Origin of the sequence: Pseudonocardia charpentierae (assembly GCF_031845345.1) — a bacterium.
Classification (GTDB): Bacteria; Actinomycetota; Actinomycetes; order Mycobacteriales; family Pseudonocardiaceae; genus Pseudonocardia; species Pseudonocardia charpentierae.
This window is the reverse complement of the sequence record NZ_JAVREJ010000022.1, coordinates 1-56,960: the sequence shown is the minus strand read 5'-3', so window position 1 is coordinate 56,960 and position 56,960 is coordinate 1. Positions and strand designations below refer to the sequence as shown.

Annotated in this window: 53 protein-coding genes and 6 pseudogenes (1 of these 59 running past the window's edge); 33 read left to right on the top strand and 26 right to left on the bottom strand. The window is 69.9% G+C overall.

Features of this window, described 5'->3' with window-relative positions; translation table 11 throughout:
* Positions 1-736: the 3' portion of an acyl-CoA dehydrogenase family protein gene (locus RM445_RS25410; RefSeq protein WP_311559365.1), read on the top strand. It extends 512 nt beyond the left edge of the window; the window shows 736 of its 1,248 coding nt (coding positions 513-1,248); the start codon falls outside the window, past its left edge; the stop codon is at positions 734-736.
* Between the two features lie 128 nt (positions 737-864).
* Positions 865-1,854 (top strand): Acg family FMN-binding oxidoreductase, encoded by a 990-nt coding sequence (locus RM445_RS25405; RefSeq protein WP_311559364.1) that lies wholly within the window; start codon positions 865-867, stop codon positions 1,852-1,854.
* Between the two features lie 16 nt (positions 1,855-1,870).
* Here the strand turns inward: RM445_RS25405 and RM445_RS25400 are convergent, their stop codons facing one another.
* Positions 1,871-2,653 carry a DUF6544 family protein gene (locus RM445_RS25400; RefSeq protein WP_311559363.1) on the bottom strand — a complete coding sequence of 261 codons (783 nt, stop codon included), beginning with the start codon at positions 2,651-2,653 and terminating at the stop codon, positions 1,871-1,873.
* Between the two features lie 211 nt (positions 2,654-2,864).
* Between RM445_RS25400 and RM445_RS25395 the strand changes: the two genes are divergently transcribed.
* A complete protein-coding gene (locus RM445_RS25395) occupies positions 2,865-3,527 on the top strand; it encodes a response regulator transcription factor (protein ID WP_311559362.1) in 663 nt (220 codons plus the stop codon).
* A 7-nt stretch (positions 3,528-3,534) separates the two neighbouring features.
* On the opposite strand, the gene RM445_RS25390 is transcribed toward RM445_RS25395, so the two are convergent.
* Positions 3,535-5,229: a sensor histidine kinase gene (locus RM445_RS25390; protein ID WP_311559361.1), complete on the bottom strand. Its 1,695-nt coding sequence runs from the start codon at positions 5,227-5,229 to the stop codon at positions 3,535-3,537.
* A gap of 266 nt (positions 5,230-5,495) precedes the next feature.
* Here RM445_RS25390 and RM445_RS25385 point away from each other — a divergent pair, with 266 nt between their 5' ends.
* Together RM445_RS25385 and RM445_RS25380 are read left to right on the top strand one after the other, a co-directional pair.
* Positions 5,496-6,413 carry a nitroreductase family protein gene (locus tag RM445_RS25385; RefSeq protein WP_311559360.1) on the top strand — a complete coding sequence of 306 codons (918 nt, stop codon included), beginning with the start codon at positions 5,496-5,498 and terminating at the stop codon, positions 6,411-6,413.
* A 121-nt stretch (positions 6,414-6,534) separates the two neighbouring features.
* Positions 6,535-7,050 (top strand): universal stress protein, encoded by a 516-nt coding sequence (locus RM445_RS25380; protein ID WP_311559359.1) that lies wholly within the window; start codon positions 6,535-6,537, stop codon positions 7,048-7,050.
* A gap of 48 nt (positions 7,051-7,098) precedes the next feature.
* Here RM445_RS25380 and RM445_RS25375 read toward each other — a convergent pair whose 3' ends face one another.
* Positions 7,099-7,335 carry a hypothetical protein gene (locus tag RM445_RS25375; protein ID WP_311559358.1) on the bottom strand — a complete coding sequence of 79 codons (237 nt, stop codon included), beginning with the start codon at positions 7,333-7,335 and terminating at the stop codon, positions 7,099-7,101.
* 106 nt (positions 7,336-7,441) lie between these two features.
* The gene (locus RM445_RS25370; protein ID WP_311559357.1) at positions 7,442-7,612 is read right to left on the bottom strand and encodes a DUF5994 family protein; all 171 of its coding nucleotides are present in this window, start codon (positions 7,610-7,612) and stop codon (positions 7,442-7,444) included.
* Between the two features lie 117 nt (positions 7,613-7,729).
* Between RM445_RS25370 and RM445_RS25365 the strand changes: the two genes are divergently transcribed.
* The 6 genes and pseudogenes from RM445_RS25365 to RM445_RS32505 form a co-directional block, all read left to right on the top strand.
* On the top strand, positions 7,730-8,515 hold the full coding sequence (locus RM445_RS25365) for a DUF4383 domain-containing protein (protein WP_311559356.1): 786 nt from the start codon (positions 7,730-7,732) through the stop codon (positions 8,513-8,515).
* A gap of 435 nt (positions 8,516-8,950) precedes the next feature.
* The gene (locus RM445_RS25360; protein WP_311559355.1) at positions 8,951-9,388 is read left to right on the top strand and encodes a hypothetical protein; all 438 of its coding nucleotides are present in this window, start codon (positions 8,951-8,953) and stop codon (positions 9,386-9,388) included.
* Between the two features lie 141 nt (positions 9,389-9,529).
* A complete protein-coding gene (locus RM445_RS25355; RefSeq protein ID WP_311559354.1) occupies positions 9,530-9,940 on the top strand; it encodes a GlcG/HbpS family heme-binding protein in 411 nt (136 codons plus the stop codon).
* Positions 9,941-10,079: 139 nt separating this feature from the next.
* Entirely contained in the window at positions 10,080-10,487 is a 408-nt protein-coding gene (locus RM445_RS25350) for a VOC family protein (RefSeq protein WP_311559353.1), read from the top strand.
* 68 nt (positions 10,488-10,555) lie between these two features.
* Positions 10,556-11,734 (top strand): FAD-binding domain, encoded by a 1,179-nt coding sequence (locus RM445_RS25345; RefSeq protein WP_311559352.1) that lies wholly within the window; start codon positions 10,556-10,558, stop codon positions 11,732-11,734.
* Between the two features lie 464 nt (positions 11,735-12,198).
* Positions 12,199-12,681: pseudogene (locus RM445_RS32505) on the top strand (protein kinase domain-containing protein); the annotation flags it as partial.
* On the opposite strand, the gene RM445_RS25330 reads toward RM445_RS32505, so the two are convergent.
* From RM445_RS25330 to RM445_RS25300, 7 genes and pseudogenes are all read right to left on the bottom strand, one after another.
* Positions 12,586-13,338, bottom strand: a complete 753-nt coding sequence (locus tag RM445_RS25330; RefSeq protein ID WP_311559351.1) for an HpcH/HpaI aldolase family protein — start codon at positions 13,336-13,338, stop codon at positions 12,586-12,588. The pseudogene RM445_RS32505 and the gene RM445_RS25330 overlap by 96 nt on opposite strands.
* Positions 13,338-13,730: an NAD-binding protein gene (locus RM445_RS25325; protein WP_311559400.1), complete on the bottom strand. Its 393-nt coding sequence runs from the start codon at positions 13,728-13,730 to the stop codon at positions 13,338-13,340. Before RM445_RS25325 ends, RM445_RS25330 begins: the two co-directional genes overlap by 1 nt.
* Positions 13,731-13,760: 30 nt before the next feature.
* Positions 13,761-13,871, bottom strand: a pseudogene (locus RM445_RS25320) (NAD(P)-binding domain-containing protein); the annotation flags it as partial.
* Positions 13,872-14,214: 343 nt separating this feature from the next.
* A complete protein-coding gene (locus RM445_RS25315) occupies positions 14,215-15,255 on the bottom strand; it encodes an App1 family protein (RefSeq protein ID WP_311559350.1) in 1,041 nt (346 codons plus the stop codon).
* An 829-nt stretch (positions 15,256-16,084) separates the two neighbouring features.
* Positions 16,085-16,549, bottom strand: a complete 465-nt coding sequence (locus RM445_RS25310; protein ID WP_311559349.1) for a MarR family winged helix-turn-helix transcriptional regulator — start codon at positions 16,547-16,549, stop codon at positions 16,085-16,087.
* Entirely contained in the window at positions 16,546-16,920 is a 375-nt protein-coding gene (locus RM445_RS25305; RefSeq protein WP_311559348.1) for a cupin domain-containing protein, read from the bottom strand. The genes RM445_RS25310 and RM445_RS25305 overlap by 4 nt, the downstream gene beginning before the upstream one ends.
* A gap of 941 nt (positions 16,921-17,861) precedes the next feature.
* Positions 17,862-19,193, bottom strand: a complete 1,332-nt coding sequence (locus tag RM445_RS25300) for an MFS transporter (RefSeq protein WP_311559347.1) — start codon at positions 19,191-19,193, stop codon at positions 17,862-17,864.
* A gap of 431 nt (positions 19,194-19,624) precedes the next feature.
* Between RM445_RS25300 and RM445_RS25295 the strand changes: the two genes are divergently transcribed.
* The gene (locus RM445_RS25295) at positions 19,625-22,540 is read left to right on the top strand and encodes an AfsR/SARP family transcriptional regulator (RefSeq protein ID WP_311559346.1); all 2,916 of its coding nucleotides are present in this window, start codon (positions 19,625-19,627) and stop codon (positions 22,538-22,540) included.
* A gap of 13 nt (positions 22,541-22,553) precedes the next feature.
* Here RM445_RS25295 and RM445_RS25290 read toward each other — a convergent pair whose 3' ends face one another.
* Complete coding sequence (locus tag RM445_RS25290) at positions 22,554-23,072, bottom strand: DUF1269 domain-containing protein (RefSeq protein WP_311559345.1); 519 nt, start codon at positions 23,070-23,072, stop codon at positions 22,554-22,556.
* Between the two features lie 186 nt (positions 23,073-23,258).
* Between RM445_RS25290 and RM445_RS25285 the strand changes: the two genes are divergently transcribed.
* From RM445_RS25285 to RM445_RS25255, 7 genes and pseudogenes are all read left to right on the top strand, one after another.
* Entirely contained in the window at positions 23,259-24,095 is an 837-nt protein-coding gene (locus tag RM445_RS25285) for a PrsW family intramembrane metalloprotease (protein ID WP_311559344.1), read from the top strand.
* A 21-nt stretch (positions 24,096-24,116) separates the two neighbouring features.
* A complete protein-coding gene (locus tag RM445_RS25280) occupies positions 24,117-24,602 on the top strand; it encodes a hypothetical protein (RefSeq protein ID WP_311559343.1) in 486 nt (161 codons plus the stop codon).
* A gap of 15 nt (positions 24,603-24,617) precedes the next feature.
* Positions 24,618-26,082: pseudogene (locus RM445_RS25275) on the top strand (peptide MFS transporter).
* 393 nt (positions 26,083-26,475) lie between these two features.
* A complete protein-coding gene (locus RM445_RS25270) occupies positions 26,476-27,258 on the top strand; it encodes an alpha/beta fold hydrolase (RefSeq protein ID WP_311559342.1) in 783 nt (260 codons plus the stop codon).
* Between the two features lie 544 nt (positions 27,259-27,802).
* Positions 27,803-28,039 (top strand): hypothetical protein, encoded by a 237-nt coding sequence (locus tag RM445_RS25265; RefSeq protein WP_311559341.1) that lies wholly within the window; start codon positions 27,803-27,805, stop codon positions 28,037-28,039.
* Positions 28,040-28,069: 30 nt separating this feature from the next.
* Positions 28,070-28,366: a transposase gene (locus RM445_RS25260; RefSeq protein ID WP_311559340.1), complete on the top strand. Its 297-nt coding sequence runs from the start codon at positions 28,070-28,072 to the stop codon at positions 28,364-28,366.
* Entirely contained in the window at positions 28,363-29,097 is a 735-nt protein-coding gene (locus tag RM445_RS25255) for an IS3 family transposase (RefSeq protein WP_311559339.1), read from the top strand. The genes RM445_RS25260 and RM445_RS25255 overlap by 4 nt, the downstream gene beginning before the upstream one ends.
* A 656-nt stretch (positions 29,098-29,753) precedes the next feature.
* Here the strand turns inward: RM445_RS25255 and RM445_RS25250 are convergent.
* Entirely contained in the window at positions 29,754-30,014 is a 261-nt protein-coding gene (locus RM445_RS25250) for a hypothetical protein (RefSeq protein ID WP_311559338.1), read from the bottom strand.
* Between the two features lie 441 nt (positions 30,015-30,455).
* A complete protein-coding gene (locus tag RM445_RS25245; RefSeq protein WP_311559337.1) occupies positions 30,456-30,590 on the bottom strand; it encodes a hypothetical protein in 135 nt (44 codons plus the stop codon).
* A 923-nt stretch (positions 30,591-31,513) separates the two neighbouring features.
* Between RM445_RS25245 and RM445_RS25240 the strand changes: the two genes are divergently transcribed.
* Together RM445_RS25240 and RM445_RS25235 are read left to right on the top strand one after the other, a co-directional pair.
* Positions 31,514-31,759 carry a hypothetical protein gene (locus RM445_RS25240; protein WP_311559336.1) on the top strand — a complete coding sequence of 82 codons (246 nt, stop codon included), beginning with the start codon at positions 31,514-31,516 and terminating at the stop codon, positions 31,757-31,759.
* Complete coding sequence (locus RM445_RS25235; protein ID WP_311559335.1) at positions 31,756-32,568, top strand: N-acetyltransferase; 813 nt, start codon at positions 31,756-31,758, stop codon at positions 32,566-32,568. The genes RM445_RS25240 and RM445_RS25235 overlap by 4 nt, the downstream gene beginning before the upstream one ends.
* A gap of 5 nt (positions 32,569-32,573) precedes the next feature.
* Here RM445_RS25235 and RM445_RS25230 read toward each other — a convergent pair whose 3' ends face one another.
* Together RM445_RS25230 and RM445_RS25225 are read right to left on the bottom strand one after the other, a co-directional pair.
* On the bottom strand, positions 32,574-32,954 hold the full coding sequence (locus RM445_RS25230) for a BBE domain-containing protein (protein WP_311559399.1): 381 nt from the start codon (positions 32,952-32,954) through the stop codon (positions 32,574-32,576).
* A gap of 287 nt (positions 32,955-33,241) precedes the next feature.
* Positions 33,242-33,997, bottom strand: coding sequence for an FAD-binding oxidoreductase (locus RM445_RS25225; RefSeq protein ID WP_311559334.1), 756 nt, complete (start codon positions 33,995-33,997; stop codon positions 33,242-33,244).
* Positions 33,998-34,332: 335 nt separating this feature from the next.
* Between RM445_RS25225 and RM445_RS25220 the strand changes: the two genes are divergently transcribed.
* Entirely contained in the window at positions 34,333-34,782 is a 450-nt protein-coding gene (locus tag RM445_RS25220) for a cupin domain-containing protein (RefSeq protein ID WP_311559333.1), read from the top strand.
* A gap of 552 nt (positions 34,783-35,334) precedes the next feature.
* Here the strand turns inward: RM445_RS25220 and RM445_RS25215 are convergent.
* Positions 35,335-35,544, bottom strand: coding sequence for a hypothetical protein (locus RM445_RS25215; RefSeq protein ID WP_311559332.1), 210 nt, complete (start codon positions 35,542-35,544; stop codon positions 35,335-35,337).
* Positions 35,545-35,573: 29 nt separating this feature from the next.
* Here RM445_RS25215 and RM445_RS32500 point away from each other — a divergent pair.
* The 5 genes and pseudogenes from RM445_RS32500 to RM445_RS25195 form a co-directional block, all read left to right on the top strand.
* Positions 35,574-35,834, top strand: a pseudogene (locus RM445_RS32500) (SRPBCC domain-containing protein); the annotation flags it as partial.
* Positions 35,835-35,860: 26 nt separating this feature from the next.
* Entirely contained in the window at positions 35,861-35,989 is a 129-nt protein-coding gene (locus tag RM445_RS25210; protein ID WP_311559331.1) for a hypothetical protein, read from the top strand.
* Positions 35,990-36,096: 107 nt separating this feature from the next.
* Positions 36,097-36,564, top strand: a complete 468-nt coding sequence (locus RM445_RS25205; protein ID WP_311559330.1) for a maleylpyruvate isomerase family mycothiol-dependent enzyme — start codon at positions 36,097-36,099, stop codon at positions 36,562-36,564.
* 413 nt (positions 36,565-36,977) lie between these two features.
* Entirely contained in the window at positions 36,978-37,490 is a 513-nt protein-coding gene (locus RM445_RS25200) for a VOC family protein (protein WP_311559329.1), read from the top strand.
* Positions 37,491-37,659: 169 nt separating this feature from the next.
* Positions 37,660-38,846, top strand: a protein-coding gene (locus tag RM445_RS25195; protein ID WP_311559328.1) for an IS3 family transposase whose coding sequence is annotated in 2 segments (ribosomal slippage) — positions 37,660-37,924 and positions 37,924-38,846 — 1,188 coding nt in all. Because the reading frame shifts where the segments join, the coding sequence is not laid out codon by codon here.
* Positions 38,847-39,347: 501 nt separating this feature from the next.
* On the opposite strand, the gene RM445_RS25190 is transcribed toward RM445_RS25195, so the two are convergent.
* Positions 39,348-40,742 (bottom strand): FAD-binding oxidoreductase, encoded by a 1,395-nt coding sequence (locus RM445_RS25190; protein ID WP_311559327.1) that lies wholly within the window; start codon positions 40,740-40,742, stop codon positions 39,348-39,350.
* Between the two features lie 318 nt (positions 40,743-41,060).
* On the opposite strand from RM445_RS25190, the gene RM445_RS25185 reads away from it, so the two are divergent.
* Positions 41,061-41,579 carry a transposase gene (locus RM445_RS25185; protein WP_311559398.1) on the top strand — a complete coding sequence of 173 codons (519 nt, stop codon included), beginning with the start codon at positions 41,061-41,063 and terminating at the stop codon, positions 41,577-41,579.
* Here RM445_RS25185 and RM445_RS25180 read toward each other — a convergent pair.
* Positions 41,564-41,926 (bottom strand): cupin domain-containing protein, encoded by a 363-nt coding sequence (locus RM445_RS25180; RefSeq protein WP_311559326.1) that lies wholly within the window; start codon positions 41,924-41,926, stop codon positions 41,564-41,566. The two genes, RM445_RS25185 and RM445_RS25180, sit on opposite strands and share 16 nt — an antisense overlap.
* A gap of 998 nt (positions 41,927-42,924) precedes the next feature.
* On the opposite strand from RM445_RS25180, the gene RM445_RS25175 reads away from it, so the two are divergent.
* Positions 42,925-43,380, top strand: a complete 456-nt coding sequence (locus RM445_RS25175) for a hypothetical protein (RefSeq protein ID WP_311559325.1) — start codon at positions 42,925-42,927, stop codon at positions 43,378-43,380.
* 999 nt (positions 43,381-44,379) lie between these two features.
* Here RM445_RS25175 and RM445_RS25170 read toward each other — a convergent pair.
* From RM445_RS25170 to RM445_RS25145, 6 genes and pseudogenes are all read right to left on the bottom strand, one after another.
* Positions 44,380-44,628 carry a hypothetical protein gene (locus RM445_RS25170; protein ID WP_311559324.1) on the bottom strand — a complete coding sequence of 83 codons (249 nt, stop codon included), beginning with the start codon at positions 44,626-44,628 and terminating at the stop codon, positions 44,380-44,382.
* A gap of 315 nt (positions 44,629-44,943) precedes the next feature.
* Complete coding sequence (shbA, locus tag RM445_RS25165) at positions 44,944-45,654, bottom strand: RNA polymerase sigma factor ShbA (RefSeq protein WP_397469398.1); 711 nt, start codon at positions 45,652-45,654, stop codon at positions 44,944-44,946.
* Between the two features lie 767 nt (positions 45,655-46,421).
* A pseudogene (locus RM445_RS25160) lies at positions 46,422-47,185 on the bottom strand (IS256 family transposase); the annotation flags it as partial.
* Between the two features lie 522 nt (positions 47,186-47,707).
* Positions 47,708-48,454, bottom strand: coding sequence for a DUF1990 family protein (locus RM445_RS25155; RefSeq protein WP_311559323.1), 747 nt, complete (start codon positions 48,452-48,454; stop codon positions 47,708-47,710).
* 182 nt (positions 48,455-48,636) lie between these two features.
* Positions 48,637-48,876, bottom strand: coding sequence for a hypothetical protein (locus RM445_RS25150; RefSeq protein WP_311559322.1), 240 nt, complete (start codon positions 48,874-48,876; stop codon positions 48,637-48,639).
* Between the two features lie 1,691 nt (positions 48,877-50,567).
* On the bottom strand, positions 50,568-51,014 hold the full coding sequence (locus tag RM445_RS25145) for a hypothetical protein (protein WP_311559321.1): 447 nt from the start codon (positions 51,012-51,014) through the stop codon (positions 50,568-50,570).
* Between the two features lie 361 nt (positions 51,015-51,375).
* Here RM445_RS25145 and RM445_RS25140 point away from each other — a divergent pair, with 361 nt between their 5' ends.
* Together RM445_RS25140 and RM445_RS32495 are read left to right on the top strand one after the other, a co-directional pair.
* Positions 51,376-51,783 (top strand): NlpC/P60 family protein, encoded by a 408-nt coding sequence (locus RM445_RS25140; RefSeq protein ID WP_311559320.1) that lies wholly within the window; start codon positions 51,376-51,378, stop codon positions 51,781-51,783.
* On the top strand, positions 51,780-51,977 hold the full coding sequence (locus RM445_RS32495) for an NlpC/P60 family protein (protein WP_397469395.1): 198 nt from the start codon (positions 51,780-51,782) through the stop codon (positions 51,975-51,977). Before RM445_RS25140 ends, RM445_RS32495 begins: the two co-directional genes overlap by 4 nt.
* 397 nt (positions 51,978-52,374) lie before the next feature.
* Here RM445_RS32495 and RM445_RS25135 read toward each other — a convergent pair whose 3' ends face one another.
* Complete coding sequence (locus RM445_RS25135) at positions 52,375-55,116, bottom strand: SpoIIE family protein phosphatase (RefSeq protein WP_311559396.1); 2,742 nt, start codon at positions 55,114-55,116, stop codon at positions 52,375-52,377.
* A gap of 452 nt (positions 55,117-55,568) precedes the next feature.
* On the opposite strand from RM445_RS25135, the gene RM445_RS25130 reads away from it, so the two are divergent.
* Both RM445_RS25130 and RM445_RS25125 read left to right on the top strand, forming a co-directional pair.
* Positions 55,569-55,844, top strand: a complete 276-nt coding sequence (locus RM445_RS25130) for a GlsB/YeaQ/YmgE family stress response membrane protein (RefSeq protein ID WP_311559319.1) — start codon at positions 55,569-55,571, stop codon at positions 55,842-55,844.
* Positions 55,845-55,889: 45 nt separating this feature from the next.
* Positions 55,890-56,826, top strand: a pseudogene (locus RM445_RS25125) (IS5 family transposase).
* The last annotated feature ends 134 nt before the right edge of the window (positions 56,827-56,960 follow it).

The window sequence follows — 56,960 nt, the reverse complement described above, 5'->3', positions numbered from 1 at the left end:
ACTGGAGACCACGGCAACGCGCGACGGCGACGGCTACGTCCTCGACGGCGAGAAGCGCTGGATCGGCAACGGCTCCATGGCCGACGTGATCGTGGTCTGGGCCCGCGACACCACCGACGGCAAGGTCAAGGGGTTCCTCGTCGAGAAGGACGCACCCGGCTACGACGCGCGGGTCATCATGGGCAAGGCGTCGGTCCGGGCCGTGCTGCAGGCCGACATCACGCTGACCGGCGTCCGGGTACCGGTCGGCAACGTGCTCCCCGGCGCACAGAGCTTCAAGGACGCCGCGCGGGTGCTCGCGTCGACCCGGATTGCCGTCGCCTGGGGCGCGCTCGGCCATGCGGTGGCGGCCTACGAGGCAGCCCTGAGCTACACCAAGCAGCGCAACCAGTTCGGCAAGCCGCTGGTGCGCTTCCAGCTCGTCCAGGACCAGCTCGTGAAGATGCTCGCCGAGGTGACCGCGATGCAGCTCTACTGCCTGCGCGTCAGTCGTCTCGACGAGCAGGGCAAGCTCACCGACACCATCGCCGCGCTGGCCAAGATGAACAACACCCTCAAGGCCCGCCAGGTGATCGCCGAGGCGCGTGATCTCCTGGGTGGCAACGGCATCCTGCTCGACTACCACGTCATGCGACACATGGTCGACATCGAGGCGATCTACACCTACGAGGGCACCGAGCACATCCAGACCCTGCTCGTCGGGCGCGACATCACCGGGGTGGGCGCCTTCTCCTGACCCTCGAGGGGTGACGGCACGGTCGAAAGACCCGGGGATGAGGACCAACGCCTCTGCCCGGGTCCGACGGCCGGCGCCGATGCTGGTCCGAGCGGCGGACATCCACGACGCCGGGCCTGGAGGGCACCATGAGCCGGACCGCGGACATCACTGCAGCGGTCGAGCACGCCCTGCGCGCGCCGTCGGTGCACAACACGCAGCCGTGGCGCTGGCGGATCCGCACCGACACGGTGGAACTGCACGCCGACTGGGACCGGCAGCTGATCGGGACCGACCCGGACCGCCGCGATCTGGTGCTCAGCTGCGGCGCCGCTCTGCACCACCTGGTGGTCGCCCTCGCCGCCCGCGGGCTGACGGCGCAGGTGCGTCGCATGCCCGCGGGGGAGGACCGCGGCCACCTCGCGACCGTCGCGGTCCGTTCCGGTCGAGCAGACGCACTCGACGCCGACCTGTTCCCGGCGATCGACCTCCGGCGGACCGATCGGCGGCGCATGAGCCACCGGCCGGTGCCGGCGGAGCATCTGCAGGTACTGACCGATCAGGCGCGGCGCACGGGTTCGCTGCTGCTGCCGGTGGCCGGTGCGGCGATGCGGCAACGACTCACCGCGACCCTCACCGACGCCGCCCGCCGCCAGGAGTTCGCCCCGGGCTACGCAGCCGAGCTGCAGCAGTGGACACACCGTTACGCCCGCGGGCGCGACGGTGTGTCCGCCGCCTGCGTCGCGCCGGCACCGATCGGTCACACCGGTGTCTCGCTCCTGCGCCGGTTCCCCCTGGCGAGGCTCGCCCAGCCGCCGCGGTCGTCCGGGCACGCCTCGGCCGACGATGCCGCTGAGCTACTCGTGATCGTCACCGTGCACGACGACCCCCTCGACTGGCTCCGCGCCGGGGAGGCCGCGAGTGCCGTCCTGCTGGCCGCAACCGGGCTCGGGCTGGCGACCACACCGCTCAGCCAGGCCCTCGAGGTCGACGAGACCCGCCGTGCACTCCGATGGGACGTGTTGCGCGTACCCGAGCACCCACAGCTCGTGGTCCGGGTGGGTTGGCCGGCTGCCGGAGCGGAAGAGCTGCCCGTCACACCGCGGCGTGACCTGCACTCGGTCCTGCTGCGGGACTGACCGCAGCTCGCAGGGATCAGCGGTAGGAGGCGTGGTCGAGCGCGAAGCGGATGAACTCCTCCTTCGCGCATCCGTCCGGGCAGTGCCACCACCCCGCGCGGCAGCCGAGCGGGATCGTGAACCCGTCGTAGGTCGCCTCGCGCCCGTCCATCACGGCGGTGAAGGTGTGCTCGCGGAACTCACGACCGTCCGGGTTACCCCACCGCGGCAGGTCGACCCGCTCGAGCCGCCCGGAGTCCGCGACGGTCAGGGTGACCCTGTGCGTCTGCCCCCCGGCGTCGATGCAGGCCGTAGTGCGCCGGTCGTCGAGGTGCTCCCAGCTCACGAGCGGTGACAGTGCGGCGGCGGGCACGAAGCACAGCTCGCCGAGGAGACGGCCCAGCGCGCTGCGGGTCACGTCGGGACCCTGGGCGGAGAGGAGCGGGATCCGGCCGAAGAGGCCCCACCTCATCTGCCCCGATCCGCGGGTGTAGCGGTCGAACCCGCGGATGAACACCGGGCCGAGGTGGGTGGTGGCCGCCCAGATGAACCCGTCGGGTGGCGCGAGCATCCAGTCGGCCTCGTACCGCTGCCACCGACCGACCTTGATCTCCCCGTGCTGCCGGAACACCGCCACCCGCCGCAGCGGTGTACCGGGCGCGATCGAGTGCGCCAACCAGCGGCGTGCCGGTCCCGGCAGCCTGTCGAGCAGTGCCGGGGTGAACGGCGCCGAGGCGGACGTCGGCCCTGTCAACTGCCGCCAGTCGATCCTCAATAGTTCCGGCAGGGTGGACGGTGGATCGGCCACGACCGGGCTCACGTCTGGCTGCTGACGTCCATGCCGGTGCCCTTCGTCCGGCCCACGAGGGCCCTGGCGTCAGCGTCGCGGTTCCGCGCGCCGCGGCCTAGGGGCGCGAGCCCATCGGCGACCGGGACCAACGGCCCGTAGGTCGGGGTCCGACGTCGGGCCCCGGGCCCGCGGACGGCGGTACCGTCAACCTCCACCCGAAGACCGAGGAGGAGACCCGCCCGTGAGCATCTCCGTGTTCCTGCTCGACGACCATGAGATCGTCCGGCGGGGCATCGCGCAGTTGCTCGAGAGCGAGGACGACATCGAGGTCGTCGGCGAAGCGGGTACGGCCGCGCAGGCCATGGCCCGCATCCCGGCGCTCCGTCCCGACGTCGCGATCCTCGACGTACGCCTGCCCGATGGCGAGGGCGTCTCGGTGTGCCGCGACATCCGGTCCACCGTCATGCCGCCACCGGCTTGCCTGATGCTCACCTCTTACCTGGACGACGAGGCCCTGTTCGGCGCGATCATCGCGGGCGCCGCCGGCTACCTGCTCAAGCAGGTCACCGGGGTCGACCTCATCGGTGCCGTCCGCGCCGTCGCCTCCGGTGGCTCGCTGCTGGACGCCCAGGCCACGGCGCTGGTGCTGGAGCGGCTACGTGTCGGCAAGGAGCCGGGCGACCCCCGGTACGACTCGCTCAGCCCGCAGGAGCGACGCATCCTCAGGCTCATCGCCGACGGGCTCACCAACCGGCAGATCGGTGCCGAGATGTTCCTGGCCGAGAAGACGGTGAAGAACTACGTGTCGTCGCTGCTGCACAAGCTCGGCTTCGCCCGCCGGACCGAGGCCGCCGTGTGGGCGACGGAGCTGCACCGTTCCGGCAGCCATGAACCCCGCGCATAGGCAGGGATCACCGGAGCGGCACCCGCCAGCTCAGCCGCGTGCCGCCGAGCGGCTCGGCCCGCACCGTCAGCTCGCCTGCGCACTCCCGCGCCCGTCCCTCGAGGTTCCGGAGCCCGCTGCGCGCCGCCGACGGGTCGATGCCGACCCCGTCGTCGACCACGTCGATCTGCAGGTCGTGGGTCGCGTCCACCGTCACGGTCACCGCGGTGCCGCCCCCGTGGCGCACCGCGTTGCTGACCGCCTCCCGGACCACGGCCACCGCATGCGCTCCGGTCCCGGGCGCCACCAGGGTGTCGACGGCACCTGACATCCGGACCGACGTGGACACGCCGCTGCCGGCAGCGGCCTCGGCGGCCGTGTCCAGCAGCTGACGCCGCAGCCCACCTCGGGCTCCGTCGCCGGTGGTGTGCAGGTCGAAGATGGCCGTGCGAATCTGCTGGACGGTCTCGTCGAGCTCCTCCACGGTCTGTCGGATCTGCCGCTGGACGGCCGGGTCCGTGCTTCGCCGCAGCGTGGCCTGCAGCTGCAGACCGCTGGCGAACAGCCGCTGGATCACGTGGTCGTGCAGGTCGCGAGCGATCCGATCGCGGTCGGCGAAGACGTCGAGCTGGCGGCGGGTGCGGTTCTGCTCCCCCAACTCGAGCGCGAGCGTGGCCTGCTCGGCGAACGAGATCAGCAGCGGCACCTCGCCGGGGTCGAACGGCGCCCGCCCGTCCTCCCGCAGCGCGACCAGAACACCGATCACCACGTCATGGGCGTAGAGCGGGACGGCGACGGTCGATCCGTACGCCGGGAGGCCTCCTCCGACCAGCAGGTCACCCGGTGATTCCGCGAGCACGGCCGTGCGGCTCTCCACGACCTCACGCAGAAGTGGATCACGCCCGTCGAGACGGCGGTGGCTGACCTCGTCCGGTCCGTCCTGGGCACGGACGACGAAGTCGTCGTCGGGCGGGTCGGGGCCCAGCACCAGGAGTGTCGCGTCCGACGCCGTGAGTTCCCGCGTGCGCTGAGCGATCAGCCCCAGCGCGTCGTCCTCGCTCGCGCCGGACAGGAGCTCGTTCCGGATCTCCGCCGATGCTTCCAGCCACTGTTGCCGCAGCCTGCCCTGCTCGAACAGATCGGCGTTGTGCACCGCGATCCCGGCCGCCGCTGCGAGGGCCTCGACCAGAATCTCGTCGTCCGCGGTGAACTCCCCGCCGCCCTCCTTCTCGGTCAGGTACAGGTTGCCGAACACCGCGTCACCCACCCGGACGGGCACCCCGAGGAAAGTGCGCATCGGCGGGTGGTGCGGCGGAAAGCCGACCGATGCGTCATGCCTGCTCAGGTCGGGCAGCCGCAACGGGCGCTCGCCGAAGATGAGCTGACCGAGCAGACCCTTCCCTTCCGGGAGGCGCCCCATCCTCGCCCGTGTCGCATCGTCCAACCCGACGTGGATGAACCGGGAGATGCCCCCGGTCGGACCGAGCACGCCGAGTGCCCCGTACCGGGCGTCGACGAGGTCCACCGCAGCCTGAACGATGCGGCGCAGCGTGGCCTCCAGCTCCAGACCCGAGGCGACGGCGAGGACCGCGTCGAGCAGGCCCTGCATCCGCCCCCGCGTCGCGACGACCTCGGCGAGCCGCTCCTGCACCTCGCGCAGCAGCTCGTCAAGTCGCAGGCCGGACTGCACGTTGGGCATCGGTGGCAACGACGTGTCGGTCACCGCCGGACGACGAGGGGCTGCGTCGTGTGCGCCGTCCGGCACGCTGATCCCCTGTCCCTGCTGGTCCGCTGCTGCCGACGAACTCCGGCTCAGCGTGGCACGGCCGAGGTGCCCGGACAACGAACCGTCGGACGACACCGTCACAGGTCCGCGGTGGCTCGCGCGGGGCCTTTCGGCCGTAGCCGTGCGGGAGGAGACGCGGAAACGTCGTCCCGGTCCGGCGCGACCGGCGTCGAACCCTGACCACACCATGATGGACGTACTCGATGATCCCGATCCCCAGGACGCTGGGCCTGACACCGGAGCAGGTCGATGACCTGCTGACGACGGCGGACCGGGCGCCGTCACGACACGACAACCGGCCCTGGCGCTTCCACGTCACCTCGCGCGTGATCGAGCTGTACTCCGTTCCCGAGCGCGCCCTGCCTGTCGCCGACCCCGACGGCCGCGAGCAGCGCATGGCGTGCGGGGCCGCTCTGTTCAACCTGCGGCTCGCCCTGCACGGCCACCACGTCCGGCCGACTGTCACGTTCTTTCCGGACCGCTCCCGTCCCGGCCTGCTCGCAGTGATCCGTCACGGAGGAACGAGGGAACCCACGCCCGAGCAGACGCGGTTGCTGCTCGCCATCCCGGCGCAACGGTTCGATCGACGCCCCTCAGGCGCGACCGCAGTGCCCCGGAACGAGCAACACGGCCTGCGCCGCGCCGCGCTCGACGAAGGGGCCTGGCTTCACGTCGTGCACGACCGTCCGGAACGAGCACTGCTGCGGACCCTGGTGCTGCGGGCAGAACGCCTGCAGACGGCGGATCCGGCGTTTCGGGCCGAGCTCGCCACGTGGAGCGCCCGCTCGGGCGGAGTGCCGGACTGCCTTCCTGCCGGGGCCGACGGCCAGGAGTCCATCGAGGAGGAGCCGCTGATGGCGCTGTTGACCTCGCACCTGACCGGCACGGTGGCGGAGATCCAGGTCGGCCAGGCCCTCCAGCGGGTCCTGCTCACAGCTACGGCCGCGGGACTCGCCACGACGTTGCTGAGGCAGGTCGTGGAGGTGCCGCACACCCGGGAGGAGCTGCGCCGGCTGTTCTCCGCGGCGCGGCCGCCGCAGGCCGTGCTGCGCATCGGGTGGCCGGGGGCCGGGACACCACGCCACGGCGGCGACGTCATGACGACCGCGACCGTCCCATGACCGATGCAGCAGGACCTTCGGCGGTCGATCCAGGTCCTACGCCCATGTACACGTGCATCCAGGCGAGGGAATCGTGGACACCGTCACGGGTGCTCGCCCGGGCTCAGACGGAGGTAGCGGCATGGCACAACCCAGCGGTCGGATCGTCGTCGGGCTGGACGGGTCGCCGGGTGGACGCGCGGCGTTGGCCTTCGCGCTGCACGACGCGGCGCGCCGGGCAGCCGCCGTCGAGGTGGTCACGGCATTCGACACCGCCGAGACCCTGGCCGCGCTCTGCGGTACCGCGTCTGTTACCGCCTGGAGCTCCACGAGCGACATCGCCGACGCCGTCGAGACCGAGAGTTCCCGCACCGTCGCAGAGGTCGCTGCCGAGCTGGCAGGCCGGCTCGCGCAGCTGCCGCCGGTGACCGTCACGGCCGTCGGTGGCGCGGTGGCCCACGCCCTGATCCGCACCGCGGAAGGAGCCGACCTGCTCGTGGTCGGCCGCCGGGGCCGCGGAGGGTTCGCGAGCACGGTGCTCGGCTCGGTCAGCATGCAGTGCGTACTCCATGCACCCTGCGCGGTCACTGTGGTCCAACCGGTCGCGGTGGACGAGGCAGCCTTCGGTGACGTCCTCGCGGCGACCGCTCAACAGTGACGGACTGCGCGGCACCGACACCCACGACACGGCGCGTTCCCCGATAGGTCAGGCTCGGATCTGCCACCAGATCCGCTGCAAGCGGATCCACCGCCATCGTGGATGCAGCGCGTCCGGAGCCGGGCGGGCCGAGCACTCGTACCATCCGGCCGCGTAGTCGTCCGCTTGTGCCCGGTTGTTGTACAGAGGCGGCGACGGCTGACCTCGCCCCGCGTCGCGTCGCCCCAGCACCCGAGGCGGCAGTCGGTCGCCGACGTAGGCCGTGCCGTCCTGGTTGACCATCATCGGGCAGATCCTTCCGGGCGATACGCGTGCCGGACGCAGTGAGCCCGGCTGGTCACGGCCTTGGTTGCGGAAGCCATGGGTTCACCGCGGAGGAAGCGTCATACGATCATTCTCCGCGACGGCTTCGAGCAGAGTGTCGATGTCGTGGGCGTTGCAAGCCGGGCAGCTCCGCGGCCAGATCCCGGGATCGCGGCCACCACCCACCGTCCACCCAACCCGTGGTCGGCCCGTGGGCGCATACCGCGGCGAACCTCGAGCTCGCCGTAGGAACAGCCATGCCCTGCTGGTCTCGCCACGCTCTGTTGAACAACCGCTGCGGGGCGCACAATCGGATGAGACCCGTCATGCCCGGCCACGGCCACGCCGTGGAGGCAACACAGGGAGGCAGGGGGAAATGGACGCGTTCCACGCCGATCGGGCACCCAACCGCATCCACACCGTGCACCGCGCCAGTGCCGCAGCGTTGGGGTGTTTCCTGCTGTTGTTCGGAGTCCTCAGCTTCGCCGCGCCGGTCGGCTTTCTGGCCACAAGCGGGGCAGTCGTCTTGGGTCTGTCCACCAACGGGCTGCTGGCCACTGTTTCGGTCATCGTTGGCGCGGTCCTCGTGGTCGCAGCGAGCCGGAGCGGCCCGACCGCGTCCAGCACATTGGTGATCTTTGGCGGACTGTTTGTCATCTCCGGTGTCGCCAACGCGGTTGTCCTCGACACAGCGTTGAACATCTTCGCCTTCCGCGTAAGCAACGTCGTGTTCAGCCTCGTAGTCGGTGCCGTTCTGCTGACCCTGGGCGCCTACGGTCGCTTCACCGGCAGACTGCCCGACACCAGCCCGTACCACGGGCACGGGCAGACAACCACCGCGGCCGGCGACATGCCCGACCGGCCCCTCGATCCACAGACCGCCCGCGCGCTGGCGGACGCCGAACGGGCTATGGCCGAGCACACGGCGACCCCCAGACAGACCGCCGGTGTCGTCGCCGCCGCCGCGTACCGCACCGAGGAAGACCGCAGCCGGGCGTTCGCCCAGGCGACGGCAGCATACGACCGCGAGCTCCCACTGGAGGGTGAGGAGCGGGGCACCGAGGGTCCACCCGGACTGACCGAGCGAGGCGCAGGCCGAGGTATACGTCGGCATTTCCGTCGACGCCATTCCCGAGCGGTAAGCGGCATACCGAACTCATAACCCCGATCGGAGTACAGCTCGGGGATTCGGCCCGGACAGGTCAGACCAGGTCGCAGCGAAACCGGCCGACGGCAGTGGTCCGGCCCGGCCTGCCGACAGTTCGTGGCGGCGCAGGCCCACGCGATCCTCGCGGTCGACTCCGCCCTGAAGATCAGGCCCAGAGATTGGTACTTGCGGTCGGCGTCCGACCGGAGCACGGTGAACGAGCCGGCGGCGCCGTCGGGGCGCTGCCCCGATCAAAGGAGTGGAATCGTGCACGCACGTTCCACCACGATCCGTGGGCGCCCGGAATCAGTCGACGAAGGCATCGCGTTCTGCCGCGACGAAGTACTCCCGATGTGCCGGGAGTTGCCCGGCTGCGTGGGAATGTCAATGATCGTCGACCGGAGATCAGGCCGGTGCATCGTCACCAGCTCATGGGACTCGATCGAATCCATGCGAGCGACGACCACGCAGATGCACCCGATTCGGCAACGCGGCGCCGAGGTCCTCGGCGGTACACCCGAGGTCGCGGAGTGGGAGATCGCCGTCATGCACCGCGACCACCGATCCGCAGACGGTGCCGGCGCACGAGTCACCTGGCTTCGGGGTGATCCGGCCGCGGTGGACCGTGCGGCCGACGTCTTCAAGATCGCCCTCATGCCCGAGATGGAGACCTTTGACGGCTTCTGCGGGGTGAGCCTCCTGATCAACCGCGAGAGCGGGCTGGCCGTCACCACCGTCGCCTTCGACAGCCGCGAGGCACTGGAAGGAACTCGTGAACAGGCCAGGCGGTTGCGCGCGCGGGGCTCCACCGAAGCCCGCCTGGAGATCACCGAAGTAGCTGAGTTCGAGCTGGCACTCGCCCACCTCGACGTGCCCGAGCTGGTCTGACCCAGCTCCAGCGGCCACAGCCCGACGCCGCAGCTCGATGCCGCAGTGCAGCGCCGGCATCGGGCTGCGGCTCGCAACCAGCGGTCCGATTCACCGTCTTGCACCTCTGACCGCACGGCCGACACCAAGGAGACGCAACCAGTGAACGAGCAGCAGACGGTCTCGCTGGCTGACGCCAAGCGCGTCCTCGCCGCCGGGGAGGCCCAGGCCACCGAGATCGGCCAGCCGATGAACATCGCCGTCGTCGACGCCGGCGGCAACCTCGTCGCGCATGTGCGCATGGACGGCGCTTGGCTCGGGAGCATCGACATCGCCATCAACAAGGCCTACACCGCACGTGCCTTCGACCTGTCGACCGCCGACCTTGCCGAACAAGCACAACCAGGCCAGCAGTTCTACGGGATCGCAGCCTCGAACGACAACCGCATCATGATCTTCGCGGGTGGAATCCCGCTGCAGCGGGACGGTCGGATCGTCGGCGCGGTTGGTGTCAGCGGCGGCGAAGGCGAACAGGACAAAGCCGTCGCTGAGGCCGCCGCTGCCGCACTGTGACAGACCCGGTCGAGCGGGGCGAGCACGCTGTCGTCGAGGGAGAACGCCACGTGAACCACCCCGCACTTCGGGACGACTGAGCCGCCGCCGTGCCGGAGGAGATCGTCGCGCAGGAGCATCGTCCAGCAGGAGGCCCCACATGGCCACCGTCAGCGTCCGCTACATCGTCGACGATGTCGACGCCGCGCTCGCCTTCTACTGCGGGCACCTCGACTTCGAAATGCAGATGCAGCCCGCACCGACTTTCGCCATGCTGACTCGCGGCGACCTTCGTCTCCTGCTCAGCGCACCCGGCGGTGGACCAGGCGGAGGGCAGGCCATGGCCGACGGCACTCTGCCCACACCGGGAGGATGGAACCGGTTCTCCCTCGAGGTCGCCGATCTGGCAGGCACGGTGGACAGGCTCCGCGAAGCCGGCGTCCATCTGCGCAGTGACCTCATCAGCGGCGTGGGCGGCAAACAGGTTGTGATCGACGACCCCTCCGGCAACCCGGTTGAGCTGTTCGAACCCACGCGCGCCGAGGCGCATCTCGCCCCACAGCAGTAGGCAGCGCCCGCGCTCCGGTTAGGCTGGTAACGGAACCACCGGTCGGATCGGTCGGGCGGGGTCATGACATGCGGGCGTTGATCGTCGGCGCAGGGATCGCGGGTCCCACGCTGGCCTACTGGTTGCACCGTCTCGGGCATCAGCCGACGCTGGTCGAATCGGCGCCCGAGTTGCGTCGTGGTGGCTACCTCCTGGACTTCTGGGGTGCCGGCTTCGATGTCGCCGAGCGGATGGGCATCGTCCCCGAGTTGAGACGCAGCGGATACCACCTCCTCGAGGCGAGGGCGGTCGGTCGCGACGGGCGCCCCATTGCCTCGTTCGAGCCGTCGGCATTTGTGGGGTCGGGGGGCCGCTACGTGACCATCGCCCGCTCGGACCTCGCCTCGGCCGTCTACGGAGCCCTGGACGGGTGCGTCGAGACCATCTTCGGCGACACAGTAGAGGCGATCGACGACGACGCCGACCACGTATCTGTGACCTTCCGCCGCGGGACGCGGCGGAGTTTCGACCTCGTGGTGGGTGCCGACGGCCTGCACTCTCGGGTGCGCTTGCTGGCCTTCGGCGCGCAGGAACGGTTCGAGAACCATCTCGGCATGGTTGTGGCCGCCTTCGACGTCGCCGACTACCGCCCACGCGACGAGCTCGTCGCGGTGATGCACGCCGACGTGGGATTCCAGCTGCTGCGGATCTCGCTACACGACGACGTCACGCTGTTTCTCGTCACGCTCCGCGAGAGCAGCACCGTGCCACTGGACAGCCCCGACGCGCAGCAGGCACTGCTGCGCCGCCGACTTGCACACGCCGGCTGGGAGACACCGGCGATCCTCGACGCGATCGGGCAGGCCCGGACCTTCTACTTCGACCGCGTCAGCCAGATCCGCATGCCGTCCTGGAGCCGCGGCCGTGTGGTGCTGATCGGTGACGCGGCGGCCTGCCCGTCGCTGTTGGCCGGGCAGGGTTCGGCGCTGGCGATGGTCGAGGCCTACGTGCTGGCCGCCGACCTGGCCCATGCCGACGGCGACCACATCACGGCGTTCGCCCGCTACCACGCCCGGCTGGCGCCGCTACTGCGCTCCAAGCAGGACGCGGCGAAGCGGCTCGGACTGGCGTTCGCGCCACGAGACCGGGTCCAGCTCGCCGTCCGGAACACAATGTTTCGGCTCCTGGGGCTGCCGCACATCCCAAATCTCGTCATGGGCCGGAGCCTGCGTGATGCCGTCGAGCTGCCCGCCATGCCGGTCGCCTGAGCGCGTGGATGCCGGAATCGCGCGCACAGCTCGTGACCTGCTCCTCCGATGAGTACGACCGAAGGCGCGACCATCGGGTTCGAACGCGCCCAGGTCCTCGGCTTGCGGTGCCGAGCCCGCGAGGAACCGCGGACCTCGATCCGCGCGGCGGCTCAACTCCCCCGGGGAACAATGACCGCTGCTGACCCGTCGTGCCGGCGGATCCAGGCATCACGTACGACGGCTTCGCCGAGCGGGTCCGTGCGCTCACCGACGGCGAGGGCGTCGCCGCCGTTTACGACGGCGTCGGAAACCACTTTCCACGGCAGCCTGGCAAGCCTGCGACCACGGGGCACCCTGTTCGTCTACACCGAGCCGTTTGTGGTGGACGATAGTGGGATTGAACCAGTGACCTCTTCCGTGTCAACTCTGCCCGCGGTGCAGCTCATGCCACCACACGGCACACCCTCGACCCTCACACCCTGGTGTTCGTCGATCGTGACGAGCGTGTCCTGGCCGACGTGCTCGCTGAGCGTCGACTTGGTGCCTGCGAGGTTCTGGACTTGGGGAAACGACTGGCCCGGATCGTCGCAGCTGTGCACGAGGCGGGTGTCGTGCACAGCGATGTGCATCCCTGGAACGTGCTGCTGGCCAAGGACGGCGACGTCGAGCTCATCGACTTCGATCGCGCGACGACGATCGCCGAGGTCCGACCGGCCTTCACCCACCACCGCGAGATCCTCGGTCGACTGCCCTACCTGGCGCCGGAGCAGACCGGGCGCACCGGGTCGGCCGTCGACGGACGGTCCGACCTCTATGCGCTCGGCGCCGTGCTGTACGAGCTGCGACCGGTCGGCCGCCGTTCGCCAAGGTCAACGCGTCGGAACTGGCGAGACGTTCTGGCGCGCGAGCCGACCCCTCTCGCGGAGCTCGTACCGACGATGCCACCCGCGCTCGGCGCAGTGATCGGCCGGCTCCTCGAGAAGGAACCCGACCGCCGCTGCCAGTCCGCCGGTGGCCTCGCCCATGACCTCGCCCGTATCGCGGCCGAGCCTGCAGCGACCTTCGCGTTGGGTGAGCGGGGACTTCCCGAGCCGCTTGCGGCCGACGAAGTACACGTCGATGCCCTCGACCTCGAGAAGGGCGTCGAGGCGGTCAACCGCCTCGACGGTTTCGACGTGCACCGCCACCAGCTTGGCGCGGTCGGCATCGCGCAGGTAAGCCGCCTTGTCCGACACCATCCCGTACCGCGCGGGTCGGGTCTGGAAGGCGACGCCGCGCTCACCGAACGGCGGGAAGTGGCTGGCCTTGACGACCTTGTGGGCGTCGGCGACGTCGTTGACCAGGGGCACCTGGATCCCGTTGGCGCCGAAGTCGAGGGCGCGGCGGATGTAATCGGGCTGGTTGAACGGAGTCCGCACGATGCTCGGGCAGTCGGCCGCCTGCGAGGCCCGGACCATGTTCTCCAGGGTCTCGTCGTGCATCAGGCCGTGCTCGTTGTCGATCAGGGTGAAGTCGAACCCGATCTCGGCGGTGAATTCGCAGTTGGCCGGGGAGGCGAAGGTGACGAAGCAGCCGAGCAGCGGTTCGGTCTGCAGCCCGTCCTTCCACGTCGGGTCGATCATCACTGGGCACCTCCTCGGACCTCAACACCCGCGAGCTGTTCGGAGACCTTCAAGACGTTGGTGTGGTCCTCCTCGCCGGAGGCGATGACCTGTGCGGCCTTGTAGTGCTCCTGCACGAGAGCGAGCAGCGGCGTCGGCACGCCGATGCCATGGGCGAGCTCGACCGCCAGACGCAGGTCCTTGAGCTGCAGCACGCTCTTGAACCCCGGTGTGAAGTCGCGGGCGAGGATCGCCTCGCCGCGGATCTCCAGGGCACCGCGGCGGGCGTAGCCGCCGGAGAGCACCTCGACGATCTTCGCCGGGTCCACACCGGCCTTCGTGCCCAGCACCAGCGCCTCCCCCAGCGCACTCACCGTCGCGGCGGCCAGGGTCTGGTTGCACGACTTGACCACCTGGCCGGCGCCGTTGCCTCCGACGTGGGCGACCCGGCTGCCGAGGACCTCCAGGATCGGGCGGCAGCGCTCAAAGACGGCGACGTCACCCCCGACCATGATCGACAAGGTGCCGCTCTCCGCACCCTTGTCGCCGCCGCTGACGGGTGCGTCGCGGCGGGCTCGTCACCGGACGTCGAGCAGGTCAGAACACGTGGATCGCAGATGCCGCCCGAGCAGCGAGGTGTCGGTCGCCCTGCAGGTTCAGCGCCGAATCCGCCCAGTTGATTCGGTGTGTGAGCTCGTCACCGAGCCGATCACGCAGCTTGAAGGCCACTGCTCGTCGTGCATGAAAGTCGACTGCGAACCCGACGTCCCAGGTCGAGCCGGCGGGCGGGGCCTGCCTCCCTCGTCGTGGGCCCGAAATCCCGATGGCACTGCCAGGCCGAGCGGCTGAAGCCCGTTGGTCGTCGACATGCCGGGCGGGCCCAGGGGCTGTGCCGCACTACAGCAGACCGGCCTCGCTCAGCTGGCGGGCCAGGCCGGCACCATCGGGCGCACACATCCACGGCCGCCCGTGCCGATCCGCTGAGGCGGAACCGGGGGCGTGAACCGGCAGGCTACCGGCGAGCACGGTCTGCTGGGGGGACAGCTGCCGGATTGCCACTGCGGCGACGTTGTCCGGATGTGACGCGACGAAATCGTCGTAGATCTCCCGGTCGTGCTGCCCGTCGTCGCCGACGAGCAACCAGCGGACATCCGGGAACTCCGCGGCGAGCCGTTCGAGTGTGGCTCGTTTGTGGGCCTGCCCACTCCGGAACCAGCGATCGGTGGTCGGACCCCAGTCGGTGAGCAGCAGCGGACCGAAGGGATACAGGTTGCGCGACAGGAAGCGGGTCAGCGCCGGCGCGACGTTCCACGCTCCGGTCGACAGGTAGAAGACCGGCGCCTCCGGGTGCGTCGTCACCAATCGCTCGTACAACACCGCCATTCCGGGAACCGGTGCGCGCGCATACTCATCGAGGACGAACGTGTTCCACGCCGCGAGCAACGGCCGCGGCAGTGCCGTCACCATGACGGTGTCGTCGATGTCGGACACCACGGCGAAGCGGACGTCCGGCGCAAGGATGCGCACGGGCGCCTCCACCTGATCGGCTCCCGCTCGACGCAGCCGGATGCTGCGCCACCCGGGTTCGAGATCAGCCTCCACGACCACGTCGATGTAGCCACCGCGATCCGTCCGCACCTCGTGCTGCCGGTCGCCCACGTCGATGACGACGACCTCGTCGGCGACGGGCAGTGTCGCGAAGCTGCGCCAGCCCCGAACCGCTCGGACTCGCCCCCCTCGTTGCTCCGATTGGCGCAACAACACGCGCGCCATGACGCGCACCCAGGACGTCGTTCCGTAGCCCGCGTAGGGGACGATCGTGTCCCCCCAGCCGCGCTGCCGCAGCCGCGGCTCGAGGAACTCCTGGACGCCCTCCTTCACCAGAGCCGCGCGGTGCGAACCCGGTACGAACGCCTCGCGGAGCTGCATTCCGATCATTCTTCACCAACACGCAAGAACACGGGAATCACCGGTCTGCCTCCTGGCCCACCACCTACACGCTTCCCGGCGCCTCATTCGAGGTCGAGCCCCGAGAGGCGAACGTCGCGCATCGCCCACTCGACGCCGCCCATCTCAGACGCCACGGCATGACGCCCCGTGAGTGGCGCGGCGGCTCGCAGCCGTCCGGGCCAGCCGGTCAGGCGGAGGCAGCGCCGGCGAACATACTCGCCCCCGTGCCGAAGGGCGCGGGCGGCGGGAGTCGCCCGGCGAGCTGGCGGGCGGTGGCGAGCAGGCCCTGGCGGTGGCGCCGAGCCGACGGTCCGCGGCGTACGCGATCGACGTGGTGAAGTGCGGTGCGTGCCGGCGTAAGGAAACGCCACGACGGCGTCGCCGGCAGTCACGATCGAGGCTCGGGCGATTGCCACGGCGAGACAGGGGCCGGTAACAGCAGGTGTCGGAGCCGTCCCGGCCATACTGGCCGCGCTACCGCGGCTGCCGAGACTGGACGAACGCAAGTACGGCGAGGTTCGGCACCCGCACCTTGTCCAGCGTGCCGCCGCCGACGTTCACCCCAGTGGGAAGGAGTAGCTCGACCGCTGCTCACGAGGTGTTCCTAGCTCGTCAACGCGGTAGACATGCAGGTTGCTCATCGCGCCTCCCGTCGAGCCTCCTGCTTGGTCAAGCCGACCTCAGTGACCGGGATAAGCCGAACTTGGCTTCCGCGGATCTCTCGGTTGTCGTGGCTGTCAGTCGTCGCATGACGCTCCCTCAGCGGATCCGCAGGGGCCGGTCGTGCCAGCAGCAGCGTGGGCAGGGCAGGCAGTTGTCACGGTGACGGGCGTACCGGGGGTAGCGCGCCATCGTGGGCCGCACGGATGACGGTGTCGAGGTCGCGACGCAACGACTCGACGCCGTTCCCACCCAGTGTCCGGCCCCATTCCGCCTCGAGGTCGCGGTAGATCTCCTCGACGTCGCCAAGGAGGGCGTGGCCACGCTCGGTGAGTTGCAGGTTCAGCGCCCGCCCGTCCGTAGGGTCGGCGATACGTTCGACGAGACCGGCCTCGACCATCGCCTCGGCGAGCTTAGACACCGCCTGTTTGCTGGTGCCCAAGGTCGCCACCAGCGTGCGCGGTGATGCCGCGCCGTCGCGCAAGGCGAGCAGCATGAACCCGAACGCCACCCGCACGTCGGCCCAGCCGCGTGCGGCGAGCTCGCGGTGCAGGTCATCAACGAGCAACCGGTAGGCCATCGCGAGCAGCCGTGCCAGGGGCACGGCCGAGGATCCGTTCATGCCGCCCATGGTGGGGTGAACGGCGCCTCGCCCGGCACCCGCGCCTGGCCACCGACCGGCAGGCAGCACAGCGCCCGCAGCGGCTGGTCACCGTCGGGCGCGAGCGCGAACGGCACTCCGGCGGGTACGACGATCGCGTCACCCGACCTTGCCGTCTGGCTACACTCCCCGATCCGGACCGCTGCGGATCCCGAGAGGACGACGAAGATCTCCTCCCGGGTCAGCTCGTGCGGTCGAGGTGGAGCTCCGGGGTCGATCTCGACCAGCCACACACTGGTGTCGGTCGAGCCGCGTGTGGGCGACACCAGTGCCGTGAAGCGGACGCCGGGCAGCTCGTGGGTGGGCGCGGCAGGGGCAGGCACGACAGACATGACGAGACACTCCTCAGTTAGTCAACCAGATTGACATGTGTGGAGTATGCCCGTTCCGCTCGATACCGTCAATCCGGTTGACAATCGACGGTGCCGGACCGTGTGGGTGCCCGAAACTGCGCGCACAGCCCGTGACCTGCCCGTTCGCCCGCGGTAGGCGCCCAGGCACGATCCGGTGATGGCGCTGCGGCTGATCTACCAGGTGTTCATCAATCTTCTGAGCTGGATCGTGTTGAGCACCCGGTCCGACACGACCAAGGACATCGAGATCCTCGTGCTGCGCCACCAGCTCGCAACACTTCAACGTCGCACGCCACGCCCGCCGATGACCTGGACCGACCGCGCCCTGATCACCGCCCTCACCCGACTGCTCCCGCTCCACCGACGACTCGCGCTCCTGGTCACCCCGGCCACCATACTGCGCTGGCACCGCCAGCTGATCACCCGTCGCTGGGCCACCCAGCGGCCCGACCTGGTCGACCTGCCATCCCCGCCCGCCTGCGCGCCCTGGTCCTCCGCCTGGCCACCGAGAACCCGACATGGGGATATCGACATATCCACGGCGAACTCGCCGGCCTCCACTACCAGATCGGCGCCTGCACCGTCTGGACCATCCTCCACCGCGCCGGCAGCGACCCCTCGCCCCGTCGGACCGGGCCATCCTGGACCGAGTTCCTGCGGGCCCAGGCCCATGCGATCCTTGCCCGCGACTTGTTCCACCTCGACACGAGTCGGTTCCGGTTCCTCATCCGGACCGCGACGCCAAGTTGACCGACGCCGTCGATGCCGTGTTCACCGCCACCGACATCCGCATCATCAAGACACCAGTGCGGGCGCCGCGGGCCAATGCGATCGCCGAACGCTTCGTCGGTAGCGTCCGCCGCGAACTCCTCGACCGCACACTGATCCTCAGAGACGGCGGCGCTGGCGACCGGCGAGCCTCATGGGTGAGAGCGCGCGACGGGCTGCCGCGATCCGCCCGGCGGGCTCGCGGGTACCGGCAACAGGGCCAGCAGTCCGGCGAGCAGCAGGAGGAGAATGCCGACGATGCCCGCGCGCTGCTCTCCGCTGAGCGCGATGAACAGGCCGAACAGCAGGGGACCGAGGAAGGTGGCGGCTCGTCCGGTGGTGGCGTAGAGCCCGAAGAGCTGACCTATCCGGCCGGCCGGGGCCAGGCGGGCGAGGAACGTGCGTGATGACGAGTGGGTCGGCCCCAGGAAGACGGCAGCCATGAGCCCGAGGATCCAGAACATCGCAGGGCCGGACACGAACAACAGCACAACTCCGCTGAGGAGCAGCCCGAGAAGCGAGCCGACGATGACCGTCTTGGACCCGACGCGGTCCTCCAGCACCCCGCCAGCGAGCGCCCCCGCCGCCGCGACGACGTTGGCGGCGACGCCGTAAAGCAGCACGTGAGCCGCGTCGACGCCGTACACCTTCACAGCAAGCACTGCGGTGAAGGTGGCGATCGCGGCGAGGCCGTCACGGTAGAGCGCGCTTGCGCCGAGGAACCACAGCGCGGGCCGGTTGACCGAGTAGAGCTCGCGAAGATCACGCCCCAGCTGCCGGTAGGACGTAGACACCCCGGGGCGGTCTCCGGCGTCGGCCGCCGGTGGCATCTCGGGGACGGTCACGAAGAGCGGCACGGCGAGCACCGCGAACCACACGGCGGCCACGAGCGCGACCAGCCTGATGTTGAACCCGTCCGCCGTCGGCGCCCCGACCAGCCCGCCGTCGCCCGCGATGAGACCGACGTAGACGACGGGCAGGAGCACGATGCCGCCTACAAAGCCCATCGACCAGCCGAAGCCGCTGACCCGACCCATGGTCGCCGGGGTGGCGATCTGGCACAGCATCGCGTTGTAGGACACCGATGCCAGCTCCGCGAAGACCGACCCGAGGCCGAGCAGCACCAGGCCGAGGGCCAGCCAGTGCCAGTCCTGGCGGATCGTGCAGAGAGCCGCCATCGACGCGACGGTCAACGCCGTCCAGACGAGCGTGGCCCGCTTGCGGCGCCCGGCCACGTCGGCGCGCTGGCCGGTCACCGGCGCCAGCACCGCGACGACCAGCCCCGCAACACTCATGGCGTAACCGAGCCAGGCGTCGGCGCTGATCGGTCCCGGCAGATCCCGCCCGACAGCGCTGGTCAGGTAGACCGAGAAGACAAAGGTCAGGATCACCGCGTGGTACGCGGCCGCACCGGCGTTCCACACCCCCCACGCGATGACTGTTGTCGAGGACCACGGCCCGGCGGCCGCCCTACCGGTAGCCACGTCGTCACTGTCGCAGATCCCCCGGCGCGTCGCCCTTCAAGCGCCCACTGAACTGCGGTTGGCGTCGGCTCGGAGCGAACTCGACGTCCGTATCGAGCCCGCCACCGCCGCCCGCTGACGCCCGAGGCGGGAGCCATGATGTCCGCCTACCGGCGGTGTCCAGGGCGGTGATGGTGGCGTCCAGGGCTCCATGGTCGCTTCGTTCCGCCAGTCAGCTGGTTCGGCAGCGCGGGCTCGGGTGCTGCCGGTTGGCGAGCGTGCCGTCAGCATCTCGCGGCCCTTGTGCCGGTGGTCCCATGAGGTCAGTGTGATTCTTCGTGCACTGAAATCACTACTGTCGTTCTGGCTTGATCAGCGGTGACCGGGCAGGATCGTTCCCGTTCGCGGGGACGAGTGGCCTCGCGGTCGGCCGGGGAAAGGGGCGTTCCGCCGTGTCGGTCACCGCCGCGCCGCCGACCGTCCGGTTCCGGGACCTCGGCACCCTGCTCGTGGAGCACGACGGCGACCTGCGCCCGGTCGGGGGCACGCGGCTCGACTCGGCGCTGGCGGTGCTGCTCGTGCACGCCGACCGCCGGGTCGGGCCGGAGGCGATGGCAGCGGCGCTGTGGGGCGCGGACGCTCCGCCGCGCTCGTCGTCCACGCTGGACTCGCACGTGTGGCGGCTGCGCAAGGTGCTCGAGCCGCACCGGGCGCGCGGCGTCCCGTCGTCGCTGCTCCTGTCCGACCACGGCGGCTACCGGCTGGTGGTGACGGTCGACCAGGTCGACTCCCTGCGCTTCGAGCAGCTCGCCGCCGACGCCGCCGACCTGCTCGCCGGCGGCCAGCCCGACCGGGCGCTGCGCCGCGCGGACCAGGCTCTCGCGCTGTGGCGCGGCCGCCCGTTCACCCCGATCACTGACGAGCCGTGGGCGGCGTCGACGGTGGCCCGTCTGGAGGAGCTGCGCAGCCAGACCCAGGAGCGGCGGGTCGAGGCGCTGATCGCGGTCGGCGACCCGGAGCGCGCGCTCGTGGAGCTCGAGCCGGCCATTGCCGAGGAGCCGCTGCGCGAGGGGCTGTGGGCCCACCGGATGTGGGCCTACCACTGCGCCGGTCGGACCGACCGAGCGCTCACCGCGTACCGCGAGGTCCGCGCGCTGCTACGCGACGAGCTGGGCGTGGAGCCTGGCGCTGAGCTCCGCGGGGTCCACGCCCGGATCCTCGCCGAAGACCCCGTTCCCGCCGGGCCGTGCCGGCGCGCCGCCGACGAGGTCCCGCCGGCCGTCCCGGTGCCGGTTGTTCCCGCGGCGGTTCGGCTGCCCGTCCGGCGAACCCCGCTCGTCGGCAGAGACGCCGAGCTGGCCCGGCTGACCGGGGTGGTCACCGCGCACGCCTTGACGACCGTGGTCGGGACGGCCGGCTGCGGCAAGACGCGGCTGGCCACCGAGGTCGCCCGCGCTACGGCGGCGACGTTCCCGGACGGGGTCTGGTACGTCAGCCTGACGTCCGCGGTCGACGCCGCGGGCGTACTGGACGCGGTCGCCTCGGCTGTCGGTGTCGCCGTCCCCGCCGCCGGGTCGGCACCGGACGCGCTGCGCACGCTCACCCGCGAGCGGCGCATGCTACTGCTGCTCGACAACTGCGAGCACGTGCTGGACGACGCTGCGCAGCTCGTGGAAGACCTCCTCGTCGAGGGCTCGGAGATGGCGGTGCTGGCGACCAGCCGGGAGCCGCTGCACGTGGAGGGCGAGCACGTCGAGCACCTGCACCCCCTCGCGTTGCCCGCCCCGGACGCCCGCGACCCGGCCGCCGCCCCCGCCGTCGCGCTGTTCCTGCAGCGGCTACCGACGCCGCCGGGCAGGCTCACCGCGCGCAGCGCCGAGGACCTCGCCTACGCGGCCGCCATCGCCACCGCTGTGGACGGGGTTCCGCTGGCTCTCGAGCTCGCGGCCGCCCGGGCCCGCGCCTGCACGCTGGCCGAGATCACCGCACAGGTCACGGCCGATCCCAGCTCACTCGCGCGGATCGGGCGCGCCCCACCCGGGCGGCCGGGCACGGTCCGCGAGGCGATCGACGGCAGCTACCGGCTACTCCCCGCCGACGAGGCGCGGATGCACCGCCTGCTCTCCGCGGCGCCCGGGCCATTCACCGCAGACCTCGCGACCGCCCTCGTCGGCACGCCGGACCACCGGTTCGACGTGGTCGACCGACTGACCCGGCTGGTCCACCGGTCGCTCCTGGAGCCGCTGGGCCCGCTGCGTCCCGGCGGCCTCTCGCGCTTCGCGCAGCTCGCGACTGTCCGGGGACACGCGGGTCACGCGGCCGAGCATGAGGGCGACGAGGGGCGAGAGGCGGCGGAGCGTCGCGACCGCTGGACCGAGGGGCTCGTGCGCGGCCGGCCCCGGTTGGGTGTCGCGGCAGAGCGGGCGTGGCTGGAGGCCGTCGACGACGACCTGGCCGCCGTGCGGGCGACGCTGCAGCACAGTCTCGTCGACGCCCCGGCGGCAGCGGGGGTCAGGTCGATGCCCTTCCTCGCGCTGTACTGGTACTACCGCGGGATGTTCGTCGAGGGGCGGCGGTGGCTCGAGCGGGCGGTCGCCGAGGAGGAGCGGGCCAGTCCCCTCGAGCGCGGCCTCGCGCGGCTTCTCCTGGGGGGCTTCCATTGCCTGCAGAACCGAGGCGATCTCGCAGCCCCACACCTGAACGCCGGGATGGCCGCCCTCGGGTCGGCGGTCGACGATGCCAACCCCCTCGTGGTCGGCGACACGCTGGCGCAGCTCGCGGCCGGTCCGCTCTACGTCGTCGCGGACCGGCGGCGGCTCGTCGAGACCGTCGCGCACCTCGACCGGCTCACGCGGCGCACCGGCGACGAGTACCTCGGGCTGTTCACCGAGCTGGGCGCGCTGCACGTCGTGCTCGTCGACGCTGCGCCAGCGGCGACGGATGCCGACCTGCTGAGCCGCTGCGCAGACCTCCACAACCGCGCCGACGCCCTCGGCAACAACTACGTCGCCTGGATCACGGCCATGCGCACGGCCGTGGTGTGCCTGGCGGCCGGGGCGCCGGCCGAGGGCCTGCGCTGGTCGGACCGCATGATCGCGAAGCAGCTCGCGCTGGGCAACCGCAACGCCGCGGCCGCCTTCGGGCTGCGCGCCAACCTGCTCGCCGCAGCCGGCGAGGCCGACCGGGCCGTCCGACTCTACGCGGCCACCCGCAGCCACCACCGGTTCAACGGCCTGTCCTGGCCCCGCGACGACCTCACCCGCACGCTCCTCGAGTGGGCGACGGCACGCCTCGACCGCCGCGCGGCCGACCGCGCTAGCGCCGAGGGCAGCCGACTGACCCTCGCCGACCTCGCCCGCGACCTGTAGGCGGCCGTCGACCTCAGTGGTCGGCGTCGAACGCCTGCCGGAGGGCGGCCTCCTCGTCGTGGCTCAGGTTGCTGACGAGCAGCTCGGCGTGGGCGCCGGCGAAGGCCTCGGCGAGCCGGTCGACGACGGCGGCGTGGGTCAGCAGGAACAGCGCCGACGTGCCCGGGGTGATCTTGTCGCGGATCTGCTGCAGGAACTCGTCGGACAGGCCGATGCGGGTCAGGCCGACCGCGGCGCCGGCAGCCGCACCCAGCGCGAGGCCCGCCAGCGGGAGCAGGAACAGCAAGCCGAACAGCAGCCCCCAGAACGCGCCGGAGAGCGCCGCCGCGCCGGCGAAGGAGCCAGCTTGGTAGGTGCGAGGCCGGCGCCGGCCGACGGGCCAGGTCACGACCGACGCGTCGTCGACGACGACCAGGCGCTGCACCTGGAGCCGCTCCAGGATGCCGAGCGCCGTCTCGGCGCCCTGCGGGGTGTCGAACTTCCAGATGCTCAGCGTGCTCGTCGTGCCTTGCCTCGTGGTGGCCGTCGTCATCGGGTCTCTCCCGGATCAGGGGGCGGGCTCTCCGCCGCACGACCGGGACCCTCCTCCGGCCGGTGCCAACCCCGCTCCAACCCGGCCGCCACCAGATGCCGCTGCGGCCGCGCGGACTGGAACGGAATTGGACGGCGCCGCGGGATCGTCACCGCCGTCCCGTCACCGCACAGGAGGCGCACGCCGATGACTCCGACGACCACGACCACGACCACGACCACGAGGCCCCTCGTGTCACCCCGCTCCGCCGTCGGCCGGCACGGCTGGATCGCCGTCCTGGCCGTCGGCACCGTCCTGTTCGTGGCCGTCGAGCGCGTGCTGGTCGCTACGCAGAACCCGAACTTCGTGCCGTCGGCAATCCTGCTGGGCGCCGCAGTCGTGCCGGCCACCTTCCTCGCCTTCGTCTACGGGCGCCGCCTCGCCTACGACGTCACCCCAACCGTCGTGGTCACGTCCGCGTTCTTCGGCGGGGTGATCGGCACCGTCGTCGCCGGGACGCTTGAGTTCGACACCCAGCGCGACCTCGGGGTCCTGCCAATGGTGGGCGTCGGGCTGATCGAGGAGTCGAGCAAGCTGCTGATCCCACTCGCCGTGCTGCTGTTCCTGCGCCGCTACCGCACACGCGCCGACGGACTGCTGATCGGCGTGGCCGCCGGTGCAGGGTTCGCCTCGCTGGAGACCATGGGCTACGCATTCACCACACTGTTGCAGTCGCGCGGCAGCATCACCGACACCGTCGACGTCCTGCTGCTGCGCGGAGTCATGAGCCCGGCCGGGCACATGGCCTGGACCGGGATCGCGGCCGCCGCCCTGTTCGCCGCCGCCGAGGCCGGCTGGACCGGCCGGGCCGTCGGCCGGTTCCTCGGCGCCTTCGCGATCGCCGTCGCCCTGCACACCGCCTGGGACAGCTCGCCGAACCTGCTGCTCACCGCGGGCGTCGCCGTGGTCAGCCTGGCCGTCCTCGGCCGGACCGTCCACCGCGCCGCGGCCCCTTCCACCGTGCCCGACCACGCGGCACGCTGAGCCCACCCACCGGAGGTCGCCATGTCACCGCTTGCGATCGTCGCCCTGCTGGCCCTCACGGGCTACGCCATCTACCAACAGACCCGTCGGCACGAGGTGGTGGGCGGGTCCCGCTTCAAGCTCGCGATCATCTACGGGATCGTCGGATTCGCCGTCGGCGGGTTCTCCCGGCCCGACAGCGGCGTCGAATGGCTCCTGCTCGTTGTCAGCCTCGGCCTCAGCGCCGCCGTCGGTCTGGCCCGCGGGCGGCTGACCACGCTGTGGGCCGAGGACGGCCGGGTCTGGTCGCAGGGCACCCCGCTGACCATCGGGCTGTTCGTCGGGCTGGTCGTGGTCAAGTTCGCCATCGGCACCGCCTGCTACTTCCTGCAGATCAGCGACGACGGCGGCTTCGGCGAGATCCTCGTGATGATCGCGGTGATGGTCGCCTTCCAGGCGGAGCTAATCTGGCGGCGCGCCAAGCCGCTGGGCGCGCGGACGTCCGACAAGACGCCCGCGGCGGGCTGAGCCGTGGCCAGCTCGGTGGGTGACGCGCCCGCCCCGCGCCTCCGCGAGGAGCGCACGTTCCTCGGCCAGCCGTGGCCGCTCGCGACGCTGTTCGGCGTCGAGATGTGGGAGCGGTTCTCCTTCTACGGCATGCAGGGCATCCTCCTGATCTACCTGTACTACTCCGCGGCACAGGGCGGCCTCGGGATCGACCAGAAGGCGGCCACCAGCATCGTCGGGGGCCTACGGCGGGCTGGTGTACCTGTCGACGATCCTCGGGGCCTGGCTGGCCGACCGCCTGATCCCCGCCGAGTCGACACTCTTCGCCAGCGCCATCCTCGTGATGTGCGGGCACATCGCGCTCCCGGTGCTGCACGGGCTGCTGGGCGTGGGCGTCGGGCTCGTCGCCATCGCGCTGGGCAGCGGCGGGGTCAAGGCGACGGCGACCTCGCTCGTCGGCACCCTCTACGACGAGGGCGACGAGCGCCGCGACGCCGGCTTCTCGCTGTACTACCTCGGCATCAACCTCGGCGCGCTCGTCGGGCCACTGCTCACCGGGCTCCTGCAGAACAGCCGCGGATTCCACTACGGCTTCGGCCTGGCCGCGGTCGGCATGGCCCTCGGGCTGATCCAGTACTCCTTCGGGCGCAAGCACCTGCACGGGCCGGGCCGCGTGGTCCCGAACCCGCTGCCGCACTCGCAGCTGCGGCTGGTTGCGGGCGGCGCGATCGGCGCCGTGCTGCTGATCTTTGTGCTCGTGCTCACCGGGCTGCTCACCGCCGACCGGCTCGCCGGGTTCGTCGTCGTACTGAGCGTGATCGCGACGCTGGTGTACTTCGCGGTGATCCTGTCCAGCCGGCAGGTGCAGCCCGTCGAGCGGCGCCGCGTGCTCGCGTTCGTCCCGATGTTCGTCGGCAGCGCGGCGTTCTGGTCGCTCTACCAGCAACAGTTCACGGTGGTGACAATCTACTCCGACCAGCGGCTCGACCGGCACATCCTCGGCTGGGAGATGCCCGTGGCCTGGGTGCAGTCGATCAACCCGGTGTTCATCATCCTGCTGTCTGGCACGTTCGCCGCGATCTGGACCCGGCTCGGGCCGCGCCAGCCGTCGAGCCCGATCAAGTTCGCGCTCGCCACCGCGATCATGGGCGTCGCGTTCCTGCTGTTCCTGCCCATCTCCGGCGGCGGGCCGAACAGCGCGCCGCTGCTGGGGCTGATCGGGATCCTGTTCGTCTTCACCGTAGCCGAGCTGCTGCTCTCACCGATCGGCCTGTCGCTGTCGACGAAGCTCGCGCCTGCGGCGTTCCGCACGCAGATGGTCGCGCTGTTCTTCCTGTCGGTGGCGCTGGGGACGGCGATGTCGGGCGTGCTGGCCGACTACTTCGATCCGGCCGACGAGGCGCCGTACTTCGCCATCCTGGGCACGGTCGCGATCGTGCTCGGCGCGGTCCTCGCGCTGATCGCGCCGAAGGTGAACCGCCTGATGGAGGGGGTGCGCTAGCCGTGGCCAGCGCGTGGCAGCAACCCGGTCCTGCCTGGAGTGGGAGCTGCGCATCGCCGATCAGGGGTGACGAGGTGGCGTTCGAGGAACGCGAGGATCGCGGCCAACCCTCCTGTTGCACGCGGGCGTTGCCCGCCGCGGTACCGCCCGAGACGTACTCTCTGACGCAAGTGCTCACCAACGACAGCGACACGGACCTCACCGTCGTGTCGGTTACCGCGGACAACGGGGGCACCGTCGCACCGGACTACCCGACGACGATCTCGAAGAAGTCCGCCGAACATTCAGTGCCACCAACACCGGCCACGGGGTCCAGCTCGACCTGACCCTCACGACGAGCACACCGGATCAGCTGACCCCGCCCCACACCGCGACCATCGCCGAGAGGCCGTCATGATCGAGTCACCAGAATCGCACGAGCTGCTCGAGGTCGCGCCCGGCTACCGCACCGTCCTGCTCGACGACGGTGACGGTCCGCCGGTGGTCCTGCTGCACGGAACCCCGTTCGACGTCCGCGCCTGGCAGCCGGTCGTGAACACCTTGGTCGACTCGTGCCGGGCGATCAGGTTCGACCTGCGCGGACACGGGGCGGCCGCCGACACGCCGGTGCCGGACTACGGGCGGCTGGCCGACGACGTCGTCGCCGTGCTGAACCGCCTCGACCTGCCCGACGTCCACGTGATCGGACACTCCTGGGGCGGACAGATCGCCCAGCAGGTCGCACTGGACCACCCGCAGCGGGTCAACCGGCTCTCGCTGATCTGCACCCGTGCATCACCGTTCCCCGCCTTCGCCGCCGCCGCACGGGGCCTGCGCGACGGGACCGCCGACGTCGAGGCGAGCTTGGCCCGCTGGTTCGCCCCCGACGAACTGGCCGCGGACGCGGAACCGGCGGCCACCGTGCGGGCGTGGCTGCACGCCGCCGACCGCTCCCGGTGGGCCGACGCCCTCGACATGATCGCGACCTTTGACGCCCTCGCCCAGCTACCCCGCATCGCCGTCCCGACCGACGTCGTGGCCGCCGAGCACGACGGGGTCGCGGCCCCTGAGCACATGGACCGGATCGCCGACGCCCTGCCGGACGCATCGTTTCGCGTCATCGCCAGCGCCCGGCACCTCGCTCCCCTGCAGCGGCCCGACGAGGTCGCCCGGACGGTCCTGGGGGCACACCCGTGACGACCCGAGCCGAGATGGCGCAGGCGGCCGCAGGCTGGTCGAACGCCGGGCGATGGGGCGACGAACTGGACACCCTCAACCTCATCACCACTCCAGACGTGCGCCGCCGCGCGGCACGCTCGTCGTCGAGGGTGTCTCGGTGTCGCTCGGCAGCGACGTCGACACCGTCCAGCGGTCGCTGAACCCCCGACCGGTGTGGCACGTCATGCACCTCAACGAGGGTGACTGCCCTACGCCACCGGCGACCGCGTCCATCTGGACATCCACGGCGTGGAGACCCACCTCGACGCGCTCGGGCACGTCTACCTCGACGGCTGGGCTACAACGGGCGCCGGCAGGACGAGATCGTCACGAACGACGGGCTGCGCGGGAACTCGATCCATGCCGTGCGCGAGGGCATCTTCACACGCGGGGTCCTGCTCGACGTCGCCGCCGCCCCGAGGCGTGCCGTGGCTCGACGAGGACCGCCTTGTGACCGCCGCAGACCTCGACGAGGCCGAACGCCACGGCGGGGTAACCGGTTGAGCCGCGGGACGCGGTGGTCGTGCACACCGGGCTCGAGCGCCGCGCCGCCGAGCGCCACACCACCGAGATCACCGCGTGCGCCGGGCTCGGCCTCGAGGCCGTCGGCTGGCATCGCAAACGGGACGTGGCCGTCTTCGCCGGCGACTGCGTCGACCGCCTGCACCCGGGAAAGCGACAACGCACGCACAGTGCGAAGGCGAGGGCGTGCAGCGGTAGCCGGGCCTGCACGGCTGGCGGCGTGGGCTTCCCCTCGTAGCGTGGAGACATCGCTCATAAGGGAGGGGCGATGGCAAGAACGCGGCGGAAGTTCGATGAGGACTTCAGGGCGGGCGCGGTGCGGATCGTGCGGGAGACCGGGAAGCCGATCGCGCGGGTGGCCCGTGAGCTGGGGATCAACGAGGGCACGCTGGGCAACTGGTGCGCGCGGGAGCGGGCCCCCGGCGCCGGGAACGGGCCGTTGAGCGAGGACGAGCGCGCGGAGCTGGAGCGGCTGCGGCGGGAGAACGCCGAGCTGGCGATGCAGCGTGATGTGCTCAAGCGCTCGGTGGCCCTCTGGGTGCGCGAGGCGATGGGCGGCCGGTGAGCGTGGCCGCGTTCATCACCGCCCAGAGGGCGCAGCACCGGGTGCCGACGGCGGCCGCGTGCCGGGCGTTGGGGGTCAGCCCGGCCTGGTACTACAAGTGGCGCGACGGGGATCCCTCCCCGCGGCAGGCCCGGCGGGCGGCGTTGGCCGCGCAGGTGGCCAGGTTGTTCGCCGCCCACCACGGCCGCTACGGCTCGCCGCGGATCACCGCCGAGCTGCGCGCTGCCGGCGGGCGGGTCAGCGAGAACACCGTCGCGACGCTGATGCGCGAGCACGGGCTGCGGGCCCGGCCGCCGCGACGGCGCCGGCACACCACCCGCCCGGGCAAAGGCCGGTGGCGGGTCCCGGACCTGGTCGGGCGCCGGTTCGCCGCCGACGGATTGAACCGTCGCTGGTACGGCGATGGCACCGAGATCGCCACCGGTGAGGGCAAGTTGCACCTGGCCTCGGTGTTGGACATGGGCTCGCGGCGGATCGTCGGGTTCGCCCTGTCCGAACACCACGATGCCAAGCTGGCCTACGCGGCGCTGGCGATGGCGGTCGCGGTTCGCGGCGGCCGAGAAGTGATCGCCGGGGTGGTGTTACACACCGACCAGGGCAGCGAGGGCGGATTCAACCGGCCGACGCAACACCTCGGATCGCCGGGATCTCCTCGTCGCGCCAGCGCTGCGCCCGGGCCAAGGCTGAGGGGGCGACGACGACGCGGCCGCACGTACTCGGCACAGATCTGATCGAGTACCTGGTCACCGCCTCCATGGGGACGCCAGGCAGGCCCGACCTCTGGGACCCGATTACCGAAGCCGCTGACGTCGACCCGTCCCAGTGGTACACGACGTCGTTCGACGCCACGCCGGACCGGTCCGTCACGCGCTGGCTCCCGCCGGACAGATCGGGGTTGCCGACAATCGCAGTCTATTTGCAGGGGTCTGAGACGGCGGTACTGATCAGGCACGGGTCCCCGGAACGATCGAACCTCAGCTCCAAACGGCCGTAGCACGGTTGCCGGGATCTGGCCATCATGGATCGGTGACGGTGGCGAGCCGGCTGATCACGGCCGGTACGACCGCGTCGCGGCCAGCCCGACCGCGGGCGGTCAGCAGCTGGCGTGCCAGCATCCGCAGCTGCCCCGCCACGGACCCAGCTGCTGCGGGTGTTCGCTGGGGCACGGGCGGCGCGGTCGAACCGGTCGCCTGCCGTCCTCACCGTTCCCCCACCCCTGCACATCACGACCGGCACGCAGGGCGGTGGGCAGGTCGGTGCTCGCCGCTGTGATTCCGTCGCCGTGATCATCGCCGGCGCTCGTGGATCGGACGACGGCCGGATTGGGGATGCCGTCAGCGACCTACTGCCGCTCAGGTTGCCGGAAGGGGTGTGTGGATCTTGCCCCTTACCGCCGCCTGCGCAGCTGCCGCCACACCCGGATCAAGGGTAGCCATCGCCACCGCGGGTGCAGCACGTTCGGCACGGGGCGGTGTAGGTCGTGCTCGAGCCAACCGGCCGCGTACCGCTGCGCGTCGGCAGGGCTGTCGTAGAGCGGGGGCCGCGGAACCTGGCGCTGGGCGTCGAGTTGGCCGAGGGTGTACGGATTGATCGTGTGGCGGTCATCTGGGCCGATCTCGCGCCGGGTACCGTCAGGGTTGACCATCATCACGGTGGGATGTCGCGTGCTATGAGCTGGCCGTTTCCTGGCCGCTAATCGCCCGGCACACCTGGATCGCCGGAACACCCGTTAGCCGTTGCTATGCCCGGCCACTTGTCGCCGGCCCACTCGATGGCGCGCGGACCGCCGCGCGGCTGCCGTAGGCGGAGTCACCGCGCCCGAGAATCTTCCCCGACGCCCAGCAGGCACCACCGATTTGATCGTCACGACCTGCTGGCCGACAGTTCACCCCCGAAAGAGTCCAGCCGGGGATTGGATCGCGCCGCCGACCGGTCTACATCAGCGGGGAACCATCGACAACACCGTCAACTAGAAGGTTCTCGGTCGCCCCGCCCGGTCGTGGTCGCAGAAGCAGTTCACGACAGTGCTCCACCACGGCCGCGCCGAGCACGGCATCTCCGTCGTCGTTGAGATGGCCGAGGTGCAGTGCTACTTCTTCCAGCACACCGCCAGGGTGGCCATGAGTTGCCTACCCAATGCGGCGGCGTAGGCGTCCATGATCGGGGCGCGGCGCAGTCGCGCCGCGGCCCGCTCGATAACGGCGCGGTTCGTGAGAAGCTGCAAATCGCTGTGGGTCTGACGGTCCCTGTGATGCCCCCTGCTGACCGGCTGAATGCGGTGGCGACGGGGGGTCGGCTACGACATCATCCGGCCTGCCCGCGCCTACCGCCCGCAGGCGGCGCCACGCCCGGACCCACCGCAACCACCGCCACCTTGGGTGCAGTGCGTTCCGTACCGGGCGGTCCGGATCCTGATCACGCCACCCGTCGGCGTACACCCGCACCTCGCTTCGCGAGTCGTACAGCGTGGTCGGGTTGCGGCGGGCCGCATCGATTGCGCCCATGGCGTACGGGTGAGACTCGATGCGCCGGACCGGCGAGCCGTCCGGGTTGACCATCACGGCAAAGATATTGCCGGTCCTGCGGGCAGGCCTCCTGCGGCCCGCCGGTGACGCCACTCGGCAGCCGCCGCCCGGGCTAGACGGGGCCGGCGTCTGGCCTACACGCACGCTCGCCCAGCGCACAACGTCTGTCTTCGCGAGCGGCACCGACGGACCGTCCTTGCCGCATACGACACCACAGAAGGGACCGCAGGCAGACGTCGCAGGGCAACTATCGCCATCTTTCGAGTGCGCGGAGGGCCGCACGCCCTGACGGCCATGCTCCTGCAGATCCTGGCCATCTACGTCGCGACATCTATCACCGGACTCCCGCCACCATCCGCGGCGGGCCAGGAGGACCGACCTCGGCCGCGCTGGCCGTAGCGCCATCGGTGCCCTTCGAGGAGGCGGCGGGGCAGCCGTATCCGGCTGACGTGAGCGGGCTGGCGACCCGCCCAGGTAGCGGTAGATGCTGAGACGGTGGCCACTGGGTGAGCCCAGGCTCGATGAGATTCGGTCGTCCCGCCGCCGCTGCGCGACGCCGAGGCGGAGTATCAAGGGTGGGCGGCGCCCGGCCACGTCGGACGCAGGGAGTGGGGCGCCCTGTGTGTACTGGCTGGTCGGTGGGGCGGACCCGGCTGCCTTCGCCGCGGTGCGGAGTGTGGAGGACATGATGGCGGCGGTGGCGGAGCAGCCGTCGAACCACTCGCCGTTCTGGGCGCCGGTGGTGGAGCCGACCCGTGCGGTCGGTATCGGGGCTTCCGGTGGCGGCGGCTCGGACGTGGCTTCCGGTGTCGTGGCCTGGAGGCGGGTCTTGCTCGGGGCGCTCAGTGCGGCCATGGTCAGGGCATGAGTTCGTCGGTGGTTCCGTCCGAGGGCGAGCACCTGACGACCGGGTGGGAACCAGATGTGCCGGCGGAGGACACCCTGGTCCGTCAGGCGGTGTTGGTGCACGCTTCCTGGCCGGTGGCCGTCGCCGCTGCGGCCGGACGGCCGTGGCGATCAGCAGCGCGTTGGGCCGGAGGTTGGATCGGAGATCGTGGCGCGCTGACGAACCCGGTCGTGCTGACCCAGCCGTTGATGCATGTCGAAGACGTGCTCGGGGAGATCGGCGCGCTGATCCCGCCGTCTGTGCCCTACCTGCTTCTCAGCCCGTGGCCGACAGCGGACCTACGGGGGCACGGCCTCGTCCTGATCGGGCATCCACCGCTGATGGTGCGGTTCCCCGCTCCGCCTACACCCCTGCCGCGGTGGTCGGGGGAAGTCCGCGAGATCCGCGATCCCGCCGAGCTGGCCGTTGCCGAGCGGGTCCTGGTCGAGGGCTACCCCATGCCCGAGCTCGATCCGCTCGCACCAGGAGACCTCCTGGGCCCCACGCTCCTGCGGACGGCCACCCGGCTCTGGATCGCCTGGCTCGACGGCGTCGCGGTCGCGATGGCCGCCGCTCACTCTGCCGCGGGGGTCACCCTGGTCGAATACGTCGCATCACTTCCCGCGGCGCGCGGTCGGGGCGCGGGCGCTGCGGTGACGTGGGCGGCCACCCTTGCCGACCCCGACCGCCCGGCGGTGCTGATCGCCAGCGACGACGGCAGACCGGTCTACTCGAGAATGGGTTTCCTGGCCGTGGAACGCTGGTCCGCCTGGTTGCGCCCCGCCCGGTAGCTCGCCTACTGGCCGAGCGCGATGTTGTGGTTCAGCCGCAAGATATTGGTCGGGTCATACTGTTTCTTGATCGCCGTGAGCCGGCCGAGATTCTGCCCGAATGCGCCGCGCACCATGGCGTCGTTGTCCTCGTAGAGGCCGGGGAAGTTCACGTACTGCCCGCCGGTGGCGTACGGCTGCAGCCTGTCGAACACCTCCCGGCCCCAGGCGATGGATGCAGCGTCATTCGCCTCGTGTTCCCAGTTGCACTCGATCCCGATCAGGAAGGGCGCGGAGCGGTCCCCGAACGCGGTGTCCTGTTGGCCGATGCGGGCGAAGGCGCCGCCGAGCTGCCACAGATCGAGTGCGGAGTGCGGTGACGGGGCCCGCTCGTTGAGCTCGACCATCGTCGCGATGGCCTCGTCGGGCAGCTCGCGCAGGAAGTGCGACTTCCAGTAATAGCGCATCTCGTGGGCGGGGTAGTCGGCGTCAAAGAACGCCTGAACGTCCAGATAGCGCATCGGACCGGACAGATCGGCGATGGGCGAGCCGAACCGGCGCAGCGGCTCGAGGTCCTGCTCGGCCTTGTTCTGCTCGCCGCAGTGCACCGCCAGGTACACCGCGATGGGGGTGTGGTGGTGCTCGACCGGGATCTCCTCCATCTCCGGTGCGTGCCACAAGATTCCGAACGAGCTCACCTCGTCCGGCGCCGAAGCCGCCCAGTCGCGGTAGTGGTGCAGGGCCGCGTCCGCATCCGCGCCTGAATGGATGATGAATGCCAGGTACACCTGCGGCCCGAGCGGGTGTGCCCGGTACTCGAAGGAGGTGACCACGCCGAAGTTTCCACCACCGCCCCGCAGGGCCCACAACAGCTCCGGGTGTGCTGCTCGTCTGCGGTGACGAGGTGGCCGTCCGCGGTCACGAGGTCGGCGGAGATCAGGTTGTCGCAGCTGAGCCCGTGCCGGCGACGCAGCCAGCCCAACCCGCCGCCGAGGGTGAGCCCGGCGATCCCGGTCGCGGTCACCACACCCATCGGCACGGCAAGACCGAACGCCTGGGTCTCGTGGTCCAGCTCGCCGATCGTGACCCCGCCCTCGGCACGGACCGTGCCACGCTGCGGGTCGACCCGGATCCCGTTCATCTGCGACAGGTCGATCACCAATCCGCCGTCGCAGACCCCGGCTCCGGCCACATTGTGGCCTCCACCGCGCACCGCGATCGGCAGCCGGTGCTCGTGCCCGAACCGCACCGCGGCGACGACGTCGGCAACCCCGGCACACCGGGCGATGAGCGCTGGACGCTTGTCCACCATGCCGTTCCACACCTGGCGGACCAGGTCGTAGTCGGCGTCGGCCGGACGGATCAGCTGTCCGCGCAAACCCGTCTGGAGCTGACCGGTGATCTCGGCCGCGATGCTTCGCGCTGCTGCGCCCGACGTGCCCACGCTCATGCTGCTGCTCACCCACTCCCGGCTCGAACCCCGCCGCCTGCAGCAGACGCGTCGGCAGGACGCCACCCGACCAGACCGTCCCCATACAGCCCGCGCCCTCGACGATGGCTGAAGCCGTCGGGTGAGCGACGCTACTCACGGCACAGAAGGCGTCAAGACCTTCGGTCATCGCCACCGGCGCTGCCTGCGCTCGACGACGAGCACCCCGGCGCGTCCTGACAGAACCACGCTCCGAAGTCGCGCCCAAGCTCCCGCTTACTGATGGGCAGCTCGCGCCAGCCGAGCAGCCCCTGCGTGGGAGGAGCAGAAGGCATCAAGGAGGGTGGACCTGAGCGGTGTTCACGGGAGCCGATCCTCGGCGCCGCCAATGCTATTGTCGGTTCGAGATGTCGGTGAAAGCGACCGGCGCGCAGACCGGGGAAGCGTTTGCCTTTCTCGAGGCCACCGAACCCGCGGGCTTCGGTCCGCCGATGCACCGGCACACGGACGCTTCCGAGTCGTTCTACGTGCTCCACGGCGAGTACACGGTCTTCCTCGGCGAGCAGGAGTACACCTGCCCGGCAGGCTCGTTCATCTTTATCCCGGCTGGCGCGCCGCACGGGTTTCGGGTAGGGCCGATGCCCAGTCGCAAGATCATGGTTTTCGCTCCCGCCGCAATGGTGGGGTACTTCGACGACCTCAGCAACGCCGTCCGCGGTGGCACGGTCGCCCCCGACGAGCTGGCTGCCATCGCCGCCGCGCACTCCATGGAGGTCCTCGGACCCGTGCCCGAGGGCTACGTGTGAACGGTGTCAAGGCTGTCGATAGGTGACAGCCAGTGGAGCGACGGGGCCAGGACCGGGCAGGATGAATTACAGGTCATGGGCTTCGTCGTAGCCGTAGTCCCCGTCTGGCTCCATGCCCGCGGTCCCAGGGCCGGCAGCGCTGCGCGGCCCAGAGGGCGTCGTGTCTAGCTGTCGTTCGGCGTCGGACTTCACTTCATGTGCCAGGTCGTAGCTGTAGTCCTCTGACACTCCTTGGTCACGTTCGTCAGTCACTGGCTCCCCCGCTGCACCCGATGCTCCACCACTCCCCCATCAGCGTGCGTCCCGTGAGTTCCGTCCTCGTCAGACGGAGGGCAGTGGGATGCCGATGCTGGACCGGGTTGACGGCACGACACGAGAGCCGTCGAAGTGGGAAGGGGTGGCCCCGCTCGTCGTCCGTGAGCCTCCCACTCCGGCGCAATGGTCCAACCGACACCCGTCGCCCGGGCGGGTGGTCGTCTCATACGAAGGCTGGGAACGCGTGGCTGCCGAGGACCCTCAAGCATCATCCTGGCGCATCAGAGGCTCGTACTCCTATGGTCGACGACGTAGCTGTTGGAGTGCCGGCGTCATGCGGTGGTTCCTGGCGGCGGCGCAGTCGCGCCGGTTGAGGACGCTGCGCAGCTCCGCCTCCGCCTCGCGCTTGGTGGCCCAGCTTCCGCGGCGCCACAGCTTCCGGCCGCCCGTCGCGGTCGGCACGTACACCTCGAAGAACCACCACCCGTGCTTCGCGTTCGCGGCCAACGTCGGGCAGCGCCGCCCACCGCGCTCTCATGGATCGAGGAGAGCCGGCGCACGTGGTCAGACCGAATGGACCGGCTGGATACGCACCTCGCCCGCTTGCAGGAGAGCGACAACCAGTGAACGACGACGAACTCGTTTACCGGCGGGTTCTCCGCGCGCCGCGCGAGCTGGTGTGGCGGTGCCTCACCGAGCCCGCTGAGCTCGCGCAGTTCTGGGGCCCGAGCGGCATGGCCACGCCGATCGACGGCATCGTCGTCGAACTCCACCCCGGTGGCCGGTTCGCGACCCTCATGCTCGGCGAGCACGGCAGCACCGGATGGTCGCCACCTTCACCGAGGTCGTCCCGCCCGAACGGCTCGCCTGGGTCGAGCCCGCTACCGGGATGCACACCACCAGCACGCTCGACGACCTCGGTGACGGCAGAACCGCAGTCGTCATCCATTAGCGCAACGTGCCCGAGACGATGCGCATGCCCTAGGCCCGCGCCGGCTTCCTCACCTCCCTCGACAAACTCGAGGGGCACCTCGCTCACCTCATGCAGGGAAACCGATCGTGACCGACCTGCAGTCCTGGGTAGCGCCGACCTGCAACGGGCTCGCCGATCTCCTCGCCACCACCGCAGTCGACGCTTGGGACGCCCCGTCGCTGTGCGAGAAGTGGCTGGTGCGCCATGTGATCGCGCACGTGACGATGCCGGCGCGGCTGACTCCCGAGCAGTTCGGGGCCGAGATGGCGGCGGCTGGCGGCGACTTCACCGTACTTTCCGACACCGTGGCCGCGCGGGACGCTTCGCTGCCCGTCGCCGACCTCCTCGACCACCTCCGATTCCCGAGGCTGCACGCGTGGCAGCCGCCGGGCGGTGGTGCAGCCGGTGCACTCAGCCATGCCGTCATTCACTCCCTCGATGTGACGATCGCGCTCGACCGGCCCGCGGTCCTCGACCAGCTCACCGCCGCAGGCGGCACCTTGTTCGGGGTCGACCTGACCGGTGTCCAGCTCGAGGCCGCCGACACCGACTAGAGCTGGGAAAACGGGCAGCTCCTTCGCGGCGACAGCGGCTCGCTGGTGGCGCTCCTGAGCAGCCGAGCGCTGCCCGACGGCCGGACGCTGTCCCGCGGCTGACACACCGAGGCCGACACGCCTCCACGTGGAGACCAAGGACAGTACGTCTGCAACCTTTCAACACGGCCTGCACGTGGCCCCGCCGTCCGCTGGCATCGTCGCTGCGGGACCCGGACTGCCGGCCCGCCGCTCTGGTGGCCGGGCGTCGGCCACCGCCTGTACCCCGACGGTGTTGAGCGCGTCGATGATCCCGTGCCCGCGCGCGCCGCCCATATCGTGCCGCGCACCCGGACAGCGCGGGTGAGACCTACACCAGCCGCCCGGCCAGGTCGGCGTCCTACGGACCCGTCACGGCTGCGCAGATCGGTCGTATGGCCGGCCCGTCGACGCTTCCGTCACTGGAAGGCCTCCACTACCGTCCAGCCATGCTGCTCGACGGCTTCAATCACGTCGCGGTCCTCACCAGCGACACCGACCGGCTGCACGCCTTCTACACCGAGGTCTTCGACGTGGCCGTCGCGCACGACGACCCACAGCAACAGCTCCGGTTCTCCATCCTCCACGTCGGCCCACACACCGAGTTCAACGTCTTCGAACTCCATGGCAACCACACGCCGCCGCCACAGGTCCCCATGTTCGGTCGCGGCCGGTTGGACCACATCGGGCTGCAGGCGGCCTCGCTGGAGGCCTTCGAGGAGATCCGCCGTCGCTTGATCGTCCGGGGGGCATGCGACGAGTTCGTCACCGACTTCGGCCCGGTCCTCAGCCTGTTCTTCCGCGACCCCGACGGGCTGGAAGCTGAAGTCTGTGTTCCCAACCCCAACGCTCAACCCGGAGTCTTCAACCCACCCGGCACCCCAGCGACCCGATACAGCACATCCTGAGACGACACGTTCGATGGGCGATGGGCGATGGGCGATCGGAAAACCCCGAGGCCTTCAAACCCGAGGCCTTCAACCCCGACAGGCCCCCTCACATGAGGTGGCCGGTGAGGTGCCCCGTTGTTCTCGGACCACGATCCAATAAGATCTGGCCCGGAAGATGATGCAAGGAATGGCAAGGAAATATCGCAAGTTCAGTCCCGAGTTCCGGGATGAGGCCGTGCGGTTGGTGATCGACGGGTCGCGCCCGATCGCTCAAGTCGCACGGGAACTCGGCGTGAACGAAGGAACGCTAGGCAACTGGGTGAACCAGCATCGCAAGGAGCACGCCGGCGATGAGCCTCCGCTCAGCCCGCATGAGCGGATCCAGCTAGCCGAGGCCCAACGCGAACTACGCGAACTCGGCATGGAGAACGAATTCCTGAAAAAAGCCGCAGCGTACTTCGCCCGAGATCCCCAGTAGCCGAGAAGTACGAGTTCATCGACTCGTGCCGAGCAGGCGACGCGAAGTACGCCTACCCCGTGAAGAAGATGTGCGCCTGGCTATCGGTGTCGGCGTCGGGATTCTTCGACTGGCGCCGGCGACCGGATTCGGCTACTGCGCGCCGGCGCCAGCGGCTCTGCGCGCTGATCCGCGAGGCGTTCGAGTCCTCCGACGAGACCTATGGCTACCGCCGCATCCACGCCCAGCTCAACCGCTGGGGCGTGCCCTGCGGTCCGGAGCTCGTCCGCGGCATCATGCGCGAGCTGGGCCTACAACCCTGCCAGCCCCGGCCTTGGCGGGCCGGCCTGACCGAGCAGGACGGCAGGGCTCACCACGTCCCCGACCTCGTCGCCCGCGACTTCACCGCCGCGCAACCGGGCCAGAAGTTCGTCGGCGACATCACCTACATTCCGACTTGGGAAGGTTGGCTATATCTGGCAACGGTGATCGACTGTCACACGAAGATGGTCGTCGGCTACGCCATGGACGACAACTACAAGACCCCACTGATCGTCGAAGCACTGACCCGTGCAGCGGACCGCACGGCACTCGCTTCCGACGCGATCTTCCACTCCGACCGCGGCAGCAACTCCTGCTCCCGAGAGTTCGCCACCATTATTGCCGCACTCGACATGTGCCAATCGGTCGGCCGGACTGGAATCTGCTACGATAACGCCATGGCCGAGTCCTTCTTCGCGGCATTGAAGAACGAGCGCGTTCACCGGACGGCCTACCCGACACGCGCACACGCACGCGCAGACATTGCTCGCTACATCGAGTTTTGGTACAACAGGAACCGGCTCCATTCTGGGTTGGACTACAAATCTCCCCAGGAGGTGCTCAACGAGTGGGTAGAGAGCCAGCAAGCTGCGTAGTACGCAACAATTCGACTGGTCCGAAAATCTCGGGGCTGATCACGCCTACACGTCGAGCGCCGCACCGACCAGCTGCTCAGCGACGAAGGGCTGCTGCCGCCGGCGGTGACACGTAGTCCAGCGCCTCCCACATCTTCTCCTACATCTCCCGTACCTCCGCGTCACGTGACGTTCGTGGGGAGTGTCTTGCCCACCGGTTGAGGCATGCTCGATTTGTCGTTTTGGTCGACGCTTACGTTGGAGTTCGAGGCATGTTGGCCGACTACCAGCGGCGCACCAATTTCAGCAGGCCACAGCCTTTCCGACCAGCGCCGGGAGCTCTCAGTCGTGATCGAACTACCGTGTTGGTGAACGAAAGCCTGGAGCGCTGGGCAGTGCTCGGTGCTGCCGTCGCTGGTGGCCACGGGTGATGGTGCTGCAGCCTCGGAGGGCCAGGCGCTGGCCGTGACCGCTCCGCCGCTGTCCACGCCCATAAGTGGCACTACACGCTCGGCTCAGGTCTTAGCCGGGCTTGATGTTCGCGTTGTGGTGAAACAAGTTTCCCGGATCGTAGGTCACTTTGACCTGCACGAGCCGGTCGTACTTCTTCGGTCCGAATCCTGCTCGGACCCGGTCGTCGTCCTGCTCGCTGAAGAAGTTGATGTAGCCGCCGGGGTTGTCCGCGAGCGGCCGCAATGTGTCCCAAATCGACCGGGCCCAGGTTCGGTCGGTGGCGCAGACCGCCGGATCGGGGCTCAACGCCACGACGTCCACGAGGTACTGCGGTGTCCGTCGCAGGCTGAACGCCGTGTCATCGTCGCCGACCGCCGCGAACGCCCCCTGCAACGGGAAAATCGGCATGAACGACATCGGTGACGCCTTGGCGGTGGCCCGTTCGGTCAGCACACCGATCACGTCGTCGGTGAGATCGGCGACGGCCAGGGACTTGTCGTAGTCGTGGATGCCCCAGGGGGAGGTGTCGTCGAGCAGGTGTTGCAGCGCGGTGTACGGGATCGGCGTAACGACCTCGAACAGTGGGGGGCAGGCCTCCCGGAACGGGGCGATCGCCGCCGCGTGCTGCTCGGCGCTGCCGAACCCCGCGACGAGGAGTGCGTGCCCGGTGCGGCCACGGTGTTCGACCGGGAACGGCTCGGCCTCGCCGGTCAGTGCCCCAGCGATCAGAGCGCCGGAGTCGGCGGGCAGCGCCGGGATCAGTCGGCGGCAAGCGCTCAGCGCCTCCACGCCCCGTTCGATCTCCCAGAAGAACAGCCCGAAGTGCACCTCGGGCCCGACCGGGTGCAGCCGGTACTCGAAGCTCGTCACCACGCCGAAGTTGCCGCCGCCTCCGCGGAGGGCCCAGAACAGGTCCGGGTGCTCGTCGGCGGACGCCCGGACGGTTCGCCCGTCGGCCAGGACGACCTCGGCAGACTCCAGGTTGTCGATGCTCAGCCCGTGCCGGTTGACGAGCCAGCCCATCCCTCCGCCGAGCGTGAGGCCACCGACACCGGTGTGACTGATGATCCCGCCGGTGACCGCCAGTCCATGGGCCTGGGTTGCGGCGTCGACCTCACCCCACGTCGCGCCTCCGCGCGCGACGGCCCGACGCCGCTGCGGGTCCACCGCGACCGAGTTCATCCGGCTGAGGTTGATCATCAGCCCGCCATCGCAGGCCGACGCCCCGCTCAACGAGTGCCCACCGCCCCGGATCGTGGTCTCCAGGCCGGACGCGCGGCCGAACTTGACCGCTGCTACCACGTCGTCCCGACTTTCGCACCGGGCGATCACCGCCGGGCGGAAGTCGAACTCGCCGTTCCACAGTGACCGCGCCTCGTCGAAGCCAGCATTACCGGGTTCGAGCACTGCGCCCGCCATAGCTCCCTGCAAGGCACGGAGGTCGCCGTTACCCATCGTGGTCATGATCCCCTCCTCTACCGGCCTGGCCGGTCGGAATCGCTCATCGTCCCACTCCGGCCCGCAGCCGGGAAGGACTCACGCAGCGCGCTCTGACGCCGGCGACGCGACCACTTCGTCCGAGACTCGGATGCAGCGTGTCCGCGGGCGACGACGAGTGCCGATGCACTCGTGTTCGGTCGGATCGGCCCGGTGGAAACGCGCAAGCTCGCCGCCATGCTGCTCATGCAGCGGGACGTGTGCCCGCGACGGCCTGCCGTTGTGCAGTCTGCCTTCCCCTCCGGATTCTGTCCGTAGGCCGCCACGGCCCCACACCTATGATCGATCTGCCGCTTTGGTCGACGGTTCAGCCCGCAGTTCAAGGCTCAGGCGGTGCAGATGGTGATCGAGACGGGCAAGCCGATCGCCGAGGTCGCCCGTGATCTCGGTATCCACGACGGCACGCTGGGGAACTGGGTCAACACGTGGCGGCGGGCACACCCGGACCCGGACGAGCCGCTGACCCCGGTGGAGCATGCCCGTATGACCGAACTCGAGGACGAGATCCGCCGGCTGCGGATGGAGAACGAGTTCCTGAAAGAAGCCGCGGCCTTCTTCGCACGGACGCACCCGTACTGGCGCCCAGTCACACAATGGACCATCGCATCGTCTGCGAAACGCTCGAGCCCTGGCCGTCGGAAATTCCCGAAGCAGCCACATGTCCAACCCGTCGGTCTGGTCGATCTTGTGGTGAGAACTCCTTGTCGAGAAACCCACGTCCATGGCCACGACGGCACCCGGGCCGAGTCAATGAACACGCGGAGTAGCGCCGGCCGAACTTGTACGGCCTATCGCTTGGCGTAGTCGGCGAAGCCCTGCCAGTCGATGACCACGCAAGGCTCGTCACCGACGATCCATGCATCGTGTCCGGGCGCCATCACGCCGACGTCACCGGGGCCGTAGTCCATCTCCTCGCCATCGTCCATCACGACCTTCATCCGACCAGAAACGAAGTACCCCAGGTGTGCCGCCTGGCAACTCTCGGTGCCCGCAATCGGCTTCACATGCTTCGACCACTGCCATCCAGGCTCGAACGTCGCACGGCCAACCGGTCCCCCTTCGAGGTTGACCAACTCGAGCTGGCCCTTACCGTCCTCAAATGGCCGAGTTTCATCAGGCGAGTCGAGACTCTTGCGGATCAAACCAGCCATAACAGGCTCCTGACTTCGAGTAGGACATCCATGTCGCTTGTGAAGCGGTGCGGGAGGGGTCCGAGGATGGCCCCTTCGGCTGGGGTTGTCCATGAAATCTGTGAGGGGGTACCGGAACGGGATCGCGGCCCTGGACGCCACCGAGCGGGTCAGGACAGCCAGAGGGGCCTGCTCAACCAAGGATCCGCGTGCAGGCGGGCATGCCGACCACGAGGTTTTGCTCGGTCATCGGCGTGCCCGAGCGGACCTGGCGCCGCCGCCAAGCCCGTGCCCGCGGCGACCGGCCGGTGAGAGGTCGGTGGCCGCGTCCGGCCCCGCAATCGTGTCCGCGACGCGGCCCGTCGGCACGCCCTGGCCCACCCCGCATGGGGACATCGGAAGGTGTGGGTGACGTGCCGCCACGACGGCCTCCCGGTGTCGGCGCAACGGTGCTGCGGCTGCTGCGCGAGGAGGGGCTGCTGCTGGAGGCGAGCTATCAGCGGGAACGGCGGCAACTCACAGCCCAGCGGAAGGCGGCGTTCGCGGTCGAGCCGACCGGTCCGAATCAGGTTTGGCAGCTGGACTTCACTGAGTTCGAGATCACCACCGGCGGGACGTGGCGGTTGGCCGGGTGTCGTCCCTACTGGTCTACGTCAATCTCGACGGCCTCGCCAACACGCCAACGGTCCCCAAAGGGGCTCGTGGACGTGAGATGAGCGTGAGAGCGACCGTTTAGGTGCAGGTCAGCCAACGAACAAGTCAGCTCTTTTGATCACCCATCAGGCGTTCGGGTCTGCTCGTCGTCTCGGCGCAGGAGCTCACGCACCTGCTTGACGGCTTCAGCCGCCGAGAGCCCGGCAGCCAGAGCCGGGCCCACGTCTACGCGCCGAGGGGTCTGGAGGCCAAGCAGGCGGGAATGGCCCTCTCGAGGACCACCCAACGTTTGAAGTCGAGGCGGCGCCGTCGACGATCAAGCGATCGATCTTGCCGATCTCGCGCTCTACTCGGCGGGCCTCAGCGTGACGCTCAGCCAGGTACTGACGCCGGTCTACGTCAGCCGGTGGGCAATCATCAGCGCACGCGCGGAAGACGGCGGTGCCGATGTGTACTTCGAGGATGTTGACTGTGCCGTCCATAGGCCACCTGCAGAGGACGCAGTTCGCGACAGGAAGGGGGGCGCACTCTCGGCGTTCTCCCCGGGCAATGCGGTGGTCGTCGGTAGGCGCGAGTGGGCCGTTACTCGGTTCGCGAGCTACCGGCCGGGCAAAGCCTTGATCTGCGCGTCCCACACCACGACCAGCATCGCGCACCCGCCGGCCACCTTCGAGATGACCGCGCAGGGTCGGGGGGTCGTCCAGCGACGGCGGTCGGGCCCGGTCGTCGGGAAGCCCGCTGACGATGACTACGACGCGGCTCGACTGCGTGATCGGCTCGGCCGGTCTGATCTCGATGCGGTGCTTCAGTTCGTCCCATGACTCCTGCAACTAACGAGCGAGTGGCCCGTTGCACGACAGGTGTGTCTGCGGCATGCCCTTCCCGCCGGGCGCCGCCGTGTGGCGCAGCCCCGTCTACGCGACCTGGCGATGGTGAACGCGACCGTCAGCGGCGACCGTGGACCGCCAAACAGTTGTTTGCTTACCGAGCGCAGGCCCGGCAGCCAGGCCTGGGCCTACTACTGGGACCTGCCGGTCGCGGTACTCCGCGACCCGGCCCATGATCGATGTCCATACCCACGTGTACCCGCCACCGGTGACACCGCAACCGAACCGCACAGAGCTGGCTCGGGTCACGAGGAGCAGAAGTACGCAGGCTGTGAAGGGGTCTGGGGCTGACGCGGCAGGCGGGGCCATACCGCCCATGCGCGGTGCGGGCATCCGGCGCAACCTGGACCCAACACCCCGTTCGGCCGACCGGAGGCATAACGGCGTCGCCCTAGCGTGCGAGATCACCGACGGCGGCGAGGTCAACCCCTTCTCGATCCCCCCGCCGTTCCACCTGGGTGAGACGGCGCCGCCACGCGCTGGGGGGTGGCGTGGCGGCGTCGCCGGGCGTCGTCCTCGTCGGCGACGCAAGTAACCGTCGAGGGGGGCACGGCGGTCACGGCTACTACCTCGACCCGATATTGAGCGCCGTTAACCATCTGAAGCACTCGGCCCAAGCCCCCGAAGGTGCCGGCCGAGCGGGTATCCACCGACTGCGCCGTGCACCAACAGCGGCTCGTGGCTGTCGACGGTTGGGCGCCGGAGGCAGGGCCCGCACTGAGGTGACCGACGACGAACCCGCCTCTGACCGTGCGCGACCGACTCACCGCGGCCGGCCTATCCGAGGGCCCGGATCGAGCAGCACATGACTGCCGGCGTCTGCGCGTCGGCGGCGAGCCCGTCACCGACCGGGACGCTCCTGTCCCGGCCGGACACATGGGTCGACCCCAACAGCGAGTCAGTCAGACCGGTCCCGAAGACCAGGCCACGCAATCAATCCTCGGCGAGTGCTCCGCGGGCAGCCGACACGTCCGATGCGTCAATACCGCGGGTCGTAGTCGGTCGTAGCGGCAGGACCAGGACACCCACCTCGCGCAGCTCGGCGTCGGCGGTCAGCGCGGTCTGCAGCTCCGCGGCCAGCACTACCGCGTCCGGTTCATTGGCCGGGCCATAGGCCTCGATCTCGCCGGTAGTCGGGTCGATGAGGAGGGCGACGTACTGCCGACCCGACGCGCCTGCCATGCAGCACCTCGAATCGGCCGCTCTTGCGCTGCATCGCAGCGACCGGCCGCCCGATGGTCCAGGTGCCCGACGGACGCGGCCGGTCACCTGTATCTCGATCGGGCTCGGTCGGCCGTTATCGAGGCGCGAGCGCCTGCTGCCAGCCAAACCGTGCAGGCCCCGCCTTTCGGTCGTACGGCTCCTCGTCGTGCGCCACGGCCGGCACTCCCGCTCAGCTCGCGGCGCCCGCTGGGTCAATGGGGGTCGGGGCAGCGCGAACGGTAGCCAGGGCCGACGCCTGGTTCGGTCGCCCCTCCTGGCCGTCCTACGTCGGCGTCACTCGTGTGCGGCGTCGTCCAAGGCCGAGTCCAGGGTCATCTCGGCGGACGCAGGGTCCTGCTGAAGGAGCCGCCGTAGCCGGGCCAGGGCGCGGTGCTGCGTCACCCGCACCGTCCCCGTCGTCGACCCGACGGCCTGCGCTGCCTCCTCCGCCGACAACCCGACGGCTACGCGCAGCACCAGCACCTCCCGCTGTCGCGGCGTCAGATGCGCCAGGAGCGCCCCGAGGGCTGCGGAGCGCTCGGTGGTCAACGCGTGCTGTTCGGGACCGTTCGCGGCGACCGGCAGGTCAGGCAGCTCGGCCACCGGCTCAGCGCGGTTGCGGGCGATCGCACGAAACGCGTCAGCGACCTTGTGCGCGGCGATGCCGTAGACGAACCCCCGGAACGACAACCCCGCGGGCTGGTAGCTCCCGAGCGCACTGACCACCGCCACGCACACCTCCTGGGCCACGTCGTCCGCCGAGCCCAGCACCGACTCCTGACGCCCCATCTTGCCTCGGCAATACCGCAGGACCAGGGGCTGAATCAGCGCCAGCAGTTCGTCTCGGGCGCGGCGGTCCCCGCGGACCGCGGCGACGATCAACCCGTTCGGCAACTCCCGGCTGCCGCCCCCGCCGTTGACGTCCTCTGACCGGCCTGCTGCGCCGTCCCGGCAACCACCACCACTCAACGTGAACGCACCGATCGGGCCGCGCACCTCCGACATCGGGCCCGGCTTCGCGGACTCGCCGCCAGGAACTGACGCCGGGCGGACCGACACTCCGACCGGGCTCATGATGGGGCCGACCCGACGATCGGGCCATCGTCAACAACTACGAACACGGGGTTCCCCTCCCCCTGCAGACGACGACCTCACGGCCGTCGATCAGCAACCGCCTCTCCACGGATGGGAGCAGGCGGGGACGTGCAACAGCGAAGGGGATGCCGACCAAGGCCGAGCGGCGCCGATGCCGCCGTGGTCAGTCCCGAACGTCAACCCCTCCGGCCCCGACCGGCCGTGCCCTGCGCGATCGGAACCCTGTTCGACATGCGCGCCCATCTTGGGTGACGGTTCAAATTGAGTCAAGTAAAGGTTGGCCCCTAGCGGCTACCGTCCGCTGATCCGAGCCTCCCTGCACAGCCCGTCGGACCGCCCATCCGGGCGACGCAGTGCGCTCCACCAACCACAATGGTCACGTTCCGCCGACCGGCGGCACGGGGTGCAGGCCACACAGGCGTTTGAGCGGAGCCGGAGCCGGCAGCAACGCGGCATGGAAGCGCGGCACTCCCATGCCTACCGCGGCCGCCGTCGGGCTGAATCGCCGCGTGCGAGCTGGGCGTCCATCGTGACGCGCAGGACCGAATTGCGGGACTGTCGGTGCCCCGCTCCACCATGACGGCGTGACCGACGACGAGCCCGCCCCGCCGACCGCGCCGTCGCGACCATCTCGGCGCTGCCTTTCAGGACCTGGGCGAGGACGTTGCGCAGGATTGCACCCGGCACCTTTGCCAGGAGCTGCCGATCGGCACCGCGGAGATGGCCTGTTTCAACCCGGTGTGGGCGTCGGAGACGACGAGTTGCACCTCAGCGAGGCCGCGGGCCTTGAGCGAGCGGAGGAACGCGGTCCAGAACGCGCCGTCCTCGCTGTCGCCGACGGCGAACCCGAGAACTTCGCGCCAGCCGTCGGCGTGGACGCCGGTGGCGATCACCACGGCCTGGGACACGACGCGGCGGTTGACCCGGGCCTTGCAGTACGTCGCGTCCAGGAAGACGTAGGGAAACACCTGATCAGCCAGCGACCGGTCGCGGAACGCGCCGACCTCCTGGTCGACGTCGGCGCAGATCCGCGAGACCTCGGACTTGCTGATGCCTGTGTCGGCGCCGAGGGCTTTGACCAGGTCGTCCACTTCCGGGTGGACACGCCGTGCAGGTAGGCCTCCATCACCACCGCGAACAGGGCCTGGTCGACCCCGCGGCGGCGCTCGAGCAGCGAGGGGAAGAACGAGCCGGTGCGCAGTTTCGGGATGCGCAGCTCCAGATCCCCCGCGGTCGTCGAGAGCGTGCGGGTGCGGTGGCCGTTGCGCTGGTTGGTGCGGGTGTCGGTGCGCTCGTGGACGGCGGCGCCGATGGTTTCGGTGAGCTCGGCCTCGATCAGAGCTTGGTAGATCGTCTCGGCGGCGGAGCGGACACGGTCACCGACATCGGCGACCTTCTGGGCATCGAGGACTTCGAGCAGGGCAGAGTGGTCCAGGGCCATCGGGTGGCACCTCTCTACGTGTTCCTTGGCGGGTTCACGCAGAGACTCACGCGGTGGCCTCTCCTACGTGCTCAGGCACGCCGTCGAGGCCCCGGACTTACACCACCAGCGGGGACGTCACCCCTGGCGATCCGGTGATCGTCCGGCCCGAGCGCGGAAACCGCACCGCAGTCTTGCCCACCAAGCCGATGGGCACCTGAGGCTCATCGTCGGACCGGGTACGGAACACGTACCAGCCGCCCGCGTCGTCCATCCTTCGGAGTTGGACGTCACCGGGCAGGTACCGGGCGCTCATCGCTCAGGCCTCCGGCCAACCTTGACCCCACCACACCGACGAGATGGGAGGCCGGGACGAGAAGGAGCCCGCGGACCAGGCGCCAGCTCGAGGTTGTGGGCAAGATCGCCCGGGGACACCAGGGCGAAGAACCCGTGACTATGAACCTCCGGCACATCCCGTTGCTCACCGAATCGTGCCTCTGATCAGATGCAGCGAACCTTCCCGCTTCAGCGGGGCGAAGGCGGTCAGGACTCGGGCACCGGTTCGTCGACCCGCCGCGTGTGCACCCGCACGCCGCCGACCAGCCGGCCCCCGCTGCCTCTCACCACGCCGAGGCAGGTCTCGGTCCAAAGGTTGAGTTGGATCTCCTTGGCCAGCAGGAGCCGGTTGTAAAGCAGGTGCGAGAGCCGGTCGCCGGGCCGCGCCCACGACTCGATCTCGAAGTGCAGCCCCTCGCATTCTCCCTCGTTGACCCGTCGCGCCCGGAACTCAATCTGCCCGGCCTCCAGGTGCCCGTGCAGCGTCGCGAACCGGATGGACGTGGCGGTGCGGGCGATCACCTGGACCGGGCCGTCCCACGGGCCGGGCATACGCACCACATACTCGTCGCCGACCCGCATCTCCCCCGGCTCGCCCGCGGTCTTGACGAAGACTGCGGCGTCGACAGGCGTGGCATGGTTCGGGTCGGCGGCCAGATGAGTGACGGCATCCTCCGGTCCCACCTGCGCCCCCTCGATCCATACGGCGTACCTGCGGTGCAGCAGCGTCCCGTAGCCCTGCTCGGGCGTCTGCAGGCCCTCGCGCTCCACGCCCTCGGGCAAGGGTGGCGGCATGTCGTCCGGACCGCCGACCTCGTCGACGCGGTAGACCGGGGTGATCCGCCAGACGTACCGAAAGGCGATCGCCGTCAGCCCGATCGGCCAGCGGAGGACAATTTTCGCGCGTTGCCGGAGGCCGCCGGGCCTCCGGTCGGAACAGGCAAGTAGCAGCACGGCTCCCCGGGTACCCGCCGCTCGTGACCTCCACCCCTGTCGTGCTGCGGCGGCTTCGCCTGCCGAGCCTCCTGGTGTACGCGTCGCCGCTCGCGTCTACTGCGCTGTGCGTCGCGCTGTGGATCCGGACCTGAGGCGACGGTCGGCCAGTTCGTGCAGCGTCCGGTCGCCAGCCGAACGGTTCAGTTACGATTCAAAACCCAGCGGCCGTGGTTTGCTTCATCGTTATCTTTGATCGCGGCGGGCATAAGACCAGAGACGGGCAGGACCCGCTCTGGGCCGGGTGGTGACGAAGCCCCCGTGCGAGCCAGGCCAACCATGCCGCCGACGCCGTGAATGGCGACGACGTCGAGGGAGTCGTCGTAGCGCAGCCGGTATTTCCACGCGATAGCCCTCGCCGCCAAGGACATCCTCTCGGACATCCGCTTCACTGCGCAGGCCAAGCGCATGGCCGACGCGATCGGTGGCTACGGCGGCGCCGTACAAGCCGCCAGAGCGCTCGAAGCCCTCGCGTGACGGGCGGATTGGGCATGACCAGGCAGGGGACCCTGTGGGTGCCGAGAACAGCCCAAGCCGCCCTCACTGTCCCGCCCCACTCGGGATCTCGGTCCGGGTAGTGAATCACCGATGCATCACCGCGATATCGGTCGCCCGGATTGCAGCTACCGCGTCACCCCGCGTCGGCCATCTGCCCCCGTCGAGCGGCCCCACGATCCGTTGGCCGTCCGGCCGGACTGCGCAGAACGCGCCCACAGCCTTACGCACCGAACCGATCACCGCTTGAGACTCATCGTCAGGCCGGGTGCGGAGCACGTGCCAGCCGCCCGCGTCGTCCGTCCTTCGAAGCTGAACGTCGCCGGGCAGGCGGCGGGCGCTCACCGCTCAGACCTTCGGTCCGTGTGGTCCACCACAGCCGCAGCGTGCCGGTCGAGTGCAGGCAGAGCAGTGCGGCTCATGAAGGATTCGGCGAGCGGTCCCGATGGGGCGCTGTGAGCACGCCCGCTACCGCTCGGCGCTCTCGAATAACCGGAGGGCCGACCCACGCTTGCGTCAAGCGGGCATCACGCCGGGTGGCGGGCCGCGGGTCTTGCCCTGGTCTCCTTGATCCGGATCCGGCCGTGCTGGCCGGGCGGATACCTGTTGACGTCCCACCGCCCAAAACTTCACCGCACGGCGGCTTCTGGAAGCGGTTCGATGAAACGGGCCGGTGGAACGACCGGAACCGCGCCTTCGACCGACTTCACAACGCCCACCAACCCCGCCGATCGCTCGATCAACGCCCGCCGGCAAGCTGTACTCCCCCGCTAACCGGCGCGGTCGTTCAACCGCTGGACAGGTCGACTCGGCGGTTCCGACAACGCGCCGCCGGACGCCATGGTTGAGCACACTCGGGCGTGGGCTCGGTACGTGGCGAAGGGCCTGGCGGCGGAGGCCACGCTGGGGTCAACCAAGGAAGCGAAGGGGGGAACCGCCGCCGCCCTGGCCGGGGGGTCCCGCTGTACCGACAAACGTTGTTGCTATGTAGCAACCCCGGATCTTCGCTCGCTGATCCGTTCGTGCGCTTCGGGAAGTGCAGGAGCTCTGTAGCGACAAATACGCGGCCCTGCAACCCGGCGCGGTGGGCACCTTCAGCGTCCTCACAGCGTCCCACAGGCATCGTCGGCAACGTGTCATTGCTGCTGCAGATCCTGGTGGGATACGTCGTAACGTCCGTCGCCGTCGGCCTACCACTCGGGATTGCGCTGGGCCGGAGGATCCATCACGCTGAGCGTTGTCATCGCCAGCACATTGCGATGCTAATGAGACTCGTCGAGATTAAGCCGTTCGCCCGGTGCGGGTGACCGACCGCGAGGTCTCCCCCGATCGCTTCGGCAGCCCACCGCGACCACATCGGCTGAGCCGAGCAGAGTGACCATGACGTCTGTCATGAGTCGGATGGTCCGGGCTGCAGGGTGATGTTCGCGGAGCGTGGGTGATCGGTTACCCGGTCGGGATGGCGGACGCAGCGGCACTCAGCCTTGGCGGGACCGGTTCACAGGGAAGGGGCTGAACGTGGTGGCGCCGGCCCGGAGTCGGGTGGTCGTGTTAGGGAGCGACTGATGGGCGTGGGAGTTCAGGCGCGGGCTCGGCGACGGGACCGGGTCTTGACGGCGGCGGTTCCGCGGAGACTGGCGATCTTCTCGACCAGGCCGCCGACGGCGGTGACGAGTCCGGCGAGAGCGCCGAGCAGGACGGCGACGGCGACGGCGACGGCGACGGCGACGGCGACGGCGACGGCGACGGCGACGGCGACGGCGACGATGATCACGATGATCGGTGAGTCCGTGGTGGTGGGCAGTGCGCGCGGTTCGTCTCCTGCCCCGGTGGCGGCGGCGTAGCCATACAGCGGGTGCAGGTCGGCGAGTCCCTTGGTGGCGGCCAGGTACATGACGAGTCCGCCGAGGGCGGCCACCGTCATCCCGAGGGCGATCTGTGCCCGGGGGGAGAGGAAGTCGAGGTGCTTCCACGGGGCCCAGATGAGGTGCGTGTCCTGGTCATGTGCCCGGGTTAGGGTCGTCATAGCGGGGCTCCTTGGATTCGCTTCGTCACCACGTCGTGGCGGGGAGTTGAGGAGATCCTTCGCCGAGTCGGGCCGGTGATCCATCGGGTGCACCCGCGGGCATGCGGGGGGTTGGCCCCGCTGTGGAATGATTCTCGGCGTAACGCCGATACCGGTACCCGAATTCGACGCCTCCGACGCTGCTCGGTTCCGACCCTCACTGCAGGAGCCAGGGCAACACTGTCAGCGCCCACGCCCTCGCCACCACCCCCATGCAGCGGTTCGCGGCCGACCCCGGCCCAGCGCCGACCATCTCGTCCCTGCCGGGCCTGAACCTGTCGGCTGTGCGGGTGCGTCTGCAGCCGGTCGGGCCACCCTGTCGGTGGCGGTGCTCGGTGCCGCCGCGGCCGTCACCGCCGTCGTCGCTCCGCCCACCGCGACCGGGACCACCGCGATCAAGACCACCGGCCCGCTGGCGCCCGTGCAGAACGCCGCTCCGGCACCCGCCCGGGAAACGCTCGCCGCGCCCGAGCTGACCGTGCCCACCCCGGCCCTGCCCGCCGAGCCGCCGACCGTGCAGGTCGCCGACCTGATCGACGGGGTCACCGCCGACATGCAGAAGGTCACACCCACCGCCGCGGCACGGGTCGTGACCGTCGCCACCAAAACCGCGCTCTTGTCCCCCGCGGCGCTGCGCCAGGCCGTCGTGTCGAACGCCCTGTCCAAGCTGGGCAAGCCGTACCGCTGGGGGCCTCCGGCCCGAACGCCTTCGACTGCTCCGGGCTGGTGAAATGGTCATTCGGGTCGGCCGGGCGAGCGCTGCCGCGCAGCTCCCGCGCGATGGCCGGGGTCGGCACCCCGGTCTGCAAGGCGAACCTGCAGCCGGGCGACCTGGTGTTCTTCTCTAGAAGCCGATCAGCTACGTCGGGATCAACATTGGCAACGGCAAGATGGTGCACGCGAGCAACCGGAAGAGCCCGGTGAAGGTCTCGGACATTAGCCGGATGCCGTTCACCAAGGCGGTCCGCGTCTGAGGTTCCGCGCCTCTGATACGACTGGCTGACGTAACCCATCGCCCTCCACGCCGTCGGACCTCTCGACGTCGAGCTTCTCGGCTGACGTGGCCGCTCATGCGGCTTCCAGCCGTCACGGAAACAACCGGCGGTAAGGGTGCCGACAGACACCCGGGCAAAACCGATCACGCGGAGACGTGCCAGCCAGCTCGTAGAAGAAGTCTACTGAGGGGTGCCTACGCCCTTCCTGGACGTCGCCGTCCGTCAGGCGCGCCGGCTCGGGGCTGGTCCGACTGTCGTGGTGCCGCTGCTGGTCGAGACGAGGGTTCCGGCCGGCTCCACCGAGCCGAGGGCCCTATCGAACGGCCCTATTGAACCATCGGCGCGTCGCTCGATCGGGGAACCGACGTTGGGGCAGAGCCGCGAATGCTGGCCGACCTCGTGGGCATTGGCGGGGAGGGCGGTGTGGCCTGCAGGACCAACACGGCGATGTCGTCGCGGGGTCGGCCGGCCTGGAAGGCGAGGACGTCGCGGGTCAGCTGCTCGGCAATGTCATCGGCTGTTGCGCCGGGGCAAGAGTTGAGGAGGTTGGCGACCCGGTCGAGGCCGTAGTCGCTGTTGGGGCCGCGGGCTTCGGTGACGCCGTCGGTGTAGAGCAGCAGGGTGTCACCGGGTGCCAGCAGGAGTTCGGTCTCGGGTAGGTCAGGGTCGGGGTAAATGCCCAACACGGTGCCGCCCGCCGGGAGTGTTTGCACCGTCCCGTCGGCGTGCAGCACCAGGGGCGGCAGGTGTCCGGCCGAGGCCAACCGGACGCGAATTCCCTGCGGGACGAGGGTGAGCGCACCGTGGACGAGGCTGCAGAAGGTGGCCATCGCCCGGGTGTGGTGGCGCAGCATGGCCGCGTTGACCTGGTGAAGGGCGTCGGCGGGCCCACGCCCGTGGAGCACCTCGGCGCGCAGCGTGTAGCGCACCAGCGCGGTCAGACCCGCTGCGGCGGGGCCCTTGCCGCAGACGTCGCCCACGGCGATCGCCCATCCGTGCGGGCTCGGGAAGACGTCGTAGAGGTCCCCGCCGACCTCGATCCCGTCGCCGTGCGGGACGAACCGGGCGGCCATCGTCAGGCCGGGGATGACAGGAAGGTCGTCGGGCAGCAGCGCGGTCTGCAGGGTGTGCGCGATCTGGCGCTGCTGTTCGTAGAGCCGCGCGTTCTCCAGGGCAAGCGCGGCGCGCTGGGCCAGGTCCTGGGCGAACGCGAGATCCGCGTCGTCGAGCACCCGACCGGAATCGGCGGTGATCAGGGTCAGCGCACCCAGAACCCGGCCCGGTACGGCCAAGGGCACGATCATCGCCGAGCGCATCCCGACCTGGCGCAGCAACTCCAGGTGCTCGGGATCGTCGACCGACGCCCGCAGCATGTCGTCGGTGAGCTCCGGGACGAACACGACCCGCCCGGTGCGGGCGACCTGAATCGGCCCGGAGGTGCCGCGCGGGTCCGGCGGGTAACGTCGCTGGATCTCCCGCACGAACTCCCGCTTCGCCGGGTCGGTGTGTGCCACCGCGATCTCGTCCACCGCGCTGCCGCGGATGAGGTGCACGACGCACCAGTCCGCCAACACCGGCGTGGCGAGATCGGCGAGCCGCTGCAGCCGTTGCTCGGTCGACACCGGCGCGTCGAGGACCAGGCTGGCCTTCGCGAGGAAGGCCGACCGGTCTCGTTGGCGTTCCGCCGCGACCCGAGCCTGCTGCTCCACCACGTAGAGCCGGGCCCGGTCGAGCGCCTGTGCACACAACGCCGCCACCGCGGACAGGTAGTGCCGGTCGTCGGGTGTGAACGCTCGAGGCTGCACGAAGCTCAAGAGCAATCCGCCGATCACGCGGCCGTCGGCGACCAGCGGCAGACTGGCCGCGGCCTCATAGCCTCCCGCCGAGTGGACGGGCGCCATCTCCGGATAGCGCTGTCGCCACTGCGCGGCGGACTCCAGCCAGATCGGCTCGCCGCCCAGGACCGCATCCGACAGCGGGCGGCCGCGCTGCAGCGTCAGCCGGTGATAGCCCCCGCCGACGTCGGCGCCCCAACCCGCCGACTGCACCCGTTCCAGTTCGTCGCCCTCGCGCACGAACAACGTCGCCGCGTCGGCGCCGATCAGCGTGGTCGCGTCGACGACGGTCAGTCGACCGATCTCAGCCACGGTCGGCGCCTGGGACAAGGCCGCTGCGAGCTGATGCAGTGCGGCGTTGCGGGCCTGAGCCTGCTCCGCGGCCTCCCTGGCGATGCGCTGGGCCTCGTGGAGCTGTGCGGTGTGCACAACCAGGGCCGCTCGCGCCGCCAGGCCCTCGATCAGCGGCACCTCATCGTCGGCGAAGCCGGGCCGAGTCGTCCTGCCGATTGAGAACGTGCCGAGGATCTGGCCACGCGCGACCAACGGGACCACCAGCAGGCACCGCAGCTTCAGCCCAGTTGGCACCTCACCCCAGCCGGACCCGCCGGGTACCGCTTCCGTCCGTCCCGTCTCGAGTACCCGGTAAGCGATCCTCGTCGGAGCTGGTGGCGAGGACCGCAACACCTCGTCGAGCGCCGGGTCACCGTGCACCGCCATTGCCGGACGCAGGATGCCGTCCTGCTGGGCCAGGTCAACCAGCACCACCTCACCGTGATCGGGCACCACGAGGGCGACCGCGCGCCCTAAGGCATCGGCCGCGCCGACCGACTCCAGCAGCACCGCGCTGGCCTGCGCCAGGAACTCCACCCGCCGCCGGGCCCGCACCTTCCCGGTGATCTCCACCCCGAACAGGACCAGGCCCGACACCCCACCGCCGGGCTCCCGAACCGGCTGACAGCCCAGGTCGAACCAGCGCTCCACCGCCACATTCCCGCGGCGGTCCACGATCCGTTGCTCCACGTCCTGAAACGGGTGGCCGGTGGTCAAGGCGCGGTCCAGCAGCTCGACCAACCCACCCGCCACCGCCTCCGGTACCGCATCGGCCACCGGCCGACCCTGCACCCGGCGGGCACCAGCAAGTTCACACGCTGCCGGGCTGAGGAACTCGACCACATGAGCCGGACCGCGAGTGATCACCAACGGCCACGGCAGCTGCAGAACAGCCCGCATCAAGTCCGCAGGCATGTGAAAAACCCAACCGGCTCGACCATGGGCCCGCCTCCCTCAACGGGAGCTTCCCGTCGCACCGTGCGGCAGTGAACAACACGTGCGGCGAGCGTACTGCCCCCGCCCGCGGTGGCGTCCTTGCCGGTGGCGGAGGTGCGGGTCTCGACCGCGTACCCGAGAACAGCAACGGGCCAGCTCGGACGCCGAGAAGTACCCGGCGACCAGTACGAAGACGACGACCAGGCCGACGTTGAGCAGGATGTCGGTCACCCACCAAGCATCCCAAGATCACGGGCGAACGGGGAACCGGTCGAAGCTGCTCTGGAGAGCCCCCAGGGGCGTACCCCGACGGTGACGGAGCCGTCGGAAAGCCGTCACTTCAGGATTGAGGGTCGTGCCGGCAGGGCAATGCGATGGGTACAGGTCCGCGTCTATGACGTCCTCAAGAGCAGATCATGACTGTCACCGGCATCATCACTGCGATCGTGGTGGGCCTGATCATCGGTGTGCTGGGCCGCCTCGTCGTCCCCGGCAAGCAGAACATCCCGATCTGGCTGACCATCGTTGTCGGCATCGTCGCCGCACTGCTGGGCACCTTCATCGCCCGGGCGCTGGGAGTCGCCGACACCCGCGGCTTCGATTGGATAGAGCTGATCATCCAGATCGTCCTCGCCGCCATCGGCGTCACCATCGCCGCCAACGCTTACGGTCGCCGCGGCCTCCGACGGTAACGGCCTTCCTAGAGCCTGTCCTCAAAGTGGGTCCGACTGATCTGCTTGGATCTTGGACTTGTGGTGCGCAGGCATGAGCTCACCGACGAGCAGTGGCAGGCCGTCGAGCCGTTGCTGCCGGTCTCCGGGGCGAAGGGCCGGCCGCGGGTCGATGACCGTCGGGTGATCAACGGAATGCTGTTCAAGGCCAAGACCGGAGTCGCCTGGCGCGACCTGCCCGAGCGGTACGGGCCGTGGAAGACCGTCTACAACCGGTTCTGGCGCTGGACACGCAACGGCACCCTGTCCGACCTGGTGGGCAAGGCCCGGGTCATCGCCGAGGCCATCGACGAACTCGACCGCGACCTCGCCCGGGAGGTCTCGGTCGACTCCAGCATCGTGCGTGCCCACCAGCACGCTGCGGGCGCCCGCAGGCCCGTCGACAAGGCCGGCACGGCCGCGACCGCGCCGTCCTCCCCAGGGGGTGGACGAGTCCTGCGACGGGCAGGACGAGCCAGGTGATCATGCTATCGGGCGGTCCCGCGGCGGCCCCTCCACCAAGATCCACCTCGCCTGCGACGGCCACGGCCGACCGTTGTCGGTGGTGTTGACCGGCGGGAACGTCAACGACACCACCATTTTCACCCAGGTCCTCGACGGCGTGGAGTTCCGCCGACCCGGGCCCGGCCGACCGGCGACCCGCCCACACCGGGTCCTCGCCGACAAGGGCTACAGCTCCCGGGCCAACCGGGACTACCTGCGCCGCCGCGGTATCCGGGCGACCATCCCCGAGCGGCGCGACCAGCAGGCCAACCGCCTACGCCGAGGATCAGCCGGTGGACGACCGCCGGCGTTCGACAAAGTCGCCTACAAGCGACGCAACATCGTCGAACGCTGCTTCAACCGGTTCAAGCAGTACCGGGCCATCGCCACCCGTTACGACAAAACCGCAAAGTCCTACCAAGGGATGATCGACCTCGCGACCCTGCTCATGTGGCTTTGAGGACAGGCTCTAGGACGGCGCTGAACAATCCGAGTGTCGAACCCTGGCTGCTGTGGGTGGTTGGGACGATGTGGTGGTGCAGGGACGGGCTGATCCGCAGCGCGAGATCTTGGATGTCGAGTCGGTGGCCGGTC

Bases quoted from the DNA above. Each gene is read 5' to 3' on its own strand.
- RM445_RS25405 (WP_311559364.1), top strand. From the start codon at position 865: ATGAGCCGGACCGCGGACATCACTGCAGCGGTCGAGCACGCCCTGCGC.
- RM445_RS25385 (WP_311559360.1), top strand. From the start codon at position 5,496: ATGATCCCGATCCCCAGGACGCTGGGCCTGACACCGGAGCAGGTCGAT.
- RM445_RS25380 (WP_311559359.1), top strand. From the start codon at position 6,535: ATGGCACAACCCAGCGGTCGGATCGTCGTCGGGCTGGACGGGTCGCCG.
- RM445_RS25375 (WP_311559358.1), bottom strand. From the start codon at position 7,335: ATGATGGTCAACCAGGACGGCACGGCCTACGTCGGCGACCGACTGCCG.
- RM445_RS25370 (WP_311559357.1), bottom strand. From the start codon at position 7,612: ATGGCTGTTCCTACGGCGAGCTCGAGGTTCGCCGCGGTATGCGCCCAC.
- RM445_RS25365 (WP_311559356.1), top strand. From the start codon at position 7,730: ATGGACGCGTTCCACGCCGATCGGGCACCCAACCGCATCCACACCGTG.
- RM445_RS25360 (WP_311559355.1), top strand. From the start codon at position 8,951: ATGCGAGCGACGACCACGCAGATGCACCCGATTCGGCAACGCGGCGCC.
- RM445_RS25350 (WP_311559353.1), top strand. From the start codon at position 10,080: ATGGCCACCGTCAGCGTCCGCTACATCGTCGACGATGTCGACGCCGCG.
- RM445_RS25345 (WP_311559352.1), top strand. From the start codon at position 10,556: ATGCGGGCGTTGATCGTCGGCGCAGGGATCGCGGGTCCCACGCTGGCC.
- RM445_RS25330 (WP_311559351.1), bottom strand. From the start codon at position 13,338: ATGATCGACCCGACGTGGAAGGACGGGCTGCAGACCGAACCGCTGCTC.
- RM445_RS25315 (WP_311559350.1), bottom strand. From the start codon at position 15,255: ATGATCGGAATGCAGCTCCGCGAGGCGTTCGTACCGGGTTCGCACCGC.
- RM445_RS25310 (WP_311559349.1), bottom strand. From the start codon at position 16,549: ATGAACGGATCCTCGGCCGTGCCCCTGGCACGGCTGCTCGCGATGGCC.
- RM445_RS25305 (WP_311559348.1), bottom strand. From the start codon at position 16,920: ATGTCTGTCGTGCCTGCCCCTGCCGCGCCCACCCACGAGCTGCCCGGC.
- RM445_RS25290 (WP_311559345.1), bottom strand. From the start codon at position 23,072: ATGACGACGGCCACCACGAGGCAAGGCACGACGAGCACGCTGAGCATC.
- RM445_RS25285 (WP_311559344.1), top strand. From the start codon at position 23,259: ATGACTCCGACGACCACGACCACGACCACGACCACGAGGCCCCTCGTG.
- RM445_RS25280 (WP_311559343.1), top strand. From the start codon at position 24,117: ATGTCACCGCTTGCGATCGTCGCCCTGCTGGCCCTCACGGGCTACGCC.
- RM445_RS25270 (WP_311559342.1), top strand. From the start codon at position 26,476: ATGATCGAGTCACCAGAATCGCACGAGCTGCTCGAGGTCGCGCCCGGC.
- RM445_RS25260 (WP_311559340.1), top strand. From the start codon at position 28,070: ATGGCAAGAACGCGGCGGAAGTTCGATGAGGACTTCAGGGCGGGCGCG.
- RM445_RS25250 (WP_311559338.1), bottom strand. From the start codon at position 30,014: ATGATGGTCAACCCTGACGGTACCCGGCGCGAGATCGGCCCAGATGAC.
- RM445_RS25235 (WP_311559335.1), top strand. From the start codon at position 31,756: ATGAGTTCGTCGGTGGTTCCGTCCGAGGGCGAGCACCTGACGACCGGG.
- RM445_RS25230 (WP_311559399.1), bottom strand. From the start codon at position 32,954: ATGGTCGAGCTCAACGAGCGGGCCCCGTCACCGCACTCCGCACTCGAT.
- RM445_RS25225 (WP_311559334.1), bottom strand. From the start codon at position 33,997: ATGAGCGTGGGCACGTCGGGCGCAGCAGCGCGAAGCATCGCGGCCGAG.
- RM445_RS25210 (WP_311559331.1), top strand. From the start codon at position 35,861: ATGGTCGCCACCTTCACCGAGGTCGTCCCGCCCGAACGGCTCGCCTGG.
- RM445_RS25200 (WP_311559329.1), top strand. From the start codon at position 36,978: ATGGCCGGCCCGTCGACGCTTCCGTCACTGGAAGGCCTCCACTACCGT.
- RM445_RS25190 (WP_311559327.1), bottom strand. From the start codon at position 40,742: ATGACCACGATGGGTAACGGCGACCTCCGTGCCTTGCAGGGAGCTATG.
- RM445_RS25180 (WP_311559326.1), bottom strand. From the start codon at position 41,926: ATGGCTGGTTTGATCCGCAAGAGTCTCGACTCGCCTGATGAAACTCGG.
- RM445_RS25170 (WP_311559324.1), bottom strand. From the start codon at position 44,628: ATGGCAGGCGCGTCGGGTCGGCAGTACGTCGCCCTCCTCATCGACCCG.
- shbA (WP_397469398.1), bottom strand. From the start codon at position 45,654: ATGTCGGAGGTGCGCGGCCCGATCGGTGCGTTCACGTTGAGTGGTGGT.
- RM445_RS25150 (WP_311559322.1), bottom strand. From the start codon at position 48,876: ATGTCCGAGAGGATGTCCTTGGCGGCGAGGGCTATCGCGTGGAAATAC.
- RM445_RS25145 (WP_311559321.1), bottom strand. From the start codon at position 51,014: ATGACGACCCTAACCCGGGCACATGACCAGGACACGCACCTCATCTGG.
- RM445_RS25135 (WP_311559396.1), bottom strand. From the start codon at position 55,116: ATGCGGGCTGTTCTGCAGCTGCCGTGGCCGTTGGTGATCACTCGCGGT.
- RM445_RS25130 (WP_311559319.1), top strand. From the start codon at position 55,569: ATGACTGTCACCGGCATCATCACTGCGATCGTGGTGGGCCTGATCATC.